Source organism: Enterobacter sp. BNK-22, assembly GCF_048684805.1.
In the GTDB taxonomy this organism is placed as follows: domain Bacteria; phylum Pseudomonadota; class Gammaproteobacteria; order Enterobacterales; family Enterobacteriaceae; genus Enterobacter; species Enterobacter quasiroggenkampii.
This window is the reverse complement of the sequence record NZ_JBLQTT010000001.1, coordinates 2,575,814-2,632,814: the sequence shown is the minus strand read 5'-3', so window position 1 is coordinate 2,632,814 and position 57,001 is coordinate 2,575,814. Positions and strand designations below refer to the sequence as shown.

General features: G+C 55.6%; 52 protein-coding genes, 1 tRNA gene and 1 pseudogene (1 of these 54 only partly in view). 35 read left to right on the top strand and 19 right to left on the bottom strand.

From position 1 onward, the window contains the following. A protein-coding gene (locus ACMGGE_RS12475) for an ABC transporter permease (RefSeq protein ID WP_420293816.1) crosses the window boundary here: on the top strand, positions 1-513 show its 3' portion. Its footprint begins 363 nt before the window's first position; the window shows 513 of its 876 coding nt (coding positions 364-876); the start codon falls outside the window, past its left edge; its stop codon occupies positions 511-513. Positions 514-522: 9 nt separating this feature from the next. After that, positions 523-2,124, top strand: coding sequence for a gamma-glutamyltransferase family protein (locus ACMGGE_RS12470; protein ID WP_420293815.1), 1,602 nt, complete (start codon positions 523-525; stop codon positions 2,122-2,124). 56 nt (positions 2,125-2,180) lie between these two features. Here ACMGGE_RS12470 and ACMGGE_RS12465 read toward each other — a convergent pair whose 3' ends face one another. Further along, positions 2,181-2,951: an amidohydrolase gene (locus tag ACMGGE_RS12465; RefSeq protein ID WP_045909852.1), complete on the bottom strand. Its 771-nt coding sequence runs from the start codon at positions 2,949-2,951 to the stop codon at positions 2,181-2,183. Between the two features lie 108 nt (positions 2,952-3,059). Continuing rightward, positions 3,060-5,504, bottom strand: a complete 2,445-nt coding sequence (gene fadE, locus ACMGGE_RS12460) for an acyl-CoA dehydrogenase FadE (protein ID WP_420293814.1) — start codon at positions 5,502-5,504, stop codon at positions 3,060-3,062. A gap of 239 nt (positions 5,505-5,743) precedes the next feature. On the opposite strand from fadE, the gene lpcA reads away from it, so the two are divergent. After that, on the top strand, positions 5,744-6,322 hold the full coding sequence (lpcA, locus tag ACMGGE_RS12455; RefSeq protein WP_021242877.1) for a D-sedoheptulose 7-phosphate isomerase: 579 nt from the start codon (positions 5,744-5,746) through the stop codon (positions 6,320-6,322). Positions 6,323-6,379: 57 nt separating this feature from the next. Beyond that, the gene (locus tag ACMGGE_RS12450) at positions 6,380-7,147 is read left to right on the top strand and encodes a class II glutamine amidotransferase (protein WP_008500262.1); all 768 of its coding nucleotides are present in this window, start codon (positions 6,380-6,382) and stop codon (positions 7,145-7,147) included. Here the strand turns inward: ACMGGE_RS12450 and dpaA are convergent. Next, positions 7,118-7,858, bottom strand: coding sequence for a peptidoglycan meso-diaminopimelic acid protein amidase (dpaA, locus tag ACMGGE_RS12445; protein WP_045909850.1), 741 nt, complete (start codon positions 7,856-7,858; stop codon positions 7,118-7,120). The genes ACMGGE_RS12450 and dpaA overlap by 30 nt on opposite strands. Positions 7,859-8,156: 298 nt before the next feature. Here dpaA and ACMGGE_RS12440 point away from each other — a divergent pair, with 298 nt between their 5' ends. The 8 genes from ACMGGE_RS12440 to dinB all read left to right on the top strand — a co-directional run bounded on the left by ACMGGE_RS12440 (position 8,157) and on the right by dinB (position 15,364). After that, positions 8,157-9,500 carry a Na(+)-translocating NADH-quinone reductase subunit A gene (locus ACMGGE_RS12440; protein WP_420293813.1) on the top strand — a complete coding sequence of 448 codons (1,344 nt, stop codon included), beginning with the start codon at positions 8,157-8,159 and terminating at the stop codon, positions 9,498-9,500. A 3-nt stretch (positions 9,501-9,503) separates the two neighbouring features. Further along, entirely contained in the window at positions 9,504-10,739 is a 1,236-nt protein-coding gene (locus ACMGGE_RS12435; RefSeq protein ID WP_063620872.1) for an NADH:ubiquinone reductase (Na(+)-transporting) subunit B, read from the top strand. Continuing rightward, positions 10,732-11,526, top strand: a complete 795-nt coding sequence (locus ACMGGE_RS12430; RefSeq protein ID WP_420293812.1) for a Na(+)-translocating NADH-quinone reductase subunit C — start codon at positions 10,732-10,734, stop codon at positions 11,524-11,526. Before ACMGGE_RS12435 ends, ACMGGE_RS12430 begins: the two co-directional genes overlap by 8 nt. Further along, positions 11,519-12,157 carry an NADH:ubiquinone reductase (Na(+)-transporting) subunit D gene (locus tag ACMGGE_RS12425; RefSeq protein WP_024909466.1) on the top strand — a complete coding sequence of 213 codons (639 nt, stop codon included), beginning with the start codon at positions 11,519-11,521 and terminating at the stop codon, positions 12,155-12,157. The genes ACMGGE_RS12430 and ACMGGE_RS12425 overlap by 8 nt, the downstream gene beginning before the upstream one ends. Positions 12,158-12,163: 6 nt before the next feature. Continuing rightward, a complete protein-coding gene (nqrE, locus tag ACMGGE_RS12420; protein ID WP_023334613.1) occupies positions 12,164-12,760 on the top strand; it encodes an NADH:ubiquinone reductase (Na(+)-transporting) subunit E in 597 nt (198 codons plus the stop codon). Between the two features lie 10 nt (positions 12,761-12,770). Beyond that, the gene (gene nqrF / locus ACMGGE_RS12415) at positions 12,771-13,994 is read left to right on the top strand and encodes an NADH:ubiquinone reductase (Na(+)-transporting) subunit F (protein WP_420293811.1); all 1,224 of its coding nucleotides are present in this window, start codon (positions 12,771-12,773) and stop codon (positions 13,992-13,994) included. Further along, a complete protein-coding gene (gene nqrM, locus ACMGGE_RS12410) occupies positions 13,994-14,197 on the top strand; it encodes a (Na+)-NQR maturation NqrM (protein ID WP_023615899.1) in 204 nt (67 codons plus the stop codon). Before nqrF ends, nqrM begins: the two co-directional genes overlap by 1 nt. A gap of 108 nt (positions 14,198-14,305) precedes the next feature. After that, complete coding sequence (dinB, locus tag ACMGGE_RS12405; protein WP_048029970.1) at positions 14,306-15,364, top strand: DNA polymerase IV; 1,059 nt, start codon at positions 14,306-14,308, stop codon at positions 15,362-15,364. Positions 15,365-15,440: 76 nt separating this feature from the next. Here dinB and pepD read toward each other — a convergent pair whose 3' ends face one another. Then, on the bottom strand, positions 15,441-16,898 hold the full coding sequence (gene pepD, locus ACMGGE_RS12400; protein WP_262781163.1) for a cytosol nonspecific dipeptidase: 1,458 nt from the start codon (positions 16,896-16,898) through the stop codon (positions 15,441-15,443). 260 nt (positions 16,899-17,158) lie between these two features. Between pepD and gpt the strand changes: the two genes are divergently transcribed. The 3 genes and pseudogenes from gpt to crl all read left to right on the top strand — a co-directional run bounded on the left by gpt (position 17,159) and on the right by crl (position 19,424). Continuing rightward, a complete protein-coding gene (gene gpt / locus ACMGGE_RS12395; protein ID WP_003863205.1) occupies positions 17,159-17,617 on the top strand; it encodes a xanthine phosphoribosyltransferase in 459 nt (152 codons plus the stop codon). Between the two features lie 104 nt (positions 17,618-17,721). Then, a pseudogene (gene frsA / locus ACMGGE_RS12390) lies at positions 17,722-18,965 on the top strand (esterase FrsA). Between the two features lie 57 nt (positions 18,966-19,022). Beyond that, positions 19,023-19,424, top strand: coding sequence for a sigma factor-binding protein Crl (crl, locus tag ACMGGE_RS12385; protein WP_008500249.1), 402 nt, complete (start codon positions 19,023-19,025; stop codon positions 19,422-19,424). Between the two features lie 136 nt (positions 19,425-19,560). Here the strand turns inward: crl and phoE are convergent, their stop codons facing one another. Next, the gene (gene phoE / locus ACMGGE_RS12380; protein ID WP_008501878.1) at positions 19,561-20,613 is read right to left on the bottom strand and encodes a phosphoporin PhoE; all 1,053 of its coding nucleotides are present in this window, start codon (positions 20,611-20,613) and stop codon (positions 19,561-19,563) included. Positions 20,614-20,917: 304 nt separating this feature from the next. On the opposite strand from phoE, the gene proB reads away from it, so the two are divergent. From proB to ACMGGE_RS12350, 6 genes are all read left to right on the top strand, one after another. Continuing rightward, complete coding sequence (gene proB, locus ACMGGE_RS12375; protein ID WP_420293810.1) at positions 20,918-22,021, top strand: glutamate 5-kinase; 1,104 nt, start codon at positions 20,918-20,920, stop codon at positions 22,019-22,021. Positions 22,022-22,032: 11 nt separating this feature from the next. Continuing rightward, positions 22,033-23,286, top strand: a complete 1,254-nt coding sequence (gene proA / locus ACMGGE_RS12370) for a glutamate-5-semialdehyde dehydrogenase (protein ID WP_032646979.1) — start codon at positions 22,033-22,035, stop codon at positions 23,284-23,286. Between the two features lie 111 nt (positions 23,287-23,397). Beyond that, positions 23,398-23,473, top strand: a tRNA-Thr gene (locus ACMGGE_RS12365). A 377-nt stretch (positions 23,474-23,850) separates the two neighbouring features. Further along, the gene (locus ACMGGE_RS12360; RefSeq protein WP_248220811.1) at positions 23,851-24,915 is read left to right on the top strand and encodes a hypothetical protein; all 1,065 of its coding nucleotides are present in this window, start codon (positions 23,851-23,853) and stop codon (positions 24,913-24,915) included. Beyond that, positions 24,912-25,211 carry a DUF6966 domain-containing protein gene (locus tag ACMGGE_RS12355; protein ID WP_025912594.1) on the top strand — a complete coding sequence of 100 codons (300 nt, stop codon included), beginning with the start codon at positions 24,912-24,914 and terminating at the stop codon, positions 25,209-25,211. The genes ACMGGE_RS12360 and ACMGGE_RS12355 overlap by 4 nt, the downstream gene beginning before the upstream one ends. A gap of 81 nt (positions 25,212-25,292) precedes the next feature. Beyond that, the gene (locus ACMGGE_RS12350) at positions 25,293-25,469 is read left to right on the top strand and encodes a thermonuclease family protein (protein ID WP_080347335.1); all 177 of its coding nucleotides are present in this window, start codon (positions 25,293-25,295) and stop codon (positions 25,467-25,469) included. 70 nt (positions 25,470-25,539) lie between these two features. Here the strand turns inward: ACMGGE_RS12350 and catA are convergent, their stop codons facing one another. From catA to ACMGGE_RS12315, 7 genes are all read right to left on the bottom strand, one after another. Continuing rightward, positions 25,540-26,217, bottom strand: coding sequence for a type A chloramphenicol O-acetyltransferase (catA, locus tag ACMGGE_RS12345; protein WP_248220813.1), 678 nt, complete (start codon positions 26,215-26,217; stop codon positions 25,540-25,542). 63 nt (positions 26,218-26,280) lie between these two features. Further along, entirely contained in the window at positions 26,281-28,212 is a 1,932-nt protein-coding gene (locus ACMGGE_RS12340) for a putative bifunctional diguanylate cyclase/phosphodiesterase (protein WP_223540052.1), read from the bottom strand. A gap of 17 nt (positions 28,213-28,229) precedes the next feature. Next, positions 28,230-28,724, bottom strand: coding sequence for a molybdopterin-dependent oxidoreductase (locus ACMGGE_RS12335; RefSeq protein WP_048030045.1), 495 nt, complete (start codon positions 28,722-28,724; stop codon positions 28,230-28,232). A 400-nt stretch (positions 28,725-29,124) separates the two neighbouring features. After that, entirely contained in the window at positions 29,125-29,712 is a 588-nt protein-coding gene (locus tag ACMGGE_RS12330; protein ID WP_420293809.1) for a cytochrome b, read from the bottom strand. Beyond that, entirely contained in the window at positions 29,709-30,782 is a 1,074-nt protein-coding gene (locus ACMGGE_RS12325; protein WP_420293808.1) for a catalase family peroxidase, read from the bottom strand. Before ACMGGE_RS12325 ends, ACMGGE_RS12330 begins: the two co-directional genes overlap by 4 nt. 162 nt (positions 30,783-30,944) lie before the next feature. Further along, positions 30,945-31,556, bottom strand: coding sequence for a flavin reductase family protein (locus ACMGGE_RS12320; protein WP_420293807.1), 612 nt, complete (start codon positions 31,554-31,556; stop codon positions 30,945-30,947). Positions 31,557-31,773: 217 nt separating this feature from the next. After that, a complete protein-coding gene (locus ACMGGE_RS12315; RefSeq protein ID WP_111967268.1) occupies positions 31,774-32,979 on the bottom strand; it encodes an L-dopachrome tautomerase-related protein in 1,206 nt (401 codons plus the stop codon). A 109-nt stretch (positions 32,980-33,088) separates the two neighbouring features. On the opposite strand from ACMGGE_RS12315, the gene ACMGGE_RS12310 reads away from it, so the two are divergent. After that, the gene (locus ACMGGE_RS12310; RefSeq protein WP_420293806.1) at positions 33,089-33,988 is read left to right on the top strand and encodes a LysR family transcriptional regulator; all 900 of its coding nucleotides are present in this window, start codon (positions 33,089-33,091) and stop codon (positions 33,986-33,988) included. A 16-nt stretch (positions 33,989-34,004) separates the two neighbouring features. Continuing rightward, positions 34,005-34,514: a hypothetical protein gene (locus tag ACMGGE_RS12305; protein WP_420293805.1), complete on the top strand. Its 510-nt coding sequence runs from the start codon at positions 34,005-34,007 to the stop codon at positions 34,512-34,514. Between the two features lie 31 nt (positions 34,515-34,545). Here ACMGGE_RS12305 and ACMGGE_RS12300 read toward each other — a convergent pair whose 3' ends face one another. After that, positions 34,546-36,330, bottom strand: coding sequence for a diguanylate cyclase (locus tag ACMGGE_RS12300; protein ID WP_063620906.1), 1,785 nt, complete (start codon positions 36,328-36,330; stop codon positions 34,546-34,548). 119 nt (positions 36,331-36,449) lie between these two features. Further along, positions 36,450-37,559: an AI-2E family transporter gene (locus ACMGGE_RS12295; protein WP_420293804.1), complete on the bottom strand. Its 1,110-nt coding sequence runs from the start codon at positions 37,557-37,559 to the stop codon at positions 36,450-36,452. Between the two features lie 363 nt (positions 37,560-37,922). Between ACMGGE_RS12295 and mmuP the strand changes: the two genes are divergently transcribed. From mmuP to tauD, 6 genes are all read left to right on the top strand, one after another. Continuing rightward, on the top strand, positions 37,923-39,323 hold the full coding sequence (mmuP, locus tag ACMGGE_RS12290) for an S-methylmethionine permease (RefSeq protein ID WP_008503244.1): 1,401 nt from the start codon (positions 37,923-37,925) through the stop codon (positions 39,321-39,323). Next, positions 39,310-40,242, top strand: coding sequence for a homocysteine S-methyltransferase (gene mmuM, locus ACMGGE_RS12285; protein ID WP_420293803.1), 933 nt, complete (start codon positions 39,310-39,312; stop codon positions 40,240-40,242). The genes mmuP and mmuM overlap by 14 nt, the downstream gene beginning before the upstream one ends. A 223-nt stretch (positions 40,243-40,465) precedes the next feature. Next, complete coding sequence (gene tauA / locus ACMGGE_RS12280; protein WP_001018397.1) at positions 40,466-41,428, top strand: taurine ABC transporter substrate-binding protein; 963 nt, start codon at positions 40,466-40,468, stop codon at positions 41,426-41,428. Positions 41,429-41,438: 10 nt separating this feature from the next. Continuing rightward, on the top strand, positions 41,439-42,206 hold the full coding sequence (gene tauB, locus ACMGGE_RS12275) for a taurine ABC transporter ATP-binding subunit (protein ID WP_069720213.1): 768 nt from the start codon (positions 41,439-41,441) through the stop codon (positions 42,204-42,206). Then, complete coding sequence (gene tauC, locus ACMGGE_RS12270) at positions 42,203-43,030, top strand: taurine ABC transporter permease TauC (RefSeq protein ID WP_048225831.1); 828 nt, start codon at positions 42,203-42,205, stop codon at positions 43,028-43,030. The genes tauB and tauC overlap by 4 nt, the downstream gene beginning before the upstream one ends. Then, the gene (gene tauD, locus ACMGGE_RS12265; RefSeq protein WP_045909818.1) at positions 43,027-43,875 is read left to right on the top strand and encodes a taurine dioxygenase; all 849 of its coding nucleotides are present in this window, start codon (positions 43,027-43,029) and stop codon (positions 43,873-43,875) included. The genes tauC and tauD overlap by 4 nt, the downstream gene beginning before the upstream one ends. A 106-nt stretch (positions 43,876-43,981) precedes the next feature. Here the strand turns inward: tauD and ACMGGE_RS12260 are convergent, their stop codons facing one another. Next, entirely contained in the window at positions 43,982-45,682 is a 1,701-nt protein-coding gene (locus tag ACMGGE_RS12260) for a lysophospholipid acyltransferase family protein (RefSeq protein ID WP_420293802.1), read from the bottom strand. A gap of 127 nt (positions 45,683-45,809) precedes the next feature. Next, positions 45,810-46,784, bottom strand: coding sequence for a porphobilinogen synthase (gene hemB, locus ACMGGE_RS12255; RefSeq protein ID WP_045909816.1), 975 nt, complete (start codon positions 46,782-46,784; stop codon positions 45,810-45,812). Positions 46,785-47,236: 452 nt separating this feature from the next. Between hemB and ACMGGE_RS12250 the strand changes: the two genes are divergently transcribed. Together ACMGGE_RS12250 and ACMGGE_RS12245 are read left to right on the top strand one after the other, a co-directional pair. Beyond that, on the top strand, positions 47,237-50,011 hold the full coding sequence (locus ACMGGE_RS12250; RefSeq protein ID WP_420293801.1) for an autotransporter outer membrane beta-barrel domain-containing protein: 2,775 nt from the start codon (positions 47,237-47,239) through the stop codon (positions 50,009-50,011). 95 nt (positions 50,012-50,106) lie between these two features. After that, positions 50,107-50,730: a helix-turn-helix domain-containing protein gene (locus tag ACMGGE_RS12245; protein WP_045909814.1), complete on the top strand. Its 624-nt coding sequence runs from the start codon at positions 50,107-50,109 to the stop codon at positions 50,728-50,730. 2 nt (positions 50,731-50,732) lie between these two features. Here the strand turns inward: ACMGGE_RS12245 and ampH are convergent, their stop codons facing one another. Further along, positions 50,733-51,893, bottom strand: coding sequence for a D-alanyl-D-alanine-carboxypeptidase/endopeptidase AmpH (ampH, locus tag ACMGGE_RS12240; RefSeq protein WP_032638396.1), 1,161 nt, complete (start codon positions 51,891-51,893; stop codon positions 50,733-50,735). A gap of 204 nt (positions 51,894-52,097) precedes the next feature. Here ampH and ACMGGE_RS12235 point away from each other — a divergent pair, with 204 nt between their 5' ends. The 3 genes from ACMGGE_RS12235 (at position 52,098) to ACMGGE_RS12225 (ending at position 55,078) form a co-directional block, all read left to right on the top strand. Beyond that, positions 52,098-52,631 carry an isochorismatase family protein gene (locus ACMGGE_RS12235; protein ID WP_069720216.1) on the top strand — a complete coding sequence of 178 codons (534 nt, stop codon included), beginning with the start codon at positions 52,098-52,100 and terminating at the stop codon, positions 52,629-52,631. Positions 52,632-52,745: 114 nt separating this feature from the next. Beyond that, entirely contained in the window at positions 52,746-53,966 is a 1,221-nt protein-coding gene (sbmA, locus tag ACMGGE_RS12230; RefSeq protein WP_252073893.1) for a peptide antibiotic transporter SbmA, read from the top strand. A gap of 14 nt (positions 53,967-53,980) precedes the next feature. After that, positions 53,981-55,078 carry a DUF1615 domain-containing protein gene (locus ACMGGE_RS12225; RefSeq protein WP_420293800.1) on the top strand — a complete coding sequence of 366 codons (1,098 nt, stop codon included), beginning with the start codon at positions 53,981-53,983 and terminating at the stop codon, positions 55,076-55,078. Here ACMGGE_RS12225 and ACMGGE_RS12220 read toward each other — a convergent pair. Next, positions 55,075-55,374 (bottom strand): DUF2755 family protein, encoded by a 300-nt coding sequence (locus tag ACMGGE_RS12220; RefSeq protein ID WP_008503287.1) that lies wholly within the window; start codon positions 55,372-55,374, stop codon positions 55,075-55,077. The two genes, ACMGGE_RS12225 and ACMGGE_RS12220, sit on opposite strands and share 4 nt — an antisense overlap. 247 nt (positions 55,375-55,621) lie before the next feature. On the opposite strand from ACMGGE_RS12220, the gene ACMGGE_RS12215 reads away from it, so the two are divergent. Further along, positions 55,622-55,858 (top strand): DUF2754 domain-containing protein, encoded by a 237-nt coding sequence (locus ACMGGE_RS12215; protein WP_032656524.1) that lies wholly within the window; start codon positions 55,622-55,624, stop codon positions 55,856-55,858. On the opposite strand, the gene ddlA is transcribed toward ACMGGE_RS12215, so the two are convergent. Next, on the bottom strand, positions 55,855-56,955 hold the full coding sequence (gene ddlA, locus ACMGGE_RS12210; protein WP_032674239.1) for a D-alanine--D-alanine ligase: 1,101 nt from the start codon (positions 56,953-56,955) through the stop codon (positions 55,855-55,857). The genes ACMGGE_RS12215 and ddlA overlap by 4 nt on opposite strands. Between the last annotated feature and the right edge of the window lie 46 nt (positions 56,956-57,001).

Below are 57,001 nucleotides of genomic sequence, written 5' to 3'. Positions count from 1 at the left end.
TGGGACGGCGTCATCTCGCGCGTGATCGAGGCGCTGCTGGCCTGCCCGTTCCTGATCATGGCGATCGCGCTGGGGGCATTTTTAGGCCCGAGCCTGACCAACGCGATGATCGCCATCGGTCTTTCGGCGATGCCGATCTTCGCCCGCCTGACGCGCGGGCAGGTGATCGCCATTCGCAACGAAGAGTATATCGACGGCGCGCGGGCGATTGGCCTGCCGGATCGCTGGATCATCATCAAGTACGTCCTGCCCAACGTGATGTCGGCGATCCTGGTGCAGGCCACGCTGGCCATTGCCTCGGCGATTATCGCTGAAGCCAGCCTGTCGTTCTTGGGGCTGGGACAGCAGCCGCCCAATCCGTCCTGGGGCTCTATGCTCAATACCGCCAAAGGTTTTCTTGAGCAGGCCCCGTGGATGTCCATTTTCCCCGGTGTGGCGATTTTCCTTGCCGTGCAGGGCTTTAATTTACTCGGCGACGGGCTGCGCGATGCGCTCGATCCGCGCCATGACTAAGGAGTCATGATGACCAAAGCGCTTGATTTTACGTCCGGTTACGATTCACGACGCCCGCCGATGCTGGGCCATAACGCCGTTGCAACGTCGCAGCCGCTGGCGGCGCAGGCGGGAATGAAGATGCTGCAGCTGGGGGGAAATGCCGTGGATGCGGCCATTGCCACCGCGATGGCGCTGACGGTGGTCGAGCCGACCGGCAACGGGATCGGCAGCGACGCCTTTGCCATCGTCTGGGACGGTGAAAAGCTGCACGGCCTGAACGCGTCCGGTCGTTCGCCTGCGAGCTGGCATGCGGATCTGTTTGCCGGAAAAACCGCAGTGCCGGAAATCGGCTGGGACGCGGTGACCGTGCCGGGCGCGGTATCCGGCTGGGTCGCCCTGGCGGAACGCTTCGGCACGCTGCCGCTGACCACGCTGGCGCAGCCCGCCATTGACTACGCGCGCAACGGCTTTCCTGTCTCCCCGCTGATTGGGCATCTCTGGCAGCGCGGCTATCACAAGCTGAAAGATCAGCCGGGCTTCAGCGCCTGCTTCGCGCCGGAAGGCCGCGCCCCGCGCGTGGGGGAGATCTTCCGTAACCCGGCGCAGGCGAACTCGCTGGAGCTGATTGCGAAAACTAACGGCGACGCCTTTTACCGCGGCGAGCTGGCGCAGAAAATTGCCGCTTTCGCCAAAGAACATGGCGCGCACCTGACGGCTGAGGATCTGGCCAACCATCGCGTGGACTGGGTAAAGCTGCTGTCGCGCGACTTCGCGGGCGGTTCGGTGCAGGAGCTCCCGCCTAACGGTCAGGGGATCGCCACGCTGATTGCGCTCGGCATCCTTGAGCAGTGCGGCATTGAGAAGCATCATCCGGATTCCGTGCAGTCTCTGCATCTCTCCATCGAGGCGATGAAGCTGGCGCTGGCGGATCTCGACCGCTACGTGGCGGACGAAGAACACATGGCCTTCGCGGCAAAAGAGCTGCTGAGCGACCATTATCTGAAGTCGCGCGCGGCGCTGATCAACCACGACTATGCCTCTGATTTTGTCTACGGTTCCCCGACGCAGAGCGGCACGGTCTACATCAGCACCGCGGACGCCAGCGGGATGATGGTCTCGTTTATTCAGTCCAACTATATGGGCTTCGGTTCAGGCATTGTGGTGCCGGATACGGGGATCAGCCTGCAAAACCGGGGCTGCGGATTTGTGCTGGATCCTGAGCACCCGAACGCGCTGGCGGGCAGCAAGCGCCCGTTCCATACCATCATTCCGGGCTTTGCGATGGACGGCAACGGCCAGCCGCTGATGTCCTTTGGCGTGATGGGCGGCCCGATGCAGGCGCAGGGGCACATGCAGATGGCGCTGCGCATCATGCTGCACGGGCAAAACCCGCAGGCGGCAATCGACGCTCCGCGCTGGCGCGTGGTGCAGGGCAGGGAGGTGATCGTTGAATCGACGTTCGATCGCAACACGATTGCCGCTCTGCGCGAGCGCGGGCATCAGATCGTGGTGGAAGATCCGCTTCAGGATTACAACTTCGGTGGCGCGCAGGTGATTTACCGCCTGCCGGAAGGACACTACGTGGCCGCGACGGAAAGCCGCAAGGACGGGCAGGCGCTGGTGAGTTAAAAGAAGCGAGCAACATTGGTAGGCCGGGTAAGGCGTAGCCGCCACCCGGCTTTTTTTCACTCAATGCTAAAAGGATCCGCATCCTGCCACGCCGGAAACTTCTCCCGGTACTCCTTCAGCGCCGTTAACGATAATTCGGCATCAATACGCGTCGCCTGATGCGGCTCGGCGGTGGCGATGATCTCGCCCTGCGGATTCACCACCCGGCTGTCGCCGCGATAGTGATGCCCGTTGCCGTCCGTCCCCACGCGGTTGCAGCCCACCACGTACGCCTGGTTCTCAATCGCGCGCGCCACCAGCAGCGATTGCCAGTGCAGGGAGCGCGGTGCAGGCCAGTTGGCAACATACAGCGCCAGGTCGTAATCGTTGCGGTTACGCGACCACACCGGGAAACGCAGGTCGTAGCAGACAAGCGGCAGAATACGCCAGCCGCGCCATTCGAACACCACGCGCTCGTTACCGGCCTCATAGTGATGATGTTCATCCGCCATGCGGAACAGGTGGCGTTTATCGTAAAAATGCACGTTCCCTTCCGGCTCCACCAGCAGGAAGCGGTTCACCGGCCCGCGTTCGGTCTGCAGGGCGGCGCTGCCGGCGATCAGCGCATTAGTCTGCTGCGCTTTGGCGTGCATCCAGGCGACCACCTCATCCTGAGGCATTGACTGTTTTGCCGCTTCCATGGCGAAGCCGGTGGTGAACATTTCCGGCAGGACAATCACATCACGCCCGGTAATGTCTTCCAGTTGACGATCAAAGTGGCGCAGGTTGGCGGGGCCATCCATCCACACTAAAGGTTGCTGCAAAATAGAAATCTTCAGACCAGGCACAATTCAGACTCCTCAAACGACCACTTTTTGACACTGTAGCACGACATAACGAGAAAATGTGGCAATAAAAAACCCCGCGCGAGGCGGGGTTTGTATAAGCGAAACGCGTTATGCCGCTTCAGGTTTGCGGTGCTTCTCCGGCAGCTTTACCGGCTGCGTCGCCAGCTCGTCCGGTTCGAAATCATCCACGTTAATGCTGCGCAGACGGCTCTCTTCGGCTTTCACCAGCAGAGCGGCTTCATCTTTATTGATAATGCCACCGGCGAGCGCCTGTTTTGCCAGTTCGTCCAGACGGGTAAACGGCAGGTTTTTGCCCAGCTGTTTACAGATCTTCTGGTGAATCGGATCGGCGGCCATCACGTCCAGCAGCGCTTCTTCCAGCAGACCCACCGGGTTATGCGGCGTCGGTGCCAGGTACTGACCGCGACCGATGCGGGAGCGGGTTGCGCTCGGAACCTGCAGGATCTTCGCCACTTTGTGGTCCAGCTTGTCGGACGGCGCCAGATGGTGACGACCGGTCGGGAAGATCACCACGCGCAGGGCGCCTGCCACGAAGCGGTTCGGGAAGTTCGCCAGCAGATCGTCAATCGCCTGTTCAGCCTGATACAACGCATCCTGCACGCCCCAGTGCACCAGCGGCAGATCCGCTTCCTGACGGCCTTCATCGTCGTAACGTTTCAGGACCGCAGAGGCCAGGAAGATCTGGCTCAGCACATCGCCCAGACGGGCAGAGATACGTTCGCGACGCTTCAGGCTGCCGCCCAGCACCGCCATGGAAACGTCAGACAGCAGGGCCAGGTTGGCGCTCAGACGGTTCAGATGCTGATAATAACGTTTAGTTGCATCGCCGGTCGGCGTGGCGCTGGTAAGACCGCGCGTCAGGCCCAGCCAGAAGCTGCGCACCTTGTTGCTGCCCACGTGACCGATATGTTTGAACAGCAGCTTATCGAAGGCATCCACGTCGTTGTTCTGCGCAGCGGCCATCTCTTCCAGCACGTAAGGATGGCAGCGAATTGCGCCCTGACCGAAGATCATCATGCTGCGGGTCAGGATGTTTGCCCCTTCCACGGTGATGGCAATCGGTGCGCCCTGATAGCCGCGCGCCAGGAAGTTGCCTTCGCCGAGCATAATGCCTTTACCGCCTGCAATATCCATCGCGTCAATGATTGACTGCTGCGCGCGGTGGGTACAGTGGTACTTCACAATGGCGGACAGTACGGCCGGTTTTTCGCCCAGCATAATACCGTAGGTAATCAGCGTGGCGGCGGCGTCCATCACGTAGGCGTTGCCCGCGATACGCGCCAGCGGCTCTTCGATACCTTCCATCTTGCCGATGGAGATTTTGAACTGACGGCGGATGTGCGCGTAGGCACCAATCCCCATCGCCACTGACTTCAGACCGCCGGTTGAGTTCGACGGCAGGGTAATACCGCGGCCCACCGACAGACATTCCACCAGCATACGCCAGCCCTGACCGGCCATTTTTGGACCACCGATGATGTAGTCAATCGGCACAAAGATATCCTGGCCGCGGGTTGGGCCGTTCTGGAACGGCACGTTCAGCGGGAAGTGACGACGACCAATCTCGACGCCTGGGGTGGAGGTTGGGATCAGTGCACAGGTAATACCCAGATCTTCTTCGCCGCCCAGCAGTCTTTCCGGATCAGAGAGCTTAAAGGCCAGACCCAGCACGGTGGCGATAGGGGCCAGCGTGATATAACGCTTGTTCCAGGTCAGGCGCATGCCCAGCACCTGCTCGCCCTGCCACTCGCCCATGCAGACCACGCCGGTATCCGGAATCGCGCCCGCATCGGAGCCTGCTTCCGGGCTGGTCAGCGCGAAGCAAGGGATTTCCTGACCGCGTGCCAGACGCGGCAGGTAGTGATCTTTTTGCTCTTCCGTACCGTAATGCTGCAGCAGTTCGCCCGGGCCTAAGGAGTTAGGCACGCCAACGGTAATCGCCAGGATCCCGGAAACGCCTGCCAGCTTTTGCAGCACGCGAGCCTGAGCGTAAGCGGAGAACTCCAGACCGCCGTACTCTTTCTTAATGATCATCGCGAAGAAGCGATGCTCTTTCAGGTACGCCCACAGTTCTGGCGGTAGATCGGCCATTTCATGGGTGATAGCAAAGTCGTTCGCCATACGGCAGGCTTCTTCTACCGGGCCGTCAATAAACGCCTGTTCTTCCGCGGTCAGACGCGGCTGCGGGTAGTTATGCAGCTTTTTCCAGTCCGGATTGCCCTGGAACAGGTCACCTTCCCACCAGGTGGTGCCCGCATCAATCGCCTCTTTTTCAGTGCGCGACATTGGCGGCATCACTTTGCGGAAGCCTTTGAACACCGGTGCAGAGATCATTGATTTACGCATCGGGGCAAAGTTAAACGGCAGAAGGATGATGGCAAGAGGGACTAAAAGCCAGATATTCCAGAGACCTGCGACGCCAAGCGCAGCCGTCCAGGCCAGAAGAATCAGGCTGCTCAGGAATAAACTTACGCGGTGATAGAACAACACACCGAGCAGAACAACGGTTGCGAGAATGCTCAAAATCATCATAAAGAAAAGCTCCCTTGCTTGTAGGAGGTCTGACCACTTGTGATGATATGGTTGTAGTTGATGTTATTTCCTTTAGCAATGTGTTTACAAAATAATTACAACCTGGTTCACATTGTTCGCGTTTTACTCGGCACGAAAAAGCAAAACGCCGGACGTTTCGCATGGCTTTAGCTTCTCGCTTTTCGCGCTATCCGGTACACTCCACTGTGTTATTTCATCAATACTGAAGGATTATCCTCATGTACCAGGATCTTATTCGTAACGAACTGAACGAAGCGGCGGAAACGCTGGCTAACTTTCTGAAAGATGATGCCAATATTCACGCTATTCAGCGCGCTGCGGTCCTGCTGGCCGACAGCTTCAAAGCGGGTGGCAAAGTGCTCTCCTGCGGTAACGGTGGCTCTCACTGTGACGCGATGCACTTCGCAGAAGAGCTGACCGGTCGCTATCGCGAAAACCGCCCGGGCTACCCGGCGATTGCGATTTCCGACGTGAGCCACATCTCCTGCGTAGGCAACGACTTCGGTTACGACCACATCTTCTCTCGCTACGTTGAAGCGGTAGGCCGTGAAGGCGACGTGCTGCTGGGGATTTCTACCTCCGGCAACTCCGGTAACGTGATCAAAGCGATCGCCGCCGCGCGTGAAAAAGGGATGAAAGTCATCACCCTGACGGGTAAAGATGGCGGTAAGATGGACGGTACGGCGGATGTTGAAATTCGCGTTCCGCACTTCGGTTATGCTGACCGCATTCAGGAAATTCACATCAAAGTGATCCACATCCTGATCCAGCTGATTGAAAAAGAGATGGCTAAGTAAGACTTCGCGGGGGGCATATCCATTGGGGCGCTGCCCCCGCTGTTGTGGAGGTGATGTATGTGCGAACTGCTCGGGATGAGCGCGAATGTGCCAACCGATATCTGCTTTAGTTTCACCGGGCTGGTGCAGCGCGGTGGAGGAACCGGGCCGCATAAAGACGGCTGGGGCATCACCTTCTACGAAGGTAAAGGGTGTCGCACGTTCAAAGATCCACAGCCCAGCTTTAACTCACCGATTGCCAAACTGGTGCAGGACTATCCCATCAAGTCCCGTTCGGTGATCGCCCACATTCGCCAGGCTAACCGCGGCGAAGTGGCGCTGGAAAATACCCATCCGTTTACCCGCGAGCTGTGGGGCCGTAACTGGACCTACGCGCACAATGGGCAACTCACGGGCTATAAGTCGCTGGAAACGGGCAATTTCCGCCCGGTTGGCGAAACCGACAGCGAAAAAGCCTTCTGCTGGCTGCTGCACAAGCTGACGGAGCGCTATCCCCGTACGCCAGGCAACATGGCTGCCGTGTTTAAATACATCGCGACGCTGGCGACCGAGCTACGTGAAAAAGGCGTGTTCAACATGCTGCTCTCTGACGGCCGCTATGTGATGGCGTTCTGCTCGACGAATCTGTTCTGGATCACCCGCCGTGCGCCGTTTGGCGTGGCGACGCTGTTGGATCAGGATGTGGAAATAGACTTTCAGAAGGAGACCACACCGAACGATGTGGTCACTGTTATTGCAACGCAGCCGCTGACGGGCAACGAAACCTGGCAAAAGATTATGCCAGGCGAGTGGGTGCTATTTTGTCTCGGGGACCGTGTAATTTGACGCCAGCTGTGGATGGACGACTTCGTGGCTCAGCGGTTTGCTGACCACGTAACGGCCATCTACGATAGAGACCACCGGTGGCTTGTGGGTCTGCTCAAAGTAGTCATAACCCGGCTTCAGCTGTTGCCAGAAATCCGCGTAGTATGAGTACTTGTGACGTGCCATGTTGGCGTCCGTCATGCGGAACGGATAGATGCTGACCTGTACGCTAGGCTGCCCAAAGACCAGCGCGCCGGTCACGAACTGGAAGATCTCATCAATGCCGGAATCGGTCATCGCATAACAGCCGATAGACACGCAGGCACCGTGGATCATCAGGTATTTACCTTCATAACCGTGTGCACGGTCATAGGCATTCGGGAAGCCGATGTTAATGGCTTTATAGAAGCGGCTGTCAGGCTTGAGCTGGCTGCGCTGAACGTTGTAGAACCCTTCCGGACTTTTGAAGTCGCCCTGACGTTGTTTTGGCCCCAGTCCGCCGGAGTAGTTACAAATTTTGTAACTATCAAGCAGCTGATATGTCTCGCCCATCTTCACATACAGATCGAGAGTGCGTTCTTCCTTGAAGATTTGAATATAAACCGGCGATCCCATTAACTGCTGTTTATATTCCTTACTGACCGGCGTCGTTGAGCTATTACTGCTGAGCAGTCCGGCAAACGACATGCACGGAATCAGAAGCATCGCAATGAACAATGCGATTTTACGCATACTACTAGTTCCTTGATAAAACCATGACCAACTTGCCAGGACGGCAAAAGAGACCCGAAATCAGATTATTCTGTTAGGAGCGCTCACATTAGCACCGCTATAGATTTTCGCAAGAGCCGGGCGGTGAGTTTACAAATTAGTTTTACTTTATAAACCATCAAAATCGCGATGGCTCCAGGAACTTTGCGCATTAGCTCGCAATTTGGCGCGCGCGACGGCGGTTTCCCTGCCCGCGAGAAGGGGAAAATGTTACACTTCGCGGCCACTGGATTGTTGTTCATGGAAACCTGCTAACCACATGTTTAAAATAAAAAAAGGACTTGATCTGCCGATTGCAGGCGTGCCCGCGCAGCACGTTTCGACAGGCGCACGTGTCCGTCATGTCGCCATTGTGGGCGACGACTACCTGGGAATGCGACCTTCTATGCTGGTACAGGAAGGCGATCGCGTGATCACAGGCCAGGCGCTCTTTGAGGACAAAAAAAATCCCGGCGTGATGTTCACGGCCCCCGCAAGTGGCACCGTTGTGGCGATTAACCGTGGCGAACGACGCGTTCTGCAGTCGGTGGTTATCCGCATTGAAGGCAACGAACAGCGTGAATTCGCCCATTACGATGCCGCAGACCTCGTGTCGCTGAGCCGTGACGCTGTACAGGCTCAGCTTCTGGCGTCCGGTTTATGGACCGCGCTTCGTACCCGTCCCTTCAGCAAATCCCCTGTGCCGGGCACGGAACCGGCCGCGATTTTCGTCACGGCAATGGACACCAACCCGCTCAGCGTGGACCCGCAGCCGGTTATCCTGGCGCAGCGCAAAGCCTTTGATGCCGGGCTGACCGTGTTAACCCGCCTGACGTCGGGGAAAGTCCACGTATGCCAGGCCGGCGGCGGCAAGCTCGGCGGACATCCGCAGGGGCAGGTCACGTTTAATGCGTTTGCGGGCCCGCATCCGGCGGGTCTGGTTGGAACGCACATCCACTTTCTTGAGCCGGTAAGCCTGGCGAAACAGGTCTGGCACCTTAATTATCAGGACGTCATCGCCATCGGGAAGCTCTTCACCACCGGAGAGCTGTGCGCAGAACGCGTCATCGCCATCGGCGGGCCGCAGGCGGTAAACCCGCGTCTGGTGAAAACGCTGATTGGCGCGGATCTCAATGAACTGCTGACCGACGAAACCAAAGCGGGCGAAAACCGGCTGATTTCCGGTTCGGTCCTCAGTGGCCGCCATGCTGTGCAGGCGTACGCCTATCTGGGGCGTTTCCATTTGCAGGTCAGCATTGTGCAAGAAGGGCGCGACAAAGAGCTGTTCGGCTGGGTGCTGCCCGGTGCGGAAAAATACTCCGTCACCCGGACCACGCTGGGCCACTTCCTGCGTAACAGGCTGTTTAACTTCTCGACCACTACGCACGGTGGCGAGCGCGCCATGGTCCCGATTGGCAACTACGAGCGCGTCATGCCGCTGGATATTCTGCCGACCATGCTGTTGCGCGATCTGCTCGCCGGTGACACCGACAGCGCGCAGGCGCTGGGCTGCCTGGAACTGGACGAAGAAGATCTGGCGCTCTGTACCTATGTCTGTCCGGGAAAATACGAATATGGACCGGTATTGCGCGAGGTGTTAACCCGCATTGAGCAGGAAGGATAACCGATGGGCTTAAAACACCTCTTTGAAAAAATGGAGCCGCACTTTACCGAAGGGAAGCTCAAAAAGTACTACCCGCTGTATGAAGCAACGGCGACCATTTTCTATACGCCGGGTCTGGTGACGAAGGGGGCGGCGCACGTTCGTGACGCCATCGACCTTAAACGGATGATGATTCTGGTGTGGTTTGCAGTCTTCCCGGCGATGTTCTGGGGGATGTACAACGTCGGTTTGCAGACCCTTCCGGCGCTGCACCACATGTATGATGCGCAGCAGCTGGCGCAGGTGCTTCAGTCTGACTGGCACTACCGCCTGGCCCAGTCGTTAGGGGTGAACTTTGCGCCAGACGCAGGCTGGATCAGCATGATGACGCTGGGCGCGGTGTTCTTCCTGCCGATTTACCTCACGGTATTTATCGTGGGTGGCTTCTGGGAAGTGCTGTTCGCCATCATCCGTAAACATGAGATCAACGAAGGTTTCTTCGTGACCTCGATTCTGTTTGCCCTGATTGTCCCGCCAACCTTACCGCTCTGGCAGGCGGCGCTGGGCATCAGCTTTGGCGTGGTCATTGCTAAAGAAATTTTCGGCGGCACCGGGCGGAACTTCCTCAACCCGGCGCTGGCGGGACGTGCGTTCCTCTTCTTTGCCTATCCGGCGCAAATCTCAGGCGATCTGGTCTGGACGGCGGCAGACGGTTTTTCCGGCGCGACGCCGCTTTCACAGTGGGCGGCACACGGCGGCGAAACGCTGGTGAACAACGCGACGGGTCAGCCCGTGACCTGGTTTGATGCCTTTATTGGCAACATTCCCGGCTCTATCGGTGAAGTCTCGACTCTGATGATTTTGCTTGGCGGGGCGATCATCCTGTTTGGGCGCGTGGCCTCCTGGCGGATTGTGGCGGGCGTGATGATCGGCATGGTGCTGACCGCCACGATGTTCAACCTTATCGGTTCGACCACCAACCCGATGTTCTCTATGCCGTGGTACTGGCATCTGGTGCTGGGGGGCTTCGCGTTCGGCATGATGTTCATGGCGACGGACCCCGTCTCGGCCTCGTTTACCGATAAAGGTAAATGGAGCTATGGCGTGCTCATTGGCGCGATGTGTGTCCTGATCCGCGTGGTCAACCCGGCGTATCCGGAGGGCATGATGCTGGCGATTCTGTTTGCCAATCTGTTTGCGCCACTCTTCGATTACCTGGTGGTGCGGGCCAACATCAAGCGGAGGAAGGCGCGTGGCTGAAGTCAAAAATAACGACAGCATCAGCAAAACGCTGCTGGTGGTGCTGGTGCTCTGTCTGGTCTGCTCCATTGTCGTGGCCGGTTCTGCCGTGGGGTTAAAACCCCTGCAGCAGGAGCAACGTGCCCTGGATAAACAGCTCAACATTCTGGCCGTGGCCGGGCTGATGCAGGAGGGGATGAGCGCAGATGAGGTTTCGGCCGTCTTTGCCGAACGTATTTCCGCGCGTCTGGTGGATTTAAAAACCGGCCAGCTGCTGGATAAAGACCCGGCAACCTTCAACCAGGCGCTGGCGCTGAAAGATCCGCAGATGAGCCTGACGCTCGAGGCATCGCAAGACCCTGCCGGAATTAAGCGCCGCAGCAATCTCGCCGAAATTTACCTGGTGCGTGACCCCCAAAAACGCATTCAGGAAGTGGTGCTTCCTGTCTACGGCAACGGCCTGTGGTCAATGATGTATGCCTTTGTGGCCCTTGATACGGATGGCCGCACCGTTAAAGGCATTATGTATTATGACCAGGGCGAAACGCCGGGGCTGGGCGGCGAAGTGGAAAACCCGAACTGGCGGGCACAGTTTGTCGGCAAGAAAGTGCTCGACGATAACGGTCTGCCTGCGCTGAAGGTGATGAAAGGAGCGGCACGTCCCGGTGACGACTACGCGGTCGACGGGCTTTCCGGCGCCACGCTCACCTCAAACGGCGTGCAGCACAGTTTTGATTTCTGGATGGGCGAGCTGGGCTTTGGTCCTTTCCTGAAAAACGTACGTGAAGGAGCGCTGAACAATGGCTGATACCGGTGAACTGAAAGAAGTGAAAAAGGTGCTCATTGGCCCACTGCTCGCCAATAACCCGATCACGCTGCAGGTGCTGGGCGTCTGTTCAGCCCTGGCGGTGACGACCAAGCTGGAAACGGCGGTGGTAATGACGCTGGCCGTCACGCTGGTTACGGCGTTTTCGAGCATGTTTATCTCGATGATCCGCCACCACATTCCCAACAGCGTGAGGATCATCGTGCAGATGGCGATCATCGCCTCGCTGGTGATCGTGGTCGATCAGCTGCTGCGCGCCTTCGCCTATGAAACCTCCAAACAGCTCTCGGTGTTTGTCGGGCTGATTATCACCAACTGTATCGTCATGGGGCGTGCGGAAGCCTACGCCATGAAAATGCCGCCGCTGGCGAGCTTTATGGACGGTATCGGTAACGGCCTCGGCTATGGCGCGATCCTGCTGACCGTGGGGTTCCTGCGAGAGCTGATTGGCAGCGGCAAGCTGTTTGGCATCACGGTGCTGGACACGGTGCAAAACGGCGGATGGTATCTGCCAAACGGCCTGTTCCTGCTGGCCCCTAGCGCATTTTTCATTATCGGTTTGTTGATCTGGCTGATTCGTACGTTAAAACCAGAACAGCAGGAAAAGGAGTAACCGACGATGGCTCACTACCTGAGTTTGTTTGTGCGCGCGGTGTTTGTTGAAAACATGGCGCTCGCGTTTTTCCTCGGCATGTGTACGTTCCTTGCTGTGTCTAAAAAGGTCTCCACGGCATTTGGCCTGGGCGTGGCGGTCACCGTTGTGTTGGGGCTTTCGGTTCCGATTAACAATCTGGTGTACAACTTCGTGCTGCGGGACGGCGCGCTGGTGGAAGGGGTTGATCTCAGCTTCCTGAACTTCATCACCTTTATTGGGGTGATCGCGGCGCTGGTGCAAATCCTGGAGATGATCCTCGATAAGTACTTCCCGTCGCTGTACAACGCGCTGGGGATCTTCCTCCCGCTGATCGCGGTGAACTGCGCCATCTTCGGCGGCGTCTCGTTTATGGTTCAGCGTGATTACAACTTCAGTGAATCCGTGGTGTACGGTTTCGGCTCCGGTATCGGCTGGATGCTGGCGATTGTCACAATGGCGGGGATCCGCGAGAAAATGAAATATGCCAACGTGCCTGCGGGTCTGCGTGGCTTAGGGATCACCTTTATCACCACCGGTCTGATGGCGCTGGGCTTTATGTCCTTCTCCGGTGTGCAGCTATAAGGGCTAAAAGATGGAAATTATTCTTGGCGTGGTGATGTTCACGCTGATCGTACTGGTGCTGTCAGGACTCATTCTGGCGGCGCGGGCGAAGCTGGTGAATTCCGGCGACGTGGTGATTGATATTAACGACGATCCGCAGAATCAGATCCGCACGCCTGCGGGAGATAAACTGCTCAACACGCTCTCCGGTAACGGAATTTTTGTCTCTTCTGCCTGCGGCGGCGGCGGCTCCTGCGGGCAGTGCCGCGTGACGGTAAAAGAGGGGGGCGGCGATATTCTGCCTACCGAGCTGGCGCATATCACGAAGCGTGAGGCAAAAGAGGGCTGCCGTCTGGCCTGCCAGGTCGCGGTGCGTCAGAACATGAAGATTGCGCTGCCGGAAGAGATTTTTGGCGTCAAAAAATGGGAGTGCGAGGTTATCTCTAATGATAACAAAGCCACTTTTATCAAAGAGCTGAAGCTGCGGGTGCCGGAAGGGGAAGATGTCCCGTTCCGCGCCGGCGGATACATTCAGATTGAGTGTCCTGAGCATACCGTGGCGTATGCGGACTTTGACGTTCCGGAGGCGTACCGCGCCGACTGGGACAAATTCAATCTCTTCCGCTTTGTATCAGAGGTAAAAGAGCCGACGCTGCGCGCCTACTCGATGGCCAACTACCCGGAGGAGAAGGGCATTATCATGCTCAACGTGCGTATCGCCACGCCGCCACCGAATGTGCCGGATGCGCCGCCGGGCGTGATGTCGTCATACATCTGGTCTCTGAAGCCGGGAGATAAGGTGACCATCTCCGGTCCGTTCGGAGAGTTCTTCGCGAAAGATACCGACGCGGAGATGGTCTTTATCGGCGGCGGTGCCGGTATGGCCCCGATGCGCTCGCACATTTTTGACCAGCTCAAGCGGCTCGGCAGCAAGCGTAAAATCAGCTTCTGGTACGGGGCGCGCTCGCTGCGCGAAATGTTTTACGACGACGAGTTTGAACAGCTGGCACGTGAAAACCCAAACTTTACCTTCCACGTGGCGCTCTCCGATCCGCAGCCGGAAGATAACTGGACGGGCTATACGGGGTTCATTCACAACGTGCTGTATGAAAACTACCTCAAACAGCACCCGGCGCCCGAGGACAGCGAGTTCTATATGTGTGGTCCGCCGATGATGAACGCCGCCGTGATTAAGATGCTGAAAGATCTCGGCGTCGAAGATGAGAACATCATGCTTGATGACTTTGGAGGCTGATGATGCTGACGTTTCTGGCAACCTTTGTGGTTTTTGTGCTTGTCATCTTCGGCATGTCGTTAGGCTGGATCGTTAAGCGGAAAAGCATTCAGGGCAGCTGCGGCGGTATTTCCTCCATTGGTATGGAGAAGGTCTGCGACTGCCCGGAACCGTGCGACGCCCGCAAAAAACGCATGGCGCGCGAGCAGCAGCGCATTATTTAAGTTTTTGTAGGCCGGGTAAGGCAACGCCGCCACCCGGCATTCTTACATCTGCTTCTCAATCCTCATTCATTTACTGTATACTTATCCAGTGATGAGTGAGGGCTTACTATGCGCAAAATAATCCATGTTGATATGGACTGCTTTTTTGCCGCAGTGGAGATGCGTGACAACCCGGCGCTGCGGGATATTCCCATCGCCATTGGCGGCAGCCGCGTTCAGCGTGGTGTCATCAGCACCGCCAACTATCCTGCGCGCAAATTTGGCGTGCGAAGCGCCATGCCGACGGCGATGGCCTTAAAGCTTTGCCCTCATCTCACGCTTCTGCCCGGGCGGTTCGACGCCTATAAAGAGGCTTCCCTTCATATTCGGGAAATTTTCTCCCGCTATACCTCTCTGATAGAGCCACTGTCGCTGGACGAAGCCTATCTGGATGTGACCGACAGCGTGCACTGCCACGGCTCCGCCACCCTGATGGCGCAGGAGATCCGCCAGACGATTTTCAACGAGCTGAATCTGACGGCATCGGCGGGTGTGGCGCCCGTTAAATTCCTTGCCAAAATCGCCTCTGATTTAAATAAGCCCAACGGCCAGTACGTCATTACGCCGGAAGAGGTGCCCGCATTTTTAAAAACGCTGCCGCTCGGCAAAATCCCCGGGGTAGGAAAAGTCTCCGCCGCAAAGCTGGAAAGCATGGGGTTACGCACCTGTGAAGACGTGCAGCGAAGCGATCTCGCGATGCTGCTTAAGCGCTTCGGGAAGTTTGGCCGCGTGCTGTGGGAGCGCAGCCAGGGGATTGACGATCGTGATGTTAACAGCGAACGGCTGCGGAAATCCGTCGGCGTTGAGCGTACCCTCATTGAAGATATTCATGACTGGTCCGAGTGCGAATCTATTATCACGGAACAACTCTACCCGGAGCTGGAACGACGCTTAAGCAAGGTGAAGCCGGACCTGCTCATTGCCCGTCAGGGCATCAAGCTCAAATTCAACGATTTCCAGCAGACCACGCAGGAACATGTCTGGCCGCGTCTGAATAAAGACGATCTTATCGCGACGGCAAAAAAGGCATGGGAAGAGCGACGAGGTGGGCGAGGGGTGAGGCTGGTGGGATTGCACGTCACGCTGCTGGATCCGCAGTTAGAGCGACAGCTGGTATTGGGATTGTAAAAAAGCCCGGTGCGCTACGCTTACCGGGCCTGGGTTTTTCACCCTCTTCCACAGGAAGAGGGTTGGGATGAAGATGTTACTTCGCAGGGATCGCTTTCAGCAGTTCAGTCAGCAGCGTCCAGTAGTGACCGACGCTTTCGATATGAACCTGCTCATCCGGCGAGTGCGGACCGGTAATGGTTGGCCCGATAGATACCATGTCCATGTCCGGGTACGGTTTCTTGAACAGACCGCATTCCAGACCCGCGTGGATCACCTGAATGTTCGGCGTGCTGTTGAACAGACGCTGATAGGTTTCACGCACCAGCGCCATCACCGGAGAGCTTGCATCCGGTTGCCAGCCCGGGTAACTGCCTTTTGCAGACGTTTTCGCGCCCGCCAGCGTGCCCAGAGATTCCAGCATGCTCACCACATACTCTTTACCGCTGTCGATAAGGGAGCGGATCAGGCAGATGATCTCCGCGCTGTCGTCGCTCATGGTTACCACGCCCACGTTCAGTGAGGTCTCCACCACGCCTTTCGCCACGTCAGAGTTGCGGATCACGCCGTTTGGCGTCGCGTTCAGCAGCTGAACGAAGGTGTCACGAGACTTCGCGGTCAGCGCGGTTTTATCCGTGGAGACGGATTCCAGCACCACTGTCAGGTTCTTCTCTTTCGCCGACAGTTCGTTTTTCAGGATATCCAGGTACACGGTGGAGAGTTTTTTCAGCTCGTCGGCTTTTGCCGCTGGCACTGCCACTGTGGCGAAGGCTTCGCGTGGGATCGCGTTGCGCAGGGTACCGCCGTTGAAGTCTACCAGACGCAGATCCAGCTCGGCCGCATGGCCTGCCAGGAAGCGTGCCAGCAGCTTGTTGGCGTTGCCCAGACCCAGATGAATATCACCGCCGGAGTGGCCGCCTTTCAGCCCTTTCAGCGTCAGCTTGAAGGTCTGGAAACCGGCAGGGATCGCTTCGCGTGACAGCGGCAGGGTAGAGATGAAATCAATTCCGCCCGCGCAGCCCATGTAGATCTCACCTTCTTCTTCGGAGTCGGTGTTGATCAGGATATCCGCCTGCAGCCAGTTCGCCTGCAGACCGAACGCCCCGTCCATGCCCGCTTCTTCGGTCATGGTCAGCAGCACTTCCAGTGGACCGTGCTCAACGCTGTCGTCAGCCAGCACGGCCAGCGCAGAGGCCATACCGATGCCGTTATCCGCGCCCAGGGTGGTACCGCGCGCTTTCACCCAGTCGCCGTCGATGTACGGCTGGATCGGGTCTTTGGTGAAGTCGTGAACGGTGTCGTTGTTCTTCTGTGGCACCATGTCCAGGTGCGCCTGCAGCACAACCGGTTTACGGTTTTCCATGCCTGCGGTGGCGGGTTTGCGGATCAGAATGTTGCCAACCTGGTCACGTTCCGCATGCAGGCCTTTTTCCTTCGCCCAGCCCATAATATGTTCGGCAAGCTGTTCTTCATGGTAGGAAGGGTGTGGAATGGAGCAGATTTTGGCAAAAATATCCCACAGCGGCTGCGGAGATAGTTGAGACAGTTCAGACACGATAAGTCTCCTTGTCGAGGCGCTGCAAACAGGGTTGCAGGTCACAGGGTTAGCAGGTTAATAGTTACCACAAGTCAGGCTTGCGAGATGAAACTGAGAATACCACTTTCTCTGCTGGCTGGTAGCATAAAGCATGTAAAAACTCAGGCTGAGGGCGCTAAACACTGGTTTTTAGTGCGTCAGATCTCTATAATCTCGCGCAACCTATTTCCCCCTCGAACACTTTTTAAGCCGTATAAAAACAGGCTGGGACACTTCACATGAGCGAAAAATACGTCGTCACCTGGGACATGTTGCAGATTCACGCACGCAAACTGGCTGCGCGTCTGATGCCTTCCGAACAGTGGAAAGGCATTATTGCCGTCAGCCGTGGCGGTCTGGTACCGGGGGCGCTGCTGGCACGTGAGCTGGGTATTCGTCATGTCGATACCGTCTGCATCTCCAGCTATGACCATGATAACCAGCGTGAGCTGAAAGTGCTGAAACGCGCGGAAGGCGACGGTGAAGGCTTCATCGTTATTGATGACCTGGTGGATACCGGCGGTACTGCGGTGGCTATCCGCGAAATGTATCCGAAAGCCCATTTCGTCACTATCTTCGCGAAACCTGCTGGTCGCCCGCTGGTTGACGATTACGTGATTGATATCCCGCAGGATACCTGGATTGAACAGCCATGGGATATGGGCGTGGTCTTCGTACCGCCGATTTCAGGCCGTTAATACCAGTACGTAACTTTACACGCCCGGCTATGCCGGGCGTTGTTCTTTTTGACCTGCCACGCGTTACAATAGTCTTCATATGACGTATTCATGGAGGCAACGCAATGACGCAGGCGAATCTCACCGAGACACTTTTCAAACCCCGTTTCAAACACCCTGAAACGTCGACGCTGGTGCGTCGCTTTAATCCGGGGACCCAGCCTGCCGTGCAGTCCGCGTTAGACGGTAAAAACGTGCCCCACTGGTATCGTATGATTAACCGCCTGATGTGGGTCTGGCGCGGTATCGATCCTCGTGAAATCCTTGATGTGCAGGCGCGTATCGTGATGAGTGAAGCCGAGCGCACCGACAGCGAACTCTATGATACGGTGGTGGGGTACCGGGGGGAAACTGGATCTACGAGTGGTCTAAACAGGCGATGCTCTGGCAGCAAAAAGCCACTCAGGAAGAGGATGCCACGCGCAGCGGCAAGCACTGGCTGCATGCGGCCAATCTCTACGCCATTGCCGCGTATCCACATCTGAAAGGTGATGAGCTGGCTGAGCAGGCACAGGCGCTGGCGAATCGCGCTTACGAAGAGGCAGCTCAACGCCTGCCGGGCCAGATGCGCGAACTCGAGTTTACCATTCCGGGTGGGTCATCCATTACCGGGTTCCTGCATATGCCTGAAGGTGAAGGTCCGTTCCCGACCGTGCTGATGTGCGGGGGGCTGGATTCGTTGCAGATCGATTATTACAGCCTGTATGAGCGTTACTTCGCACCAAAAGGGATCGCGATGCTGACGCTGGATATGCCCTCAATCGGCTTCTCCTCCAAATGGAAACTGACTCAGGATTCCAGCCTGCTGCACCAGCATGCGCTAAAAGCGCTGGAAAACATCCCGTGGGTTGACCACACCCGCGTGGCGGCATTTGGCTTCCGCTTTGGTGCAAACGTCGCGGTGCGTCTGGCTTACCTTGAATCCTCCCGCCTGAAAGCCGTCGCCTGCCTTGGTCCGGTCGTTCACGCTCTGCTCAGCGATCCCGCCCGCCAGGGGAGCGTGCCTGAAATGTACCTTGATGTGCTGGCCAGCCGTCTTGGCATGCATGATGCATCAGACGAAGCGCTGCGCGTGGAGCTCAATCGCTACTCGTTAAAAACGCAAGGGTTACTGGGACGTCGCTGCCCAACGCCGATGCTGTCGGGTTTCTGGAAAAACGATCCGTTCAGTCCGGAAGAAGAGTCGCGCTTAATCACGTCGTCATCTGCGGATGGCAAATTACTTGAGGTGCCGTTCAGCCCGGTCTATCAGAATTTCGATAAAGCTCTGAAAGAGATTACGCGCTGGATCGCTCAGAGATTGTGTTAATAGATTGCTAAATTTCGCTGGTTTGGTAAAACAGTGGCTTCACAAAAGGAGATCGCAATGACGTTACCGAGTGGACACCCGAAAAGTAGATTGATTAAGAAGTTCATGGCTCTTGGCCCGTATATTCGAGAAGAGCAGTGTGAAGAGAATCGCTTTTTTTTCGACTGCCTGGCTGTATGCGTCAACGTGAAGCCTGCACCCGAAAAACGTGAATTCTGGGGCTGGTGGATGGAAATGGAAGCAGAGGAAAAACGCTTTACGTATAGCTACCAGTTTGGCCTGTTTAATAAAGACGGTAACTGGCAGGCCACCACCATTAAAGATCAGGAAGTGATCGATCGCCTGGAATATACCCTGAAAGAGTTTCACGACAAAGCGAGCGCACTGCTGGCCACCCTGGACCTTAAGTTCGAGCCAGCGGATGATTTTTCCAGCGAAGCGGTGAAGCTGACTGCCTGATAGCGTCACAGCGTCGGGTGGCGGCTTCGCCTTACCCGGCCTACAAAATGCACTATCCCGTAGGCCCGGTAAGCGCAGCGCCACCGGGCAAAAAAAATCCCGGCTTATCTGCCGGGATTTTCTTATTCGGATAATCTTAGAACTGGTAGGTCATACCCAGGGCAACGATATCATCGCTGCTCACGCCCAGTTTATTATCGTCGTCAATCTGGTTAATTTTATAATCAACAAACGCGGACATATTTTTGTTGAAGTAATAGGTCGCGCCAACGTCAATATATTTCACCAGATCTTCGTCACCAATACCTTCGATATCTTTGCCTTTAGACTGGACATAACCCAGGGAAGGACGCAGACCGAAGTCGAACTGATATTGTGCGACGACTTCAAAGTTCTGTGCCTTATTGGCAAATCCGCCAGAAATTGGCGTCATATTGCGGGTTTCTGAATACATCGCTGCCAGATAAATATCGTTCGCGTCATATTTCAGACCGGTTGCCCAGGCTTCGGCTTTCTGCCCCTGACCACGTGCCAGCAGGTTCTGCGCGTTGGTGCGGTCAGAGTTAGTGTAAGCACCGCTGACGGCAAAATCGCTGCCGCCGAAGTCATAGCTCAGAGAGGTACCAAAACCGTCACCGTTCTGCTTCTTGGCGTCACGGTTTTCGTTTTTACCCTGGTATTGCAGGGTCATGTCCAGGCCGTCAACCGCGCCGAAGAAGTCGGTGTTGCGGTAGGTGGCAAGACCGGTCGCGCGCTTGGTCATGAAGTTATCGGTCTGCGCGGAAGAGTCGCCGCCGAACTCAGGGAACATGTCGGTCCATGCTTCGACGTCATACAGCGCACCCAGGTTACGACCGTAATCCAGAGAGCCAAAGTTTTTCAGCTTCAGGCCCGCGAACGCCAGACGGGTTTTCTGAGAGGAGTCGCTCTCGGCTTTGTTACCGGCAAATTCAGATTCCCAACGACCATAGCCCGTCAGCTGATCGTTAATCTGGGTTTCGCCTTTAAAACCGAAACGAACGTAAGTCTGATCGCCGTCTTTGGTGGCATCATCGCTGATGTAGTGCATGGCTTTCACTTTGCCGTACACGTCCAGCTTATTACCATCTTTATTATAAACTTCAGCTGCGTGAACGGATGCAGAAGCCACTACGCCCATAACCATTAATGCCAGAGTGCTCTTTTTCATTTTCGATCCTGTCTTATAAACGCGCTAAAAAATTCGCTGGACGATAAGCTCATGCTTAAGTCCCGTGAAAAAACAGGAAGGGTTTTATCGTTCTGGAATGAAACTTTTATGACAAACTAAGAATAATTTTAAAAAACTGTGATTTATTATTTCGGTAATAAAAGTGTCAAATTCTCCCGCTACGCTTCCTGATCCCGCGCAACAAAGTGTTTCGCGATGTGCTAAGGCAGTTGGCAACGGGGCTGACTCCTGCTAAAACGTTCGTTCGACATTACTTTCCCTTATCGTTGAACGGCAGAGAATCATGAGTGACAGCCAGACGCTGGTGGTAAAACTCGGTACCAGTGTTTTAACAGGCGGATCGCGCCGCCTAAATCGCGCCCACATTGTTGAGCTTGTACGTCAGTGCGCTCAGTTACATGCCGCAGGGCATCGTATTGTGATTGTGACCTCCGGGGCGATTGCCGCCGGGCGTGAACACCTGGGTTACCCCGAACTCCCCGCGACGATCGCCTCCAAACAGCTGCTGGCCGCCGTGGGACAAAGCCGACTCATTCAACTCTGGGAACAGCTGTTCTCTATCTATGGCATCCACGTCGGGCAGATGCTGCTGACGCGTGCGGATATGGAAGACAGAGAGCGCTTCCTGAACGCCCGCGATACCCTGCGCGCGCTGCTGGACAACAATATCGTTCCGGTCATTAATGAGAACGATGCCGTTGCTACCGCTGAAATCAAAGTGGGTGATAACGATAACCTCTCTGCGTTGGCCGCCATTCTGGCCGGCGCCGATAAATTACTGCTTCTGACCGATCAGCAGGGGTTGTTCACCGCCGATCCGCGCTCCAACCCGGAAGCTGAGCTGATTACCGACGTTCATGGTATCGACGATGCGCTGCGCGCCATCGCCGGTGACAGCGTGTCCGGCCTCGGAACGGGCGGGATGGGGACCAAGCTGCAGGCCGCCGACGTGGCGTGCCGCGCCGGTATCGACACCATCATTGCCGCGGGCAGCCGTCCTGGCGTGATTGGCGACGTGATGGAAGGCATCTCCGTTGGCACCCGCTTCCACGCTCAGGAATCTCCGCTGGAAAACCGTAAGCGCTGGATATTTGGCGCGCCGCCTGCGGGTGAACTCGTCGTCGATGAAGGGGCGACCGCCGCGATTCTGGAACGAGGAAGTTCATTACTTCCTAAAGGAATTAAAAGCGTGACAGGCAACTTCTCCCGTGGTGAAGTGATCCGTATCCGTAACATCGAAGGCCGCGACATCGCCCACGGCGTAAGCCGCTATAACAGCGATGCCCTGCGCCGCATCGCGGGTCACCATTCGCAGCAGATCGACGCCATTCTGGGCTATGAATATGGCCCGGTTGCCGTGCATCGCGATGACATGATTATTCGTTAAGGAGCCAGAACATGCTGGAACAAATGGGCGCCGCCGCGAAGGCCGCCTCTTATAAACTGGCGCTCCTTTCCAGCCGCGAGAAAAACCGCGTGCTGGAAAAAATCGCTGATTATCTGGAATCTCAGTCCCAGGAAATTTTGCTCGCCAACGAGCAGGATTTACTGGAAGCGCGTCGCAACGGTCTGAGCGAAGCGATGCTCGACCGTCTGGCGTTGACCCCGGCCCGTCTGAAAGGCATCGCCGACGATGTTCGTCAGGTCTGCAATCTGGCCGACCCGGTAGGGCAGGTGATTGACGGTGGGCTGCTGGACAGCGGTTTACGCCTGGAGCGCCGTCGCGTGCCGCTCGGCGTTATCGGCGTTATTTATGAAGCCCGTCCAAACGTGACGGTGGATGTTGCCTCCCTGTGCCTGAAAACCGGTAACGCCGCTATTCTGCGCGGTGGGAAAGAGACCTGGCGCACCAACGCCGCGACGGTGAAAGTCATTCAGCAGGCGCTGGAAGAGTGTGGCTTACCGGCGGGTGCCGTGCAGGCAATTGAGAGCCCGGACCGCGCGCTGGTCAACGAAATGCTGCGCATGGACAAATACATCGACATGCTGATCCCTCGCGGTGGCGCGGGCCTGCACAAGCTGTGCCGCGAGCAGTCGACGATTCCGGTGATCACCGGCGGTATTGGCGTGTGTCATATCGTGGTAGACGACAGCGCTGAGATTGCTCCTGCGCTGAAGATTATCGTTAACGCGAAGACCCAGCGTCCTAGCACCTGTAACACCGTTGAAACGCTGCTGGTGCATCAGGACATAGCGAACACCTTCCTGCCGGCCCTGAGCAAACAGATGGCAGAGAGCGGCGTGACGCTGCATGCTGACGCCAGTGCGCTCGCACTGCTGCAGGATGGCCCGGCTAACGTCGTTCCCGTCAACGCGGAGCAGTATGACGACGAGTTCCTCTCACTGGATCTGAACGTGAAAATCGTGAGCGATCTCGACGACGCGATTGCGCACATCCGTGAGCATGGCACGCAGCATTCTGACGCCATCCTGACGCGTACGCTGCGCAATGCCGATCGCTTCGTGAACGAAGTGGATTCCTCTGCGGTGTATGTGAATGCCTCCACCCGTTTCACCGACGGCGGCCAGTTCGGCCTCGGCGCTGAGGTGGCGGTCAGCACGCAGAAACTGCACGCGCGCGGTCCGATGGGGCTGGAAGCGCTGACCACGTACAAGTGGATCGGCTTCGGCGACGATACGATTCGTGCGTAAATAATCACGGGTGATGCAAAAATAGCCGTTTGATTCAAAAGGGCATTGACGCATCACCCGGATAGATCTAACCTTTTGCCCCGTGGTTACACTCGTAACCGGCCTCTCAGGGCCGATATAGCTCAGTTGGTAGAGCAGCGCATTCGTAATGCGAAGGTCGTAGGTTCGACTCCTATTATCGGCACCATTTCAACTTCCCCAAACGTCCGTATTCATCCATAAACACCTTGCTTTATAACGATTTTATTTCTTTTTAGTCCGTCGCTGTCCGTAACCATCCAGTAGAATCCGATACGGAATGTGTATAGGATTGTGTATATATTCCTGTTCGGTTTGCGCCGTCCGTGGTTAAACAACAAACAGATCTTCGTCATCATTTACGTTCGGATGGGGCGCTAATGTGGGCTGTCTGTCATCTTCCGCAAGCAGTGTGCTTTCTTCTCAGCGTGCAGAACCCGTTGCTTACAGCCACACAACTGGCCATTACCTGCTATATTCGTGTCTTTGCCAGATTTCCGGAATGAGCGATAATGTGGCACATAATGGCAGCGTAAAAGGGGCAATATGCTTCATCACAGCCAGGCAATGTCACTGGATGACATCTACCTTGAGGACATTCCTCACATTATTCACCCGGATACGGCGGCAGGAGACCTCGTAGATACTGCAAGGCCTAACCGCATCATTCAGGAGTGGAATTTGCCACAGGGCTACACCCGGTTTGTCCGCCGGTATCAACTGTACCACTGGCAACATCCCTGGATGGCATACCGTGACACGCTCGACGACATCAAATCCGGGAAGCTCGTTCTGCTGAGAAAAGACATCACCGGCCATGCCATTTCGGGCGTGCTGACGACATCCGGTGACCTTCGCAATGACCTGCCTCTGTTCCTTCAAACTCGACTCCGACACATCCTGTCCCGGCAACTGAAACGCCCGAGATATCAGGTCCGCCATGCGGCACCGGTGCAACATGCCCAGGCCGCAAAAACCATCAACAGCAAAACTGCCGGTCGGTTGCTGGCCGCGGGCGGGATCTATAATGGCAATATCGAGGGATTCCGTCAGACCGCGCAGCAGCTCGGTGGTGATGCACCGGCGGGTTACGATCAGGTTATGGATAATAAAGGGCTGATTATCGCTGGTGCTTCTGTTGCTGCGGGCCTTGGCCTGGGCAGACTGGGAACGGCGAGTGAGCTTAGCAATCTTCATGTTCTGGGAAAAGTCGAGGGTGAATACTCGATGATAAAACCCGGACCATTACCTAAAGAGCTGGCTGAAACTTTCTCCAGTGGTACATATAAAGAGATCACTCTATCAACAGACACGAGCTTCTACAGAGGTGGTATTGAGGGCCGACCATTAGGTCAGTTTTTCGGATATGAACAACCTCAGGGAGTTCTCCAGACCAGAATAGATAAGGCTCTGCTCCCCAAATGGCCTAACGGAAGTGAATCCCCTCTTGATAGCTTTCACAAGATACAAATACCCGCAGGAACGAAAGTATATGTTGGAGAAGTTGGCTATCAAACAGACCTTTTTTCCGGTGGCTCTGAGCAAGTTGTGATACCTACCCCGTGGAAAATACCTGGCGTTAAGATACTTGAAAGTGGTGGTTTGAAATGAAAAATGAAATAAAGAAAACGGTAACTGATATCATCAAAATCCTCTCCTCAAATGATGAGGATTCATGGGCAAAAACATTCGAAAAACTAGCCATCGAGCTCGATGTTGATTGTGAGTCATCCATTTACTCGTTGAAAAAACTCTACGGCGGGATGGGATCATTTAACGATATTGTGCTTCATAAAAATGGCATACCTCTCATTCGGGAAAATGACGAGTTAGACGATTTGAGACACAAACTCTACAAGCAGCTTGACCATGCAATCGTTTTGTTAAAAGCAGGTGATTTACCATAGCGTTAGTTTCCGGCGCCGCCAGTAAATTATTGGGTACGCCTCCAGCCTGACAGGGGGAGCGCAGAACTTTACAACAGCCTCATGTGTGTTCGTCTCGTCAGCATCGATGCCCCCGAAAAGAACCTGCCCTTTGGGCAGCGTTCCCGGCAGACATTCTCATCGATAGTGGCGCAGTGTGCCGTCTCCATAACGTGCAGGAACGCAGATCTCTATGGTCCTCTACTGGATACGGTGTGGCCTCACATGGAAAGCGCATAAAATAATGAAAGGCCGGTAGGCTTCTCACACTCACTCCTGCCAGATGGAAACCATCAGCACTTCTTACGTATCATGCGCCAGGTTCCTCTGACAGCTCCGGCAAACCATCACACATCTCCTGCAACTCATTAAACATCCTTGCCACATGGAAGCCATCGCACACCGAATGATGCACCTGCACCGCGAGCGGTAACAGCACTTTTCCATCCTGCTCGTAGTATTTCCCAAACGTGAACATAGGCGAAAAGAAGTTCTTCATATGCGCTATGTTCATCGTAAAGTTCGTAAACGTTACCCACGGAATAGACGAGACAAAAAAGACATTTTCCCGGGACTCTTCCTTAGGCCAGTAGGAAAGGTTATTGCCATAGCGGGCCGTATCTTCTGCATACGTGTTCTGGAAGTGATGAATATTGCCGTCATAGTGGCTCCACAATGACGAAAACGTCTCCGTTTCGGGGTGGAAAATGGTGTAGCTGGGATGAACTTCATTCCATATGACAAGCTCATTGTCCTTCATGGCCATACGGAACTCAGGATGCCGGTTCATGATGTTAGAAAGGAGAAAAATGATCGTCGGGTAAAACTTCCATCCCACCGCTTTGATATGTTTTCGCAGCGCGGTAATGTCGATCAGAACGGTTTGGTTAATTGTGCATTCAGCAAATGACTGGAAGACTTCAAAATGCTCCTTCCTTGGCCAACGAGATAAATCAACAGGCGTATACTCCGGGGTTGTTTTTTTCATTGTTTAACCTTTGATTATCAACCGTCTACGTGATTTTGGGCCAGAAAAAACCGCACAACCATTTCAACCGTATCTAATCTTCCTGTCAATCTCAGCCTGTGGTTTTCCGAACAGGTACCCCTGCACGAGATCGCAGCCAAGCGCCTGAAGACGTTCAAGCTGCGCTTCGGTTTCAACACCCTCTGCAATGACCCGCATATTGAGGCTCTTCGCCATGCCGGTAATCAATTTAACGATATTAAGGGCATCATCCTGCGTGGATATCGGATTCACAAAGGATTTATCTATCTTAATTTTATCAAAATTAAGTTCACTCAGTCGTGAGAGCGAGGAATATCCCGTTCCGAAATCATCGATGGAAATTTTGACACCCAGTGCCCGGAGCTTTTTGAGAATAGTGATCGGCATGTTGCTGTCACTGAAGAGCGAAGACTCTGTTACCTCTAACTCGAGTCGGTTGGCCGGTAGCCCTGTCTCTTTCAGGATGGACTGCACCATCGTGGTAAAAGATTTTGTGCCTAACTGAACGGGTGAGACGTTCACCGAGATCCTGGCCGGCACCGCCCAGGATACCGCTTCCCGGCAGGCCATCTCAAGCACCGACTTGCCGATCTCATTGATCATTCCCGTTTTTTCAGCGACGGAAATAAAATAATCTGGCGCGAGTATCCCTTTCACCGGGTGTATCCAGCGAATAAGCGCTTCATAGCCGTAAATTTCATTGCTGAATGAATCGACAATAGGCTGGTAATACACGACGAATTCATTGTGATCGATCGCCAGAGCCATATCATGTTCAAGGGTCCTGCTTTCCTGCAGTCTTTGCAGCATCCACTGCCGGAAGACCTTGATCTGCTGCGAACCTTCTTTTTTCGCCTCGTAGAGCGCCAGATCGGCAAATTTATAAAGGTAATCAGAGCGGCGTTCATTATCAGATAAAACAATGCCCACGCAGGTGGCAATTTTTATCAGCTGGTTATTAATCGTATAGGGCTGGCTGATATGATCGCTGATTTCTTTGGCGCGCGAAACGGCGGCGGTTTCCGTGAGTCCGCTGGAGAGAAGGGCGAATTCATCGCCGCCCAAGCGGTAAAACGTATTCGTTGCGCTGCTCATTGAGGTCAGCCGTCGGGATACCTGATTCAGCAGCAAATCTCCCGTATCATGGCCATAGGTATCGTTGACCTCTTTGAAGCGGTCTAAATCAAATAACATTACGGTGACGGGGACGTGGTTTTTATCTGCCTGAAGATTAATTTTGTTGAGATCGTCCCAGAAGAAAAGGCGGTTTTTCATGCCGGTGAGGGAGTCATGATAAACATCATACTCCAGCTTCGAGTTCTGAATTTGCAGTTTTTCTTTTGATATTTGAAGTTCATCAGCCAGGCTTTTAACCTGCATGTGTGCTTTCAGGATGTTTTTATTCTGGTAGATCATTAAGAAGCCAAGAATAAAGCTTAAAATCACCAGGAGTAAAGAAAGTGCGGAATAAATATAATACAGGATTTGTATTTTGTTGTTGGATTCATTAACCGTATTAATATCTTTCGTTAATGCCGTTGCAGACAGCTGGCTGAGCGGTGCGTCGAGCTCATGCATATTTGTCAGGTACGCCTGTAACTCCGGATGGCTCATTTTTTCAAGATGACTATCCAGATAGGCCAGTATATTTTCTAAGCGTAAAGCGAGCTCCTGATGCGTTTTATCGCTATCAATGTAGCGACCTAAATCGCCCCCCTTCATTAAATCGCCCTGACTGAGCATAATTTCGAGGCGCATGCGGACCTGGTCTATCGTAACGTCATCAGTATCGGTTGCGTATAGACCAAGCCATGATTCAAAACGGTAATACTCTGATACCAGTTGTGCCACGGACCAGGACTCAGTGTATTGAGTCAGTTTTTGCAATTCCTGCTGTCGATCATAAACAAGGTATGCAATATATCCTGTCGTGATAAAAAGAGAAAAAATGATACCAACCAGTATCCTGTTCATTATGTTCTCCTGAACGGCTACTCAATCTTCATTTTGCTTACCTGCCATGCTGATCGTGAGTAATAAATCTGATTATTCAACTCAGGAAGACTGTCATAGGGGTATACAATGAACGATGGGCCTTTATCGCGGATGCGCATATATTCGCCATTGACCTTTAAGGCAAGGATGGCGTTGTATTTTTTAAAGTCGCTGAGAGGGATGATGGTTGAGTAATCATTGAGCGCAATAACATTCACGTTCGTACCTTTTGCACCCACATAATCCATGAGCTTGCTCATGGGGACACCCTCAAACTTCGTACGACCGTTATACCAGGGAGAGGTCGTCTCGAAACTCACTACTCCGAGTTTTTCAAGGCTGGCGAGATCAAACACTGCTTTTCCATTTTCGTTGGTATTTTCTATATTACCGTAAATCGTTAAAATGGGTTTACCAACTGGTTTTGGCAGGTCGCCAGCCCAGGTTACACTTTGTACCAGACAGCATAACAGCAGTAGGGTTAATCGCATTTTGACCTCCACCTTTTTAACAGAAGTATAAGAATTATAATTTAGATATCACACGAGTTGATATATTTTGTTGGGGAGTCGGGGGTTTTATCGTTTTTATTGATGTAAAGTCATTTTAATCAATGAGTTATGTGTTGCGGGTGTCAGGATGTTTGATGCGCGAGCGACTCTTAACTTTTTGATAAAAGCTAAAATTGCGGGCATAAATGCTCTTCTGTTTAAAAAATAATCGCTTTAATTTAGAGATATTATCTTCCACGATAATTGTGGGGTGTCCGTGGCTTTTTGGCGCGCGAATTTAGCGGCTAAATACGCGCCCCGGTTGTGTGCGCTGTTTCAGGATGGCGATGATAAGCGAGGACACGAACATTCTGATTGTGCGTGTCCCCTGGCGCTTGCCTTACTTCAGGTCATCCCGGAGGGCTGACGCCGACTTACTCCCTTTCGCCATGCTGGCAAACACTGCGTCCCGGTAGATCCACGCATGAACGAGTGCGGCGGAGAGATGGACCAGCACCACGGCAAAAAGCAATTTTGCCAGAAGGCTATGGGCGTCGTGACACCAGGCAAAGAGTGCCGGACTGGTCGGGACAATTGCCGGCAGGTTGACGCCATCAAACATCACAATCGGCAGGCCCGCTGCCGACAGCTGCGCCCAGCCCAGCAGCGGCATTGCCAGCATTAACCCATACAGCATCCAGTGTGATGCCTTTGCGGCAAGCACCTGCCAGGCGGGCAAATCGGCAGGAAGTGGGGGCGTGCGGCTCAGGAGCCGGTTGACCAGACGCACCAGTGCCAGCAGTAAAATGGCGATCCCCAGCGGCCGGTGGAGGTCGATTAGCCAAATCCGGTGATGTAACGACGTCATCATCGCGGCACCGATGAACAGCATGGCCAGGATCATCACCGCCATCAGCCAGTGCAGGCTTCGCGTCAGGGTATTGAAATGCTGCGGCGCGTGCTCTCGCCTGTCTTTATTTGAGCTCATTTTACCTCCTGCTTTTGCACGGCTTCGGTGGCTTTGCCGTAGCCGATTTCCCGTTCACGGCGGCTGAAAGAGTGGGAGTAGGCCGCGGAGCGGGCGTTTAAGATGGGATCATCAGACACCGCAACGCCTGCAGGAACGACAGAAGGATCAAAGTTAACGTCGCGGCACGCGCCTGTGGATTGTGCTTCGACGCGCGTCACTTCCAGCGTACCGGCTACCACCTTTTTGCGATCGTCCGGCCATGGCTGGGAAGGGTCATCCACCGGATCGCCCGGCTGTGCGAGCTGCAAAACGTAATCCCAGTAGAGTGGCTTCTGCGCCAGGCGCTGACGCAGGTTTTCGAACAGGAAGTTGTCATCGGCTTTCTGTCGTTGCTCATTGCTTATCGACAGGAAAGGCTCGTGCGGACGCATCATCCAGCGAACGGCTTGACGTTCCCCCTGCGCGTTCACAAGGTAAAAGGCGTTAATGCTGTAAAATGTCGCGCCTGCGAAGCTGCCGGGTGCGGGTTTTTGTGCCGCCCATTTAAGGTATTTCTCCGCCTCCGGGTACGCTTTCAAAAAGTCTTTGAGACGCTGCGGATCCGGTTTGCCGGTGGCCGCATCAACGGACGTGGCTTTTCGCAAGGTCAGAAAACCTTCCGGGCTGTGCGTGGCGAAGAAAGGCTCGTTGTTCATCGCCATCCGCCATTGTTGCTTGTCATCTGTTTTCAGTAGTAGCGCCATGCTCAGGGTTTTGGTCGTACTATCCGGTGCATGCGGATCGCCGGTACCAATAGAGAATCTACCCACTACGGGCACTTCCTGCTGTGAGAAGAGGCGGGAGGTTGAAAGGGAATCCGCCGAGCCGTTTGGCGTAAAGGTGCCGGCAAAGCAGATGCCTTTTCCATGCGCGCGGCGAAAACCCGGTGGGAAGGGTTTCGGTGTTTCACCCACCAGTGCCTGGCTGACCGTGCGTGACCCAAGCCAGCCCGCCGTCCATGCAAAAGCAGATGCCAGCGTACCGGCGACAACGGCGATCGCTGCCAGCGCGCCCCAGGTTTTTTTGGACCTCAAATCCAGTTTCGACATAGACGTTTTTCCAGAAGAAAATATCTTCACCTGTCATGCGCAACGTATTGTGCGTGACAGGTGTTAATACAGTGGCGAATATGGCTCGAGTATAGGAACTAAGGGGCGTAAAGAAAGAATATCACGAAAAGTTTAAACCTTTCCGCTGTCAAAAAGACCGGGTTACTCATCGTGGCGGAAGTTGTGACCGAGTCGGTGACCCAGCGAGAAATAGTGGCGAAATAGATAATAGAGGGGGTTCCATTTCTCCACATTAAATTTTACTCCTCTCTGAGTACGAATTAATAATGCCTCAGATATGTGGACGCAGGTTATCGTGGCATCAACGGACACCAGGTTCCCCTGCGAACCGGTCAGGGGCGATATCCCGAAAACCTTAGCCTCTATTTGTACAGGACACTCTTTAATTCTCAAGGAGTTAATCGTCACCGCCTTTTCCTTATGGAAATTCCCGCAGCTAAATTTGTCCTGTTCAAAAACATATCCCATTTTTTTCTTCCATTCCGGTGGCGATGCTTTTCCCGTTTTATTTGCGATAGCTTCTATATTCGGCCAGAGCCTGCTGTCCGGGATGTTCAGAACAATATCGGGGTTACCTGTGATATTTTCATAACACTTTCCGGAGGTGCCAAGCCCGAACACGATATTCCGGTCGAGGATCCACCACGAGGAGACCGGGCTCAGGTTGGTTGAACCGTCAGGATTTTGGCTGGAGATAATGGCGACCGGTGTACCAAAATATAAAGAAGCAAAATCGACCTGCTGGGTTTTCATTTTATCATCCTCTGATTAACGAAGGCCCAGTCTACGTTGTGCAAACGTGCGTTACTTCGGTGAAGCGCGAAGTAAAACGCGCCTCACGGAATTTCCAGGAGCGCAATATTAACCACTTCTTTCTGAGCAGGGGGAAGACATCACGTTCAGCCTTTAAGGAAATAAGAACGTGTGAAATTATGAGCCCATATATGCAGGTCTCCTGGTTTACCTGCCCTTATTTTTGTAAAGCATCGAGACGCAAGCGCCACAAATCATAGCGTTCTTCTCCCGGTTTAACGGTTCCCGCGAAGTGGTCATTGAGGCGACTCGAGGTAAATACCAGGTCTCCGTTCGGACGGATTGCCGGCGTGTCTGGCCAGCGCACCTCTTCGCTTGCCGCAATTAGCGACATGGAATGGGTTTCAGGATCGTATCTGACGATACCATTGCGTGTGACATCGGTAATGTAGAGGTTACCTTTTACATCTGTCACCATTCCGTCGGTGTTGCCCCCCACGCGACCCAGATCGCGGATCTGCCCGGCAATTTGCGCATTGGTTGACGCAGGCTGCCTCAGTATCGCAGTTGGTACCGCATAGGCGTGCGTGCCGGTTGTCACCGTCCAGTACAGCGTGCCCGCATCGGGTGAAAGCGCAATACCATTGATACCAATCAGTAATGGTTTACCAGGCCAGACTTCAACCCCGTGCGAGACGACGTTTACGCCTGGCTCAATCTGCAGCGCAGGATGACGATCGAGCACGCGCCGGGCTGTACCGGTAGCGAAATCGACGATAATTAGTCCCACCTGGTTTTCAGGCGCACTCCGCGAGCCGCTGTCGGAGATATAGGCGACACGGCGGTTCTCATCGACCACCACATCATTCAGAAAGCTGGCCTTGCGGTCCGCTACGTCGTCCAGGGCGATACGTTTGATGGTGCGGCCAGAGCGGAGATCCAGTACGACCAGTTTCTGCGCCCCCGTGGGGGACTCTGTTTCGCCTGCAACAAACCCCATGTCCAGTGCCCATAGCCAGCCGTTTTTACGGTCAATATAAAAACCGAGCACGTTCCGCAGGCTCTGAGCGGGATCGGTGTTCACCGCATTCCCCTCGCGGGAGGGAAACGCCGTCAGGCGGGCAGGGCCAGACTGCGCCGTCGTATCCAGAATGCTTAACGTGGCGGGTGCTGCGGCGGAAACCAGGCGGGGCGTGCTGACAAAGGCCCTGTCCATTGCATCAAAGTGGATACCTGCAATAGGTGCATTGACCGAACCGGAAAACGTCGCAGGAATCTTCCCGTCTTGAGCGGTATCCCAGCTCACACCGGCATAGCTTCGCCAGCGCTCCAGAGGCGGGTGGTTCGCCGCGTTGACAACACTCGGGAAAGCGAACAACGCCGCCATTGCGATGGCGGGCAGAATAAGGGGGCGGTTGAACATTGACAGGCTCCAGTAGCGCGTTCAGGTGATGAATGCTGGCCACTTTACTCATCGCCCAACGGGAGATAAATTAGCCAAATTGAAAAACATTTGTTCCTGAGAGAGCAAAATGAGCCGGAAATTCGATTACCTCGGCGACGTAGAAGTCTTCATTGCTGTGGTTGAGCACGGCTCGTTTACTGCCGCAGCGGTTGCCCTTTCAACCACCCCTTCGGTACTGAGCCGCGCGGTCACCCGTCTGGAAGCGCGTCTTGGACGGCAACTGTTACAGCGCACGACCCGCCGGGTGGGGCTGACTGAAGCCGGACGCGTCTATCTTGAGCAGGCGCGTTCTGCGTTTTCTCTGCTCGATGACGCCGAACGCGTTGGCCGGGGTCAGGAGGGCGATCTGACCGGTCGCGTGAGAATGAGTGTCCCAACCACCTATGCCCACTACCGCCTGCCGCCGCTGCTGGCGCATTATAATCAACGCTACCCACGCGTACAGGTGGAGCTGAACATTACCAATCGCAACGTTGACCTGATCGCAGAGGGGTTCGATCTGGCGATCCGTCTGGGACAGTTGCCTGACAGTGGACTTGTGGCGCGTAAGCTGGAAGACGCGTCATTGCTCCTGGTCGCCTCCCCGGACTACCTGCATCGGAGAGGAAAGCCTCAGACGCTGGAAGAGCTGCAGCGCCATCAGTGCCTGCCGTTTATCATGCCGCGCACCGGGCGTATCGCCCCCTGGGTATTTCATGATGAAGGGCGCGATATTGACTGGATGCCGGGTTCAGCTATCGAAATATCAGACGATGTACTCGGCGTGGTTTCGCTGGCGGAGCAGGGGATAGGGATCTGCCAAAGCTATGAATTTATCGTCCGCGACAGAATACAGGGCGGCCAGTTAGTTGAGGTGCTGCCGCACCTTCGGGGACGATCGCGACCTTTCTCCGTGCTGTTTGCCCCGCACCGACGTCAGTCAGCAGCCACCCGGGCAATGATTGACCTTCTGACCCGACAAGAATGACAAGGACGAGTCCACCATGAAAAAAGCGCGTTTTTCCTTTTGGATCCCTCTCATCGCGGGCGGGATAGCACTGATATCGGCTTTTGTGGTCTGGTCAGTCAACATTTACCGCGTGACATACCTTTCGATCCGCGGGGAGCAGTACCTTGCCTGTGCGGCGTTGCTGCTGGCGCTGGTGCCGATGGTCTATTTCATCAGAAAGGGGAGACTGAAAGGTAAGCGCCTTGCTGACGCGGTAAAAATCTACCTCGGCTTCTTTATTTGCAGCCTGCCGGTTGCCATGTTCGCGGTCTTTACAACGGCCTGGCTGCTGGAGGGGGACTATTCGGCCTGGAGCAAACCTTACCGGTATGAGTCCAGTACCCGCCACACCTGCTCGGGTGCGGAAGTCTACGAGCCGGAATTAAAGAAAGAGATCCGCATCTGTAACCCGCAGGGTAACGTTTATTCCGATACCACCCTGTATATGGAAAAGCGGAGCAATGCCCTGGGGATTGTCGTGCTTTGGGCTATCACGCGCGCCTGAATCGGGGAAAGTCAGGGCGCGAGAATCAGCGTCAGCCCGCCTCCAGCATCCCAAAACTCACAATCCGCGCGCGTCCCAGCTCTTTTGCCCGGTATAGCGCCACATCCGCAGCGCGCAGCAGGTTGTCGGTCTGGGCATGTTGTGGGTAGCTGGCAATGCCAATCGACACGTCCACCGGCCCAATCTCGGTCAGCCCGTAGCGAAGCGACAGCTCATGCACGCCGGTGTAAATCTTCTGCGCGCAGGCGTACGCTTCTGCTTCATCGGCACCGGAAAGCAGCACCAGAAACTCCTCGCCGCCGTAGCGGAATGCCAGCCCGTTGTCATGTGCGGCGCGCTGAACAATTGACGCCACGCTTTTGATCACCAGATCGCCCGCTTCATGGCCGAAACGGTCATTAATGCTCTTGAAGTGGTCGATATCAATCATCATGCAGCTTAACGGTACGCCAGTGCGTATCGCCTGTGCCGTTTGGGTTTGCAGGGTATCTTCCAGATGATGACGGTTACGCAGGCCGGTGAGCGGGTCAAACAACGCTTTTTCCAGCAACGCGTCGCGCAGACGCTGGTTGGCCAACGCCAGCCCGAGCGCCTCGGCCATCAGCTCCAGATACGCGCGGGAAGGGGCATTGTCCGCCGTGATATTCTGGAAGGAGAGCAGGCCAATGGCCTCGCCCTGAGCGATAAGCGGCACGCAAAGCGCGCTTTCCGCCTGGGATGCCGGAAGATGGTAGCAGGCAATATCCGGCTCGCCGTTCACCGGCGGGTGACTCTGCCCGCGACGCACGGCCCAGCACTCGTCCGGGTGGAACGTCGTCTCTTCACCCACCGGCGAAAGCCATTGCGCGACGCAGCGCATCTGCCACGGCTCGCGGTCAAGGACGTAGAGGCGGCCCGCGATCCCCGGCGCGATATTGGGGGCAAACAGCTCCGCCACGTTAATCACATCGTTAAAGTTCTCACACCCCTGCAGCCGCTGGGTCATGCGCGCCAGCAGCTCGCGGATGGCCCAGTCGGCATCGCGCTCTTTTTCCAGACGCTGACGCGCCAGGCCGTTTTCACGGAAGATGCTGATGGCCTGAGCCATATCGCCTATCTCATCGATCTGGTTGAAATTGGGCGTTTCAACCGCGTAATCCTGGGATGCCAGACGGTGCACCACGTCGCTCAGGCGCACTACGGGGCGCAGCACGCGGCGCTTTAATATAAAGCCGAGTACAAACAGGAACAGCAGGGCGGTCAGGCCGACCGTCAGCTCAGAGGCGGTACGCAGCGCTTTCGATTTTTTTGTCGCATCTTTTACGGAGCCGATAACGCGCTTGTCGAGTATCTGGCGAAAGTGATCGATCTGATTCTGTGCGCGATCCAGCTCCTGCTCATAGGGCTGACCATAGAGCAAGGCAACGGCCTGGGCGTCTTCACCGCGTTCCAGGCTGGCGAGGGCGGTTTGCTGCTCGTCCTGCAGCTCATCGACGATCTTTATTCCTTCATGCAGCAGGGCCAGTTCTTCATCCGATGCGCCGTTATCCTGCAGCTTTTCCAGCCGAAGCTCGATGCGCTTCAGGCTGTTTTCTGCCTGGTTATATTCCTTGAGCACCTGAGGATCTTTTTTAATGACGTACAGCCGCGCTAAATCAGACTGCGCCCAGATATCGGTTTCGATATCTTCCGTCAGCTGATCAAATTTCTGCCGTTGTTCAACGGCCTGACGTTCGAGGGTATCCGCACTGGACGCCATCAGCATGATGATGCCGGAGGCGATGGTCAGGCAGACCGTGGCACCATAGGCCCAGTTTGTTATCGTCGCGATTCGCACCAGATGATCCTTTTACGACATGAGTAGGATGGCGTTCTTCAAATTATAGAAAACGTCTGATTTAAGGCGAAAAAAAAGGCGGCACAGCGCCGCCTGGTGTGGTCTTTATCGTCACGTCCTTACAAATCTGGAGGATTTTTTCCTTCTTCGATGAAATCCGCGTCCAGCTCTTCGACGTTGCCTTCGTGATCGCGTCCGGAGAAGAGGTTCCAGCAGGCGATAAACAGCGCGGCGATGAGCGGCCCAATCACAAAGCCGTTAATGCCGTACAGCTCCATGCCGCCGAGGGTGGAGATCAGAATCAGGTAGTCCGGCATTTTGGTGTCTTTCCCCACCAGCAGCGGGCGCAGAATATTGTCCACCAGCCCGACGACGATCACGAAGAAACCGACAATAAACAGCCCCTGCCAGATCTGGTGCGTGGCGAACAGGAAGATAGCGGCGGGCACCCAGACAATCGCCGAGCCGATGGCGGGCACCAGGGAAAGGAACGCCATCAGTGCGCCCCAGAGCACGCTGCCGTCGATACCGGCAATTGCAAAGGCAATCCCGCCGAGGATGCCCTGAACCACGGCCACCGCCGCCGTCCCTTTTACCGTGGCGCGTGACACGCCGACGAATTTGGCGAACAGGTGCTGCTTCGCGAAGTCGGACAGGGGCAGGGAGTCGAGGATCTGGCGTACCAGATACGGGCCGTCTTTCAGCAGGAAGAACAGCAGATACAGCATGATGCCAAAGCTAATCGCAAAGCCAAACGTGCCTTTGCCGATCAGGAACGCGCTGCCGGCGAGATACTGTCCGCCCTGCAGCGCGACATCGGAGAGTTTTTTCTGGATCTGCGCCGCGTTGGTCAGGTTGTGATCCGCGAGGAAGCCGCTGGCCCAGTCAGGCAGGTGGTTGAAGATGCTCGCCACCACTTCCGGGAACTGGGTGTTGTTCTCCTGCAGTTTGGTGTAAACCACATTCAGCTCAATGGCGAGCGAGGAGAGGATCACCATCAGCGGAATAAAGACGATCAGGCAGATAATGCCGATGGTCAACAGCGAGGCCAGCCCGTTGCGCTCCCCCAGCGCGGTGCGCAGCTTGTTTTTTACCGGGTTGAAGATAACGGTCAGAATGGCGGCCCACAGTATCGCGGAGAAGTAGGGCGACAGCACGTCGAAGAAGGCCCAGGTCACGAGGGCGAGAATGAAAATAAAGAAACCTTTAGTCAGTCCGTTAAAGCGCATCAGTCAGTCCTGGTTACTAAGAAACTGTGACGACTATAGAACCGATTGTGAGAATTACCAACCTTGCACCGGGTGGCGGCTGCGCCTTACCCGTCCTGCGGGCAGTGTTACGGTATGACTTCGCGCTTTACGGATACCACTTTCGACTGACCGAAGATCGCCTTTTCCCGCACCATGCTGTAAGTATCTGCTTGCGGAGGTGCTTATGGCCTGGCGTCCGATTCTCTATGTCATCCTCACAACCCATCCCAGACTCAGCGCGCGGCGCGCCCGTTTGCGTCTGGTCATCTAGCTTTTTATTAACAATCGCGGTATAACACACCTTCTTTGGATGTTTAGATGTCCATACGTATAGAAGGTAATATGCAAACACAACAAGAAAATGGGCAGCTTAAGCGCACCATGAAAACACGCCACCTGATCATGCTCTCGCTGGGTGGCGTGATTGGGACAGGGTTATTCTTCAATACCGGCTACATCATTTCCACGACCGGGGCAGCGGGCACGCTGCTGGCCTATCTGATCGGCGCGCTGGTGGTCTGGCTGGTGATGCAGTGTCTGGGCGAACTCTCCGTGGCGATGCCGGAAACCGGCGCGTTCCACGTCTATGCCGCGCGCTATCTTGGCCCGGCGACGGGCTACACCGTGGCGTGGCTCTACTGGCTCACCTGGACGGTAGCGCTCGGCTCGAGCTTTACCGCCGCGGGCTTCTGCATGCAGTACTGGTTCCCGCAGGTGCCCGTCTGGGCGTGGTGCGTGGTCTTCTGCGTGGTGATTTTTGGCCTGAACGTCATTTCCACGCGCTTCTTTGCGGAGGGTGAGTTCTGGTTCTCCCTGGTGAAAGTCATCACCATCATCGCCTTCATTATTCTTGGCGGCGCGGCGGTCTTTGGCTTTATCCCGATGCAGGACGGTTCCCCCGCGCCGGGCTTAAGCAACATCACCGCCGAGGGCTGGTTCCCGCACGGCGGCCTGCCGATCCTGATGACCATGGTGGCGGTGAACTTTGCCTTCTCCGGGACCGAGCTTATCGGTATTGCCGCAGGGGAAACGGAAAATCCGCACAAGGTGATTCCGGTCGCGATCCGTACCACCATTGCGCGCCTGATCATCTTCTTTATCGGCACCGTGTTTGTGCTGGCGGCGCTGATCCCGATGCAGCAGGCTGGCGTGGAAAAGAGCCCGTTCGTGCTGGTGTTTGAAAAGGTCGGTATTCCTTACGCGGCGGATATTTTTAACTTTGTGATTCTGACGGCGATCCTCTCGGCGGCGAACTCCGGGCTGTACGCCTCCGGGCGCATGCTGTGGTCGCTCTCTAATGAGAAAACGCTCCCGCGCTGCTTTGCCCGAGTGAACAAAAACGGCGTGCCGCTGACGGCGCTGTCGGTTTCTATGCTCGGCGGCGTGCTGGCGCTGTTCTCAAGCGTCGTGGCGCCTGACACTGTGTTTGTCGCGCTCTCGGCGATTTCTGGCTTTGCGGTGGTGGCCGTCTGGATCAGCATCTGCGCGTCGCACTTCGTTTTCCGTCGTCGCCATCTGCAGTCCGGGCAGCCGCTCTCTGCGTTGCAGTACCGCGCGCCGTGGTATCCGCTGGTACCGGTGCTCGGTTTTATCCTCTGCGTGGTGGCCTGTGTCGGCCTGTGGTTTGACCCAAGCCAGCGCATTGCCCTTTATTGCGGGATTCCGTTTGTCGCCCTGTGCTATGGTGCCTACTATCTGACCCGAAATATGACATCGCAGGAGCCCGAACATGTCGCAGAATAATCCGCTTACCGCCCTCCTTGAAAAGCAGCCGTTTGTGGTGCTGGATGGCGCGATGGCGACGGAGCTGGAAGCGCGCGGCTGTAACCTGGCAGACAACCTCTGGTCTGCCAAAGTGCTGATGGAAAACCCGGAGCTTATCCGCGAAGTGCATCTTGATTATTACCGCGCAGGTGCGCAGGTGGCGATCACCGCCAGCTATCAGGCCACGCCTGCGGGTTTTGCGGCGCGCGGCCTGGACGAGGCGCAGTCCCGGGCGCTGATTGGCAGAAGCGTGGAGCTGGCGCGTAAGGCGCGTGAAGCGTATCTGGCTGAAAATCCGCATGCGGGCACGCTGCTGGTGGCGGGATCCGTTGGACCGTATGGTGCCTATCTGGCGGATGGCTCAGAGTATCGCGGCGACTACGTGCGCAGTGCGGAAGCCTTCACCGACTTCCACCGTCCGCGCGTGGAAGCGCTGCTGGATGCGGGCGCTGACCTGCTGGCCTGCGAAACGCTGCCGTCTTTTGCCGAGATTAAGGCGCTGGCGGCCCTTCTGGCCGGGTATCCCCGCGCCCGGGCGTGGTTCTCTTTTACCCTGCGGGACAGTGAACACCTGAGCGACGGCACGCCTCTGCGTGACGTGGTCAGCGCGCTGGCCGACTCTCCGCATATCGTCGCGCTGGGCATTAACTGTATCGCGCTGGAAAACACCACGGCGGCACTGAAGCACCTGCAAAGCCTGACGTCGCTGCCGCTGGTGGTCTACCCGAACTCGGGCGAGCATTATGATGCGGTGACCAAAACCTGGCACCACCACGGCGAAGCGTGCGAGACGCTGGCGGGGTATCTGCCCCAGTGGCTGGACGCCGGCGCGAAGCTGATTGGCGGCTGCTGTCGCACTACGCCGAAGGATATTGCTGAGCTTAACGCGAAGCGCTGAGTTTTTTGCCGGGTGGCGGCTGCGCCTTACCCGGCCTACGGATCGCACAATATGTAGGCCGGGTAAGCGTAGCGCCACCCGGCATAAACAAACGCACAAAACCAACTATCCTTTCCCGCTTTTTATCTAAAAACGAATCGTTATGAGCGATTCATTTTTATTCCTTTATCAAAATTCCCGCGTTGGAAATACTGCCCTCATAACAACAAGGGGAGCAGGCACTATGGCAATTTCATCGCGAATCACACTACTCGGCGCACTGGCGCTGTGGGCATTTCAGGCGCAGGCGGTGGACGTCACCGTCGCGTATCAAACTTCTGCGGAACCGGCGAAAGTCGCGCAGGCGGATAACACCTTTGCCAAAGAGAGCGGCGCGAAAGTTGACTGGCGCAAGTTCGACAGCGGCGCGTCCGTGGTGCGTGCGTTAGCCTCCGGCGACGTGCAGATCGGCAATATCGGCTCCAGCCCGCTGGCGGTTGCGGCCAGCCAGCAGGTGCCGATTGAGGTGTTCCTGCTCGCCTCGCAGCTCGGTAACTCTGAAGCGCTGGTGGTGAAGAAAAACATCACCAAACCGGAAGACCTGATCGGCAAACGCATCGCCGTGCCGTTTATCTCCACCACCCACTACAGCCTGCTGGCGGCGCTCAAACACTGGGGCATCAAGCCGGGGCAGGTACAAATTATTAACCTCCAGCCGCCGGCGATTATCGCGGCCTGGCAGCGCGGCGACATTGACGGGGCCTATGTGTGGGCACCGGCCGTGAACGAGCTGGAAAAAGACGGCACCGTGCTGACCGACTCCGAAAAAGTGGGCCAGTGGGGCGCGCCAACGCTCGACGTGTGGGTCGTGCGTAAAGACTTCGCCGAGAAACATCCTGAGGTGGTGAAAGCCTTCGCGAAAAGCGCGATTGACGCCCAGCAGCCGTACATCAGTAACCCGGATGAATGGCTGAAGCAGCCCGCCAACCTGGAAAAACTCTCCCGCCTGAGCGGCGTACCGGAAGCGGACGTACCGGGGCTGGTGAAGGGCAATACCTATCTGACCCCCGCGCAGCAGGTGCAGCAGCTGACCGGGCCGGTAAACAAAGCGATTGTTGATACCGCCACCTTCCTGAAAGAGCAGGGCAAAGTGCCCGCGGTAGCGACGGATTACAGCCAGTACGTGACCGATCGTTTTGTGAAATAAGGAGTCCGCCATGCTGAATATTACAAATCTGTCTGCTGATTACGGTGGCAAACCCGCGCTGGAGGAGATCAACCTGACGCTGGACAGCGGTGAACTGCTGGTGGTGCTGGGTCCGTCCGGATGCGGAAAAACCACGCTGCTGAATCTGATCGCCGGGTTTGTCCCTTATCAGCATGGCTCCATTCAACTGGAAGGCAAAAAAGTGGAAGGCCCCGGCGCCGAGCGCGGCGTGGTCTTCCAGAATGAAGGCCTGCTCCCGTGGCGCAACGTGCAGGAAAACGTGGCGTTTGGGCTGCAGCTTGCGGGTATCAATCGTGAACAGCGGCTGGAAACGGCGCGGGCGATGCTGAAAAAAGTGGGGCTGGAAGGCGCGGAAAAACGCTATATCTGGCAGCTTTCCGGCGGCCAGCGACAGCGTGTCGGGATTGCCCGCGCGCTGGCAGCGAATCCGCAGCTGTTGCTGCTGGACGAGCCGTTCGGGGCGCTCGACGCCTTCACCCGCGAGCAGATGCAAACCCTGCTGCTGCGCCTCTGGCATGAGACGGGCAAGCAGGTGCTGTTGATTACCCACGATATCGAAGAGGCGGTGTTTATGGCCACCGAGCTGGTGCTGCTGTCCCCGGGGCCGGGCCGCGTGCTGGAGCGCTTGCCGCTGGATTTCGCCCGCCGCTACGTCGCGGGGGAACCCGTGCGCAGCATCAAATCCGATCCGCTGTTTATCGAACAGCGTGAGTACGTTTTAAGCCGCGTGTTTGAACAGCGGGAGGCCTTCTCATGAGCATCGTCTTCAGTGAAAAAACGCGCCGCACGCGTCTGGCGCTGCGCTGGCCTTTCTCACGTCAAATCACGTTGAGCGTCGGCACGCTACTGGTGCTGCTGGCGGTGTGGTGGGCAGTTGCTGCCCTGCAGTGGGTCAGCCCGCTGTTTCTGCCGCCGCCGGGACAGGTGCTGGCCAAACTCATTACCATCGCCGGGCCGCAGGGCTTTATGGATGCCACACTCTGGCAGCACTTGGGTGCCAGCCTGGCGCGCATTCTGGTGGCGTTGCTGGCGGCGGTGATTATCGGCATTCCCGTGGGGATTGCGATGGGGCTGAGCCCGACGGTGCGCGGCATCCTCGACCCGCTGATTGAGCTTTATCGTCCGGTCCCGCCGCTGGCCTATCTGCCGCTGATGGTGATCTGGTTCGGCATCGGTGAAACGTCAAAAATCCTGCTGATCTATCTGGCGATTTTTGCCCCGGTGGCCATGTCGGCGCTGGCGGGCGTGAAGAGCGCCCAGCAGGTGCGGATCCGCGCGGCGCAGTCGCTGGGAGCCAGCCGTACGCAGGTGCTGCTGTTCGTGATTTTACCGGGCGCACTGCCGGAGATTTTAACCGGGCTTCGCATCGGCCTTGGCGTGGGCTGGTCCACGCTGGTGGCGGCGGAGCTCATTGCGGCCACGCGCGGCCTTGGGTTTATGGTGCAGTCGGCGGGAGAGTTCCTGGCGACTGACGTGGTGCTGGCAGGGATCGCGGTGATCGCCGCGATCGCCTTCGGATTAGAACTGGGGCTGCGCGCGTTACAGCGCCGTCTGACGCCCTGGCATGGAGAAATACAATGAGTGAACGTCTGACCATCACCCCGCTGGGGCCGTACATTGGTGCACAGGTGTCGGGCCTGGATGTGACCCGTCCGCTGAGCGATAACCAGTTTGAGCAGCTGTACCACGCGGTGCTGCGCCATCAGGTGGTGTTCCTGCGCGAGCAGGCGATCACCCCGCAGCAGCAGCGCGCGCTGGCCCTGCGCTTTGGCGATCTGCATATCCACCCGGTCTATCCGCATGCGGAAGGGGTGGAGGAGATTATCGTCCTCGACACCCACAACGATAACCCGCCGGATAACGATAACTGGCATACCGATGTGACCTTTATCGACACACCGCCTGCGGGGGCGATTCTGGCGGCGAAACGGCTGCCGGAGACGGGGGGCGATACGCTGTGGGCCAGTGGGATTGCGGCGTATGAGGCGCTCTCCGCGCCGCTTCGGACGCTGCTGAGCGGGCTGCGGGCGGAGCACGACTTCAAAAAATCGTTCCCGGAGTACAAGTACCGTAAAACGGAAGAGGAACATCAGCGCTGGCAGGAAGCGGTGGCGAAGCATCCTCCGCTGCTGCACCCGGTGGTGCGGACCCATCCGGTGACGGGCAAACAGGCGCTGTTTGTGAACGAAGGGTTCACCACGCGCATCGTGGACGTGACGGAAAAAGAGAGTGAGGCGCTGTTAGGTTTCCTGTTTGCGCATATCACCAAACCGGAGTTCCAGGTGCGCTGGCGCTGGCAGGAGAACGATCTGGCGATCTGGGATAACCGCGTGACGCAGCATTATGCCAATGCGGACTATCTGCCGCAGCGCCGGATTATGCAGCGGGCGACGATTTTGGGCGATAAGCCGTTTTATCGTCCTTAACCCCGTCGCACCCGTAGGCCGGGTAAGCGCAGCGCCACCCGGCGAAAACGGTGCACAATTGCCGGGTGGCGGCTACGCCTTACCCGGCCCCCAAAATACCGCACATTCAAAGGTGCGCCTCAATATACCGCTGATAGCGGTTCGCCTTCAGGTAACACAAATCCACCAGCACCAGCCCGTCGACGCAGTTGTTGAATGCCGGGTCGCTGCCAAAATCAATAAACTGCACGCCGCCGGGCTCGCACAGCTCGGAATATTGCTTGTAGAGCGGCGGAATGCCGCAGCCAAGATTGCCGAGCAGGGATTTCAGCTTCGTCAGATCGTCCACGTAATCCACGCCGCCAAACTGCGCCAGCACGTCCGGCAGGGACGCGGGATACGGCTGGCGCGAGGCGGCGAGCGGATGCGTCGCCGGGAACCACAGGCGGTAAAAGGCGACCAGCAGATCCCGCGCGGCAGGCGGTAAGCCACCGGAAATCGAGACCGGGCCAAACAGGTAGCGGTAGTGCGGATAACGCGCCAGATAGGCGCCAATGCCGGACCATAAATAGTCCAGGCCGCGGCGCCCCCAGTAGCGCGGCTGAATAAAGCTGCGCCCCAGCTCAATGCCGTGTTCCAGCACGTCCTGCATTTTGTCGTCGTAGTGAAACAGGCTATAGCTGTACAACCCCTCAACGCCGCGCTTTTCGATCTGCATGGCCGTCGGCATAAAGCGATACGCCCCGACGATCTCCAGATCGTCCTCATCCCACAGGATCAGGTGCAGATAATCATCGTCGTAGCTGTCGGTGTCCCGACGTTTGCCGCTCCCTTCCTCCACCGCGCGAAAGGCAATCTCGCGCAGGCGGCCCAGCTCGCGCAGCAGCGGGGCGTCTTCCTGACCGTTTCGCTGCCAAAGATAGATGGTTTTACCGTCGCTGGTTTTGCCCAGACATTCGGCCTGCGCCAGCGCGCGTTTCAGGGTGGCCCGGTCTTCCGGACGGGCAATGGCGCACTGGGTTTTAAAGACGCCGGGCACTCCCTTGCCAAGACGCATCACGTGCTGACGGCACTGCTCGGCCATCTCACGCGACGAAAGGTTAGCGCTGTGCCAGTGATGCCACGCAATCTGCTGGCCGATTTTGATCGGCAGCTGGCTGTGGCGGCGGCGGAACATCTGCTGCATCAGCAGCAGCATCGACAGCGTCGGGGAGACCAGCGTGCTGGCATAAAAGAGCAGGCTGTTATGCGCCTGAATATGCACCGGCAGCAGCGGGGCGCGCAGCTTGCCAGCAAGTTTGATAAAGCCGGAGTGCCATTTTTTATCGCGAATGCCTTTGCGCGTGGGGCGGGACACTTCGCCTGCCGGGAAGAAGATCAGCACGCCCGCGTTTTGCAGATGCAGTTCCATCTGCACCAGAGACGTTTTCGCCGTCCTGCCGCCCATATTGTCCACCGGAATAAACAGCGAGCTGAGGGGCTCAAGGTGGGTCAGCATCCGGTTGGTTACGACTTTAACATCGCGCCGCACGCGGGAGACGGCATACAGCAGCGCCAGTCCGTCCAGCGTACCCGTCGGGTGGTTGGCAATGATGACCAGCGGGCCATGTTCGGGGATTTGTTCGAGATCGCGGGCGGAAACGGTGCAGAGAATATCCAGGTGTTCCAGAACCTGCTCCACCATATCCAGGCCTTTCAGGTGGCGGTGGGCTGCGGCAAATTGCTGAAATTCGTCTTCGTAGAACAGTCTTTTTAACAGACTTTTTTGCCAGGGTGCGGGCCTCGCCTGAGGCCAAAGATCGTCGAGAACGCTATCGAGGCTAAACATGGTCACTCCTCCTGCCGTCTTGCGAAGACAGTAGAAGGCGCAGATGTCGGTTGTATTGCAGTTGGGTGAAGATTTGAGCAGAGCGTAGGCCGGGTAAGGCGAAGCCGCCACCCGGCGCTAAAGCGGATTAACGCAGAATTTTCTTCTCGGCCAGATCCAGCGCGAAGTAGCTGAAGATTAGATCCGCGCCCGCGCGTTTGATCGCCCCCAGGCTTTCCAGGATCACTTTCTCTTCATCAATGGCACCCGCCAGGGCGGCGAATTTGATCATCGCGTACTCACCGCTCACCTGATAAGCGCCCAGCGGCAGCTCGGTGCGCTCGCGGATGTCGCGCAGGATATCCAGGTACGCGCCAGCCGGTTTTACCATCAGGCAGTCTGCGCCCTGGGCTTCATCGAGCAGGGATTCACGAATCGCTTCGCGGCGGTTCAGCGGGTTCATCTGATAGGTTTTACGATCGCCTTTCAGCGCCGTACCGGCTGCTTCACGGAACGGGCCGTAGAAGGAGGAGGCAAATTTGGTGGAGTAGGACATGATGGCGGTGTCGGTGAAACCGGCCGCGTCCAGGGCCTGACGAATCGCCTGAACCTGTCCGTCCATCGCGGCAGAAGGTGCGATGAAATCTGCGCCTGCCGCGGCCGCGACAACAGCCTGCTTGCCGAGGTTAAGCAGGGTAGCATCGTTATCCACGCCGTGATCGCACAGCACGCCGCAGTGGCCGTGCGAGGTGTATTCACAGAAGCAGGTGTCGGACATCACCACCATTTCCGGCACGGTTTCTTTGCAGATGCGTGACATGCGGGCGACGAGGCCATCTTCTTTCCACGCGTCGCTGCCGGTCGCGTCAGTATGGTGGGAGATGCCGAAGGTCATCACCGAGCGGATCCCCGCGTTAGCGATACGTTCGATCTCACGCGCCAGATATTTCTCCGGAATGCGCATGACGCCCGGCATGGCTTCGATGGCCTTGTAGTCATCGATCTCTTCTTCAACAAAAATCGGCAACACCAGATCGTTTAAGCTCAGGGTTGTCTCTTCAAACATAGCGCGCAGTGCAGGTGACTTGCGCAGGCGGCGTGGGCGTGCAATTAAATCGGTCATGGTATGCCTGATGTTTGTGGAACAAAGAGGGCTAGTGTACATCAAAGTGAAGACGGGTGTTTTACTAAAGTGGGCATTTTGCTTTTGTGAAATGCGGCAGGTGAGTTTGCCTGTCATAAATAATATATAATGCAGGTCAGTATAACGCTGAGAGGAGAATGAAATATTCGTGTTATTTCTATATGGAAATGAAAGCATAATTAAAAATGATTTATTATTTTTCGGTGTGTTTTTCCGATTGGTTTAGCCGTGTATTAACATTCTGTTTTTATAATATTTATTTTATGACGCCTTATGGTTTGTGGTCTGAATGTGTTTTTGTCTGAATACGGACTTAATGGAAACATTCATTGAACCTTTTCGAAATGAAACTGCATAATTCCCTCCGCAATTAAATATTGCAAATTCATTGATGGACAAACTTGCTTACGTCCCTGAGGAGGGATGACCCAATGCAAACATGGAAAAAGAAACTCGTTGTATCTCAACTTGCATTAGCCTGCACCCTGGCTATCGCTTCTCAGGCCAATGCGAAGGATATTTCCGGTACGACATATAATACCTTCGGATACGATAATACAGCGTCCACCCCCTGGTATTATGGTTATGCCGACTGGGATTACTCGGATGCCATCCATGATGGTGATATTTATCCCGTGATTAATAAAGCCACCGTGAATGGTGTTATTTCAACGTACTACCTGGATGATGGCATCAATGGCCGGGCGAATGCGTTGAGTATTTCCAATAGCACCATTAACGGCATGATTACTTCTGAGTGTATGACCACCACGTGTGCTGATGGCGTGGATGCTGACGGCACCCATCATACGCAATACGATCGTTTTAGCCTGACCGTTGATAATTCCACCCTTAACGATACGTACGAGCATTATGCGTATGATGTCGTGAATGGGGAAAATACGGAAAGACACTATCTGGATACGTACGATCTGGGTAATGCGATTACCCTGGATGTGGAATCGGATATTGTTATCCAGAATAATTCTCACGTCGCGGGGATTACCCTGACGCAGGGGTACCAGGAGCTGGATAATACGCCATACGACGGCGTTGAAGGCGTAGCCAACAGCAGCAACGTCTTTACCGACACGCTACTGGTGAAAGATTCGGTACTGACTTCCGGTGCGTACAGCGATTTAGGTACCAGCGGATTCTACGGTCAAACCGCGAAGCCGAGCGACTATGGTGAAACCAGCGCGACCGCGGCAGACGATGCGGCGCTGATTGTGGCCGCCAGCGCGTCTGATAACGCGATGCAAACCACCGCCACGTTCGATCATTCCACCGTTACTGGCGATATTCTGTTCTCCAGCACCTTCGACAACAACTTCTACCCGAACGGCGATCCGGCAACCGATACCACCGAAGACGGCATCTATAACCCAACCACCAACGGCTGGGATGGCACCGATAAGCTGGATGTGACGCTTACCAACGGCAGCAAATGGGTCGGCGCAGCACAGTCCAGCGTCGAGGCTATTGGCACGGCGCAGATGTATGGCCAGGGTTACAGCAACGTAGACTGGAACGCTCTGTCCCCTAACAGCATTTGGCCGGACTCCACCTATGACGACAACGGACATGTTGCGGGCGAAGCGGTGTATCAGAGCGGTCTGTTTAACATCGCGCTGGACAACGGTTCCGAGTGGGATACCCGTAAGGTGTCTAACATCGACACCCTGACGGTCAACAACCAGTCTCAGGTCAACGTTGAAAACTCAGGCCTGCTGGCGGACGCCATCACTCTGACCAATGCGTCCTCATTGAATATCGGCGACAGCGGCGGCGTGGCTACCGACCATCTGTATCTGGACAGCGATAGCCGTGCGGCGCTGACGGAAGAAACGGCCGAGCTCGATGCCAACACCATCACCGTGGATAACGGTGCAGAGCTGGCGCTGGGGCTGGGTCAGGTTGATACGCACAATATGGTACTGACCGATGGCGGCGTGCTGAACGTTGCCAGCCGTGATTACGTGCTGAACAGCGATCTGAACAACGCACGCTATATCACTAACGATAAGCGCAGCGCTGATTATGACTACGGCGTAGTGGCCATTAACTCTGACGGCCATCTGGCGGTGAACGGTGACGTCGCCGGTAACTATCAGGTCCGTATCGATGACGCGACCGGAGCGGGTTCCGTTGCTGATTACAAAAACAAAGAGATCGTTCGCATCTATGACAATAATGCGGATACTGCAGCCAGCTTTACTGCTGCAAACAGAGCCGATTTAGGGGCCTATACCTACCAGGCGCAGCAGCAGGGTGACACCGTTGTCCTCCAGCAGAAAGCGCTGACCGACTATGCCAATATGGCGCTGAGCATTCCTTCTGCCAATACCAATATCTGGAATCTGCAGCAGGATACCGTAGGTGCGCGTCTGACCAACAGCCGTCACGGCCTGGCGGATAATGGCGGAGCGTGGGTGAGCTACTTCGGCGGCAATTTCGACGGTGACAATGGCGTTATCAGCTACGATCAGGACGTGAGCGGTATTATGGTGGGTCTGGATACCCAGATTGACGGTAATAACGCGAAGTGGATCGTCGGTGGGGCGGCAGGTTTCGCGAAGGGAGATATCAGCGATCGTACCGGTCAGGTCGATCAGGATAGCCAGACGGCGATGATCTACGCGTCAGCGAAGTTTACGAACGATCTCTTCCTCGACAGCTCCCTGAGCTACACCCGCTTCAACAGCGATCTTTCCGCTAACATGAGCAACGGCCAGTATGTTGACGGCAATACCACCAGTGACGCTGTTGGTTTTGGGCTGAAGCTGGGCTATGACTGGAAACCAAACCTCTCTGGCTACGTTACCCCATACGCAGCCGTATCGGGTCTGTTCCAGTCTGGTGATGACTATCGTCTGAGCAATGACATGCGCGTTGATGGACAATCTTACGATAGCCTGCGTTATGAACTTGGTGTTGATACGGGTTATACCTTCAACTACGGCGGCGATCAGGCTCTGACGCCTTACTTCAAACTGGCCTGGGTCTATGACGACGCCGATAACAATGCCGATATTAACGGTGACAGCATTGATAACGGCGTGAAAGGATCCGCTGTTCGTGTTGGGCTGGGCACCCAGTTCAGCTTCACGAAGAACTTCAGCGCTTACACGGATGCCACTTATCTGGGCGGCGGTGACGTTGACCAGAACTGGGGCGCAAACCTGGGTGTGAAATATACCTGGTAATGAATAAAAGCGGGGGAGGGGTTATCTTCCCCCGCTTTTTACAGAAGCAATAAAAATAATATTGAACCGACAAATACGGATGACTTGAGGTCTGCATGAACGTTAATGCGAAACCACTTTCTGAATTACGCCGGCTCGAACAGGGGTTAATAGCAGCCAGTACCCCTTTTACATGTGCTCCTCAACAATTAATTACGTCAGGCGAATCAATTGAGCCTCGCACGATCGTATTACAAACCGGTGTTATTGAGGTCTATCGCCCTTCCGATGAGCTGCTGGTGGGGATTGCGACGGCACCTTTTATTTTCGGGCTGTCTACGGTGGTCATTAATCACTCTCAGGAATACAGAGTGATGGCTAAAACGGCCTGTACCGGTTTTTATTTATCCACGGAAACTACCCGTCAACAGATCCAGCAGTATTCCCTGTGGAAAGAGGCCTTCTGCTGGTTATCCTGGATAAATTACATTCTTGAAAAACGCGATATGCAGCTGGTGGGCAATAACTCCTATCACCAGATCCGCGCGATGCTGTTAAATATGGCCGAGTGGGATGAAACGCTGCGTTCAAAAATCGGTGTGATGAATCATATTCAGCAAAGCACACGCATTTCACGTTCTGTTGTTGCCGAAGTTCTGGCCGCCCTGCGACAGGGAAACTATATCAATATGAGCCGGGGCAAGCTGGTCAGCATCAACCGCTTGCCCACGGAATATTAATATCAGTTGGACGCGGTAAGCACCTGGGCTTTATTGGCGCTCAGTTCTGCCACCAGGTTATTAATACCGTCACTCATATTGACGAAACGCGTATGCGGAGAGCGGGTCACCACCACAAACGCGCCCACGTTTGACTGGGGGATCATCGCCATATAGGTGATGAACCCGCCGCCGCCGCCGGTTTTCTGAATAATACCCGGACGACCATTTTTCGGTGCCATATAGACCCAGCCCATGCCGAGCGCATCGGCTTTACCCGGTACGTCCATTCCGATGACCCGATGCAGCTGAGTACGCTGATAAATCAGGGTCTGCATACGATCGGCCTGGCTGCTGCGCGAGTAGAAATCCGAGGAAAGGAACTGCTGCATCCAGCGCATCATGTCGCCAGGGGTGGAGTAAACGCCGCCGCTACCCACGGCCGCCAGCGTGTTATTACAGGGGCTGGCACCTTTCTCCGCCACCATCAGGCGACGGCACTGGTCCGGGGACGGGGTAAACGTGGTGTCTTTCATGCCGAGCGGACGGGTGATCTGCTCTTCAAACAGCTGCGTGTAGGGTTTGCCAGCCGCCGTTGAGAGGGCATCTGCCAGCAGGTCGAACGCCAGGTTTGAATAAGAGGCCTGCGAGCCCGGTGCTGCTTTCAGCGTGGCGGTACTCAGATAGCTCCAGCGCTGGTCGCGCGTTGGCCAGACAAACACGTCACGATGCGCCGCTCCGCCTGGCTGCTCACGCGGCAGGGCGCTGGTGTGGGTAGCAAGGTTCACAAGCCGGATCGGCGTCCCCTGATACGTGGGGACCCGGGCACCTGGCGGCGCGTATTTGCTGAGCGGATCGTCGAGCTTCACCACGCCCTGGTCGAGCAGTTTCACCAGCATTTCGCTGGTCATGAGCTTGGTTAAGGATGCGATGCGGATGACGGAATCCAGCTGCGGGTGAATGTTATTTCCCGGGCGCGTTTCGCCAAAGCTGCGGAATACGCGCTGGTTTCCGTCGATGACGACCATCGCCATTCCGGTCGCGCCGCTGCCGTAATAGATAAGGTTCGCGTAGCGATCGGCAATATCTGAAGCTAAAACGGGAGCCGTCAGCGGTTGGGCTGCCTGGGCGGTAGAGAAGCTCACCGCACACAGCGCGGCAAAAGAGAGCAGACAACGTTTCAACGAAAAGCATCCATGAAGTGAATGAGGAAAGTAATGGGTATTTATACTACTAATCGGTACCGTGCAATGCCCCGAATTGCATAACGATAGCGAGAAAAACGTAACCATGGGTAAATATGAACAATTTACTTGCGAGCCATCTCCCATTTTGTGACATCGGGCTTATGATAGGCACCAGTGTCACTCAATCTTACGGAGAACGGTATGTCTGAGAAGCGTGTGGTTATGGTTGTCGATATGCAGAACGGCGTGTTTGAAACCCCGCGTCATCAGCGCGAAAAGTGTGTCTCTCTGATCAACCAGCTTACGCAGGCAGCCGACACGGTGATTTTTATACAGCACACCGAGGCCGGGGGGCTGGAAGAGGGGAGTGCAGGGTTTGCGCTACTGCCTGAACTCCATCAGCCTGCCGACGCGCTTTACGTGACCAAAACGGCCTGTGATGCCTTCTACAACACCGGGCTTGAGACGCTGCTGCGGGAGCAGGGCATTCGCGAGTTTGTCATCTGCGGCTGCGCCACCGATTACTGCGTCGATGCGACGATCAAGAACGGCGTTAGCCGGGGTTATCACATCACCGTGGCGGAAGATGCCCATACCACATCCAACCGTCCGGCTGCTGAAGCACAGATTCTGATTAACCATCACAACGACGTCTGGCGTAACTTCATTGCGCCGGCGAATCCTCTCGCAGTGAAACGCACCGAAACAATTCTTGAAAACTGGAAAGCGAACTAATAATTAACGCTCGGGTCTGACCTTTTTGCCGGAGCCGGGAGGCTGGCTCGGGCAGGTTTTCGTGTGGTGACGTGTTGTACACAGCAACAGCCATAACAACAAGAAGGAAGCATTATGTTTAAGTCTTTTTTCCCAAAGCCGGGGCCTTTTTTCCTGTCGGCATTTATTTGGGCACTGATCGCTGTCATTTTCTGGCAGGCGGGCGGCGGCGCATGGCTGACGCGCATCACGGGGGCGACAGACGAGGTGCCGATTAGCGCGGCGCGCTTCTGGTCGCTCAGCTTTATCGTATTTTATGCCTACTACACGGTATGTGTGGGGCTGTTTGCACTCTTCTGGTTCAAGTATTCTCCGCATCGTTGGCAGTTTTGGTCGATTTTGGGATCTGCACTGATCATTTTCGTTACCTGGTTCATGGTGGAAGTGAGCGTTGCAATTAATGCATGGTATGCACCCTTCTACGATTTGATCCAAAAAGCACTAAGCGCCCCGAATAAGGTTCCGATTGGTGAACTCTATGCCAGTCTCGTTAGTTTTACCGGCATTGCCATGATTGCAGTAACAGTGGCAGTGCTGAACAATTTCTTCGTTAGCCATTACGTTTTCCGTTGGCGTACTGCTATGAACGAATATTACATGGCAAATTGGCAACGACTGCGGCACATCGAAGGTGCTGCACAGCGTGTGCAGGAAGACACCATGCGTTTTGCCTCAACGCTGGAGGACATGGGGGTCAGCTTGCTTAATGCTGTGATGAAACTTATCGCTTTTTTACCGATTCTGATTGCACTTTCACCCCATGTGCCTGAACTTCCAGTTGTTGGTCATTTACCCTATGGTTTGGTTATTGCGGCACTGGTCTGGTCTCTTATGGGAACGGGGCTTCTTGCTGTGGTGGGGATCAAATTGCCGGGGTTACAATTTAAAAATCAGCGCGTGGAAGCGGCTTACCGTAAAGAACTTGTTTACGGTGAGGATGACCCATCACGAGCTGCGCCACCAACGGTAAAAGAGTTATTTCAGAACGTCCGTTTTAACTACTTTAAGCTCTACTTCCACTACATGTATTTCAACATCGCTCGTATTTTATATCTTCAGGCCGATACTGTTTTTGGAATAGTCCTGTTGTTCCCGTCAATTGTTGCAGGGACAATTACCCTGGGACTGATGACCCAAATTACTAACGTTTTCGATCAGGTCAGAAGTTCATTCCAGTACCTGATCAGCTCCTGGACCACGCTGGTGGAACTGATGTCCATCTACAAACGTCTGCGCAGCTTTGAACGCGAGCTGGACGATCGTGACCTGCAGGAAGTCACCAACACATTTAGCTAATACAGGACGTTGCTATGCCTTTTGCCGTACCGCGCGCATTACCGTTGACCATTCTGGCCGCTTTTGTGCTGGCAGGCTGTGCCGAAAAGGGAGCCGCTCCGCTCAAAAAGGGCGAGAAGCCCGTTGATGTGGCGAGCGTTGTGCGGCAGAAAATGCCCGCCAGCGTGAAAGATCGCAATGCGTGGGCAGACGCGCTGGCAAAAACCTTTGAAAGCCAAAAGATCGCGCCGACCGAGGAGAACATCTGTTCGGTGCTGGCGGTGGCACAGCAGGAGTCGATGTACCAGTCAGACCCGGCTGTGCCGGGGCTGAATAAAATCGCCTGGAAAGAGATCGACCGCCGCGCGGAGTCCATGCATATCCCGGTGTTCCTCGTGCATACCGCGCTTAAAATCACCTCGCCGAACGGCAAAAGCTACAGCGAACGGCTGGATACGGTGAAAACCGAAAAACAGCTTAGCGCCATCTTTGATGATTTCATCAGCATGGTCCCAATGGGGCAGAAGCTGTTTGGCTCACTGAATCCGGTCCATACCGGTGGCCCAATGCAGGTAAGCATCGCGTTCGCGGAGAAACACACCGCCGGCTATCCGTGGAAAATCGACGGTACGGTGCGCCAGGAGGTCTTCTCCCTGCGCGGCGGACTGTGGTTCGGCACGTATCACCTGTTGAACTACCCGGCGAACTACGATGAGCCGCTGTATCGCTTTGCCGACTTTAACGCTGGCTGGTATGCCAGCCGTAATGCGGCATTCCAGAGTGCGGTCAGCCGCGCAAGCGGCGTTAAGCTGGCGCTTGACGGCGATCTCATCGCTTACGGCAGCAGCGAGGCGGGAAGCACCGAGCTTGCCGTACGGAAATTATCGACAACGCTTGGCTTGAGCAACAGCGACATTCGCCGTCAGCTTGAGAAAGGCGACAGCCTGGCCTTTGAGAAAACGGATCTGTACAAGAAGGTGTTTGCGCTCGCAGAGCAGAAAAGCGGGAAAACGTTACCGAGGGCTATCCTGCCGGGTATTCAGCTGGAAAGCCCGAAGATCACGCGTAACCTGACCACCGCGTGGTTCGCAAAACGCGTGGACGATCGCCGGGCTCGCTGTATGGGGCTTTAACGGCGGCGGCGAAAGCGCAGCACTAATGCCACAACGCCCAGAATCATACATCCCGCGAGGAAGGGAATCAGGCCGAAAAGGGTGCTGACGCCAAAACCAATCTCAACTCGCGGGCGTCCGTTATCCTGCACCTGCATCAGGTGTTCGTAAACGCCAGGCGCATGGACCAGCATATTGAGCAGCTGCGAGCCAGCCCAGAAGCAGAACAGGACAAACAGGGCATACGCGATATTACCCGCCGTGGAGGTTTTTGGTTTTCCGCCAAAAATCGGTTTCGACAATGTAAAGTCAGCCATGATGACCTCCGGATAAATCGCTCTGTTAATACGCTTCGTACAGGGTGAGTTTGACAGGTCATCGCATTTGTCAATATCAGAATCGTGGTAATTTACGCGACGGAATCCTCCTGGATTGTTGATTTCTGCAGCACGTCACAATTTATTAACTTAAGTGAAATTGCGTCGCGTTTCAGAATTTCCGTATCTGCCACAGACCTGGTCGTAAAACTGTGAGAGGATGTCTTTTTTTCCTGCCGGAGTTGTTATGAAGCTCACGTCCAAACTACGCCGTGACTGGCACTACTACGCCTTCGCTATCGGGCTGATCTTTATTCTTAACGGTGTCGTGGGCCTGTTAGGGTTTGAGGCAAAAGGCTGGCAAACCTATGCCGTTGGGCTGGTGACCTGGGTTATCAGTTTCTGGCTGGCGGGGTTGATTATCCGCCGCCGTCCTGAAGAGACGACAGCGGATGAGGCAGAGTCGGCGAAGGGCGCCGATTAACCGTTTACGGAACTTTTAAGCGCGCTGTCGGCGGCGTGACGCTCCAGCGCCAGTTCGATCAGGCGGGTGATCAATTCCGGGTAGCTCAGGCCGCTCGCCTGCCACAGCTTCGGATACATGCTGATGTTAGTGAACCCCGGCAGCGTGTTAATTTCATTGATCACCACCTCGTTTTCCGCCGTCAGGAACACATCCACGCGCGCCATGCCGCAGCAGCCGAGCGTCTGATAAGCGCGAATGGCGATCGCCCGGATCTTATCGTTAACCGCCGGATCGAGATCCGCAGGCACGACAACCTGCGCGCCTTTATCATCAATGTATTTGGTGTCGTACGAGTAGAAGTCGCTGTTTAAGACCACTTCGCCGCAGGTGCTCGCCTGTGGAAAATCGTTGCCCAGCACGGCGCACTCAATTTCACGGCCTTTGATGCCCTGCTCAACCACCACTTTATGGTCGAACTCAAACGCCAGGCGGACAGCTTGCGTGAACTCAGCTTCGCTGGTCACTTTGCTGACGCCCACGGAGGAGCCCTGGTTTGCAGGCTTCACAAACAGCGGCAGACCCAGCTCTCCGCTGATTTGCGCGAAAGTGTGTTTGTCGCGGTTGGCGCGGGTGAGCGTAACGAACGGGGCAATATTTAGCCCGGCGTCGCGCAGCAGGCGTTTGGTCACGTCTTTGTCCATGCAGGCGGCAGAGCCGAGGACATCCGAGCCGACGAACGGCAGGTTGGCCATGCGCAGCATTCCCTGCAGGGAACCATCTTCCCCCAGTGTGCCGTGAACGATAGGGAAGACGACGTCGATCTGGGCGAGAGCCTGTGCATTGCCGGCGTCGATAAGCTGCCCCTTCACGACGCCGGGTACGGTGGCGACGCTCACTTCTGAAGGATTCAGGGCGATGTGTGCCGGATCGTGAGCATTGAGCAGATACTGGCTGGCATCGTTAACGTGCCACTGGCCCTGTTTATCAATGCCCAGCAGCACCACGTCGAAACGGCTTTTATCGATCGCATCAACGATATTTTTAGCCGATTGCAATGACACTTCGTGCTCCGCTGATTTTCCCCCAAAGACAATACCTACGCGCTGCTTAGCCATCTCACTCTCTTCCAGTCTGACGAAAAGCCAATAACATACCACGATG

Bases quoted from the DNA above. Each gene is read 5' to 3' on its own strand.
- ACMGGE_RS12470 (WP_420293815.1), top strand. From the start codon at position 523: ATGACCAAAGCGCTTGATTTTACGTCCGGTTACGATTCACGACGCCCG.
- fadE (WP_420293814.1), bottom strand. From the start codon at position 5,504: ATGATGATTTTGAGCATTCTCGCAACCGTTGTTCTGCTCGGTGTGTTG.
- lpcA (WP_021242877.1), top strand. From the start codon at position 5,744: ATGTACCAGGATCTTATTCGTAACGAACTGAACGAAGCGGCGGAAACG.
- ACMGGE_RS12450 (WP_008500262.1), top strand. From the start codon at position 6,380: ATGTGCGAACTGCTCGGGATGAGCGCGAATGTGCCAACCGATATCTGC.
- dpaA (WP_045909850.1), bottom strand. From the start codon at position 7,858: ATGCGTAAAATCGCATTGTTCATTGCGATGCTTCTGATTCCGTGCATG.
- ACMGGE_RS12440 (WP_420293813.1), top strand. From the start codon at position 8,157: ATGTTTAAAATAAAAAAAGGACTTGATCTGCCGATTGCAGGCGTGCCC.
- ACMGGE_RS12435 (WP_063620872.1), top strand. From the start codon at position 9,504: ATGGGCTTAAAACACCTCTTTGAAAAAATGGAGCCGCACTTTACCGAA.
- ACMGGE_RS12425 (WP_024909466.1), top strand. From the start codon at position 11,519: ATGGCTGATACCGGTGAACTGAAAGAAGTGAAAAAGGTGCTCATTGGC.
- nqrE (WP_023334613.1), top strand. From the start codon at position 12,164: ATGGCTCACTACCTGAGTTTGTTTGTGCGCGCGGTGTTTGTTGAAAAC.
- nqrF (WP_420293811.1), top strand. From the start codon at position 12,771: ATGGAAATTATTCTTGGCGTGGTGATGTTCACGCTGATCGTACTGGTG.
- nqrM (WP_023615899.1), top strand. From the start codon at position 13,994: ATGATGCTGACGTTTCTGGCAACCTTTGTGGTTTTTGTGCTTGTCATC.
- dinB (WP_048029970.1), top strand. From the start codon at position 14,306: ATGCGCAAAATAATCCATGTTGATATGGACTGCTTTTTTGCCGCAGTG.
- gpt (WP_003863205.1), top strand. From the start codon at position 17,159: ATGAGCGAAAAATACGTCGTCACCTGGGACATGTTGCAGATTCACGCA.
- crl (WP_008500249.1), top strand. From the start codon at position 19,023: ATGACGTTACCGAGTGGACACCCGAAAAGTAGATTGATTAAGAAGTTC.
- phoE (WP_008501878.1), bottom strand. From the start codon at position 20,613: ATGAAAAAGAGCACTCTGGCATTAATGGTTATGGGCGTAGTGGCTTCT.
- proB (WP_420293810.1), top strand. From the start codon at position 20,918: ATGAGTGACAGCCAGACGCTGGTGGTAAAACTCGGTACCAGTGTTTTA.
- proA (WP_032646979.1), top strand. From the start codon at position 22,033: ATGCTGGAACAAATGGGCGCCGCCGCGAAGGCCGCCTCTTATAAACTG.
- ACMGGE_RS12360 (WP_248220811.1), top strand. From the start codon at position 23,851: ATGCTTCATCACAGCCAGGCAATGTCACTGGATGACATCTACCTTGAG.
- ACMGGE_RS12355 (WP_025912594.1), top strand. From the start codon at position 24,912: ATGAAAAATGAAATAAAGAAAACGGTAACTGATATCATCAAAATCCTC.
- ACMGGE_RS12350 (WP_080347335.1), top strand. From the start codon at position 25,293: ATGTGTGTTCGTCTCGTCAGCATCGATGCCCCCGAAAAGAACCTGCCC.
- catA (WP_248220813.1), bottom strand. From the start codon at position 26,217: ATGAAAAAAACAACCCCGGAGTATACGCCTGTTGATTTATCTCGTTGG.
- ACMGGE_RS12340 (WP_223540052.1), bottom strand. From the start codon at position 28,212: ATGAACAGGATACTGGTTGGTATCATTTTTTCTCTTTTTATCACGACA.
- ACMGGE_RS12335 (WP_048030045.1), bottom strand. From the start codon at position 28,724: ATGCGATTAACCCTACTGCTGTTATGCTGTCTGGTACAAAGTGTAACC.
- ACMGGE_RS12330 (WP_420293809.1), bottom strand. From the start codon at position 29,712: ATGAGCTCAAATAAAGACAGGCGAGAGCACGCGCCGCAGCATTTCAAT.
- ACMGGE_RS12325 (WP_420293808.1), bottom strand. From the start codon at position 30,782: ATGTCGAAACTGGATTTGAGGTCCAAAAAAACCTGGGGCGCGCTGGCA.
- ACMGGE_RS12320 (WP_420293807.1), bottom strand. From the start codon at position 31,556: ATGAAAACCCAGCAGGTCGATTTTGCTTCTTTATATTTTGGTACACCG.
- ACMGGE_RS12315 (WP_111967268.1), bottom strand. From the start codon at position 32,979: ATGTTCAACCGCCCCCTTATTCTGCCCGCCATCGCAATGGCGGCGTTG.
- ACMGGE_RS12310 (WP_420293806.1), top strand. From the start codon at position 33,089: ATGAGCCGGAAATTCGATTACCTCGGCGACGTAGAAGTCTTCATTGCT.
- ACMGGE_RS12305 (WP_420293805.1), top strand. From the start codon at position 34,005: ATGAAAAAAGCGCGTTTTTCCTTTTGGATCCCTCTCATCGCGGGCGGG.
- ACMGGE_RS12295 (WP_420293804.1), bottom strand. From the start codon at position 37,559: ATGCGCTTTAACGGACTGACTAAAGGTTTCTTTATTTTCATTCTCGCC.
- mmuP (WP_008503244.1), top strand. From the start codon at position 37,923: ATGCAAACACAACAAGAAAATGGGCAGCTTAAGCGCACCATGAAAACA.
- mmuM (WP_420293803.1), top strand. From the start codon at position 39,310: ATGTCGCAGAATAATCCGCTTACCGCCCTCCTTGAAAAGCAGCCGTTT.
- tauA (WP_001018397.1), top strand. From the start codon at position 40,466: ATGGCAATTTCATCGCGAATCACACTACTCGGCGCACTGGCGCTGTGG.
- tauB (WP_069720213.1), top strand. From the start codon at position 41,439: ATGCTGAATATTACAAATCTGTCTGCTGATTACGGTGGCAAACCCGCG.
- tauC (WP_048225831.1), top strand. From the start codon at position 42,203: ATGAGCATCGTCTTCAGTGAAAAAACGCGCCGCACGCGTCTGGCGCTG.
- tauD (WP_045909818.1), top strand. From the start codon at position 43,027: ATGAGTGAACGTCTGACCATCACCCCGCTGGGGCCGTACATTGGTGCA.
- ACMGGE_RS12260 (WP_420293802.1), bottom strand. From the start codon at position 45,682: ATGTTTAGCCTCGATAGCGTTCTCGACGATCTTTGGCCTCAGGCGAGG.
- hemB (WP_045909816.1), bottom strand. From the start codon at position 46,784: ATGACCGATTTAATTGCACGCCCACGCCGCCTGCGCAAGTCACCTGCA.
- ACMGGE_RS12250 (WP_420293801.1), top strand. From the start codon at position 47,237: ATGCAAACATGGAAAAAGAAACTCGTTGTATCTCAACTTGCATTAGCC.
- ACMGGE_RS12245 (WP_045909814.1), top strand. From the start codon at position 50,107: ATGAACGTTAATGCGAAACCACTTTCTGAATTACGCCGGCTCGAACAG.
- ACMGGE_RS12235 (WP_069720216.1), top strand. From the start codon at position 52,098: ATGTCTGAGAAGCGTGTGGTTATGGTTGTCGATATGCAGAACGGCGTG.
- sbmA (WP_252073893.1), top strand. From the start codon at position 52,746: ATGTTTAAGTCTTTTTTCCCAAAGCCGGGGCCTTTTTTCCTGTCGGCA.
- ACMGGE_RS12225 (WP_420293800.1), top strand. From the start codon at position 53,981: ATGCCTTTTGCCGTACCGCGCGCATTACCGTTGACCATTCTGGCCGCT.
- ACMGGE_RS12220 (WP_008503287.1), bottom strand. From the start codon at position 55,374: ATGGCTGACTTTACATTGTCGAAACCGATTTTTGGCGGAAAACCAAAA.
- ACMGGE_RS12215 (WP_032656524.1), top strand. From the start codon at position 55,622: ATGAAGCTCACGTCCAAACTACGCCGTGACTGGCACTACTACGCCTTC.
- ddlA (WP_032674239.1), bottom strand. From the start codon at position 56,955: ATGGCTAAGCAGCGCGTAGGTATTGTCTTTGGGGGAAAATCAGCGGAG.